Source organism: Mycobacterium liflandii (assembly GCF_022354805.1).
GTDB lineage: Bacteria > Actinomycetota > Actinomycetes > Mycobacteriales > Mycobacteriaceae > Mycobacterium > Mycobacterium marinum.
This window is the reverse complement of the sequence record NZ_CP023138.1, coordinates 1,094,692-1,152,362: the sequence shown is the minus strand read 5'-3', so window position 1 is coordinate 1,152,362 and position 57,671 is coordinate 1,094,692. Positions and strand designations below refer to the sequence as shown.

Annotated in this window: 43 protein-coding genes, 1 tRNA gene and 8 pseudogenes (1 of these 52 running past the window's edge); 16 read left to right on the top strand and 36 right to left on the bottom strand. The window is 66.0% G+C overall.

Annotation, left to right across the window (positions count from 1 at the left end; translation table 11 throughout):
• Positions 1 to 77: 77 nt before the first annotated feature.
• Positions 78 to 1,280: pseudogene (locus tag CKW46_RS05265) on the top strand (ISAs1-like element IS2404/ISMul1 family transposase).
• On the opposite strand, the gene CKW46_RS05260 reads toward CKW46_RS05265, so the two are convergent.
• From CKW46_RS05260 to CKW46_RS05235, 6 genes and pseudogenes are all read right to left on the bottom strand, one after another.
• Positions 1,277 to 1,939, bottom strand: a complete 663-nt coding sequence (locus CKW46_RS05260; protein ID WP_015354311.1) for an HAD family hydrolase — start codon at positions 1,937 to 1,939, stop codon at positions 1,277 to 1,279. The pseudogene CKW46_RS05265 and the gene CKW46_RS05260 overlap by 4 nt on opposite strands.
• Positions 1,940 to 2,194, bottom strand: a complete 255-nt coding sequence (locus tag CKW46_RS05255) for a hypothetical protein (protein ID WP_015354312.1) — start codon at positions 2,192 to 2,194, stop codon at positions 1,940 to 1,942. It lies immediately after the preceding gene.
• Between the two features lie 64 nt (positions 2,195 to 2,258).
• Positions 2,259 to 3,462, bottom strand: a pseudogene (locus CKW46_RS05250) (ISAs1-like element IS2404/ISMul1 family transposase).
• A gap of 446 nt (positions 3,463 to 3,908) precedes the next feature.
• Positions 3,909 to 3,982: transfer RNA gene (locus CKW46_RS05245), tRNA-Gly, on the bottom strand.
• A gap of 55 nt (positions 3,983 to 4,037) precedes the next feature.
• Positions 4,038 to 4,304, bottom strand: a pseudogene (locus tag CKW46_RS05240) (ZIP family metal transporter); the annotation flags it as partial.
• Between the two features lie 13 nt (positions 4,305 to 4,317).
• Positions 4,318 to 5,520: pseudogene (locus tag CKW46_RS05235) on the bottom strand (ISAs1-like element IS2404/ISMul1 family transposase).
• 280 nt (positions 5,521 to 5,800) lie between these two features.
• Between CKW46_RS05235 and CKW46_RS05230 the strand changes: the two are divergent.
• The 3 genes from CKW46_RS05230 to CKW46_RS05220 all read left to right on the top strand — a co-directional run bounded on the left by CKW46_RS05230 (position 5,801) and on the right by CKW46_RS05220 (position 10,384).
• Positions 5,801 to 8,386, top strand: a complete 2,586-nt coding sequence (locus CKW46_RS05230; RefSeq protein ID WP_482052929.1) for a flavin-containing monooxygenase — start codon at positions 5,801 to 5,803, stop codon at positions 8,384 to 8,386.
• A gap of 38 nt (positions 8,387 to 8,424) precedes the next feature.
• Positions 8,425 to 9,186, top strand: coding sequence for an alpha/beta hydrolase family protein (locus tag CKW46_RS05225; RefSeq protein ID WP_020727914.1), 762 nt, complete (start codon positions 8,425 to 8,427; stop codon positions 9,184 to 9,186).
• Positions 9,187 to 9,283: 97 nt separating this feature from the next.
• Complete coding sequence (locus CKW46_RS05220) at positions 9,284 to 10,384, top strand: ferritin-like domain-containing protein (protein WP_482052928.1); 1,101 nt, start codon at positions 9,284 to 9,286, stop codon at positions 10,382 to 10,384.
• A gap of 114 nt (positions 10,385 to 10,498) precedes the next feature.
• Here CKW46_RS05220 and CKW46_RS05215 read toward each other — a convergent pair whose 3' ends face one another.
• Positions 10,499 to 11,581, bottom strand: coding sequence for an alpha/beta hydrolase family protein (locus tag CKW46_RS05215; protein ID WP_086085796.1), 1,083 nt, complete (start codon positions 11,579 to 11,581; stop codon positions 10,499 to 10,501).
• Between the two features lie 102 nt (positions 11,582 to 11,683).
• Positions 11,684 to 12,961 (bottom strand): annotated as a pseudogene (locus CKW46_RS05210) (PE family protein); the annotation flags it as partial.
• Between the two features lie 520 nt (positions 12,962 to 13,481).
• On the opposite strand from CKW46_RS05210, the gene CKW46_RS05205 reads away from it, so the two are divergent.
• On the top strand, positions 13,482 to 14,885 hold the full coding sequence (locus CKW46_RS05205; protein WP_482052927.1) for a mannitol dehydrogenase family protein: 1,404 nt from the start codon (positions 13,482 to 13,484) through the stop codon (positions 14,883 to 14,885).
• 49 nt (positions 14,886 to 14,934) lie between these two features.
• Positions 14,935 to 16,377, top strand: a complete 1,443-nt coding sequence (locus tag CKW46_RS05200; protein WP_015354303.1) for a xylulokinase — start codon at positions 14,935 to 14,937, stop codon at positions 16,375 to 16,377.
• Here CKW46_RS05200 and CKW46_RS05195 read toward each other — a convergent pair.
• The 3 genes from CKW46_RS05195 to CKW46_RS05185 form a co-directional block, all read right to left on the bottom strand.
• Positions 16,325 to 17,821 carry a bifunctional phosphatase PAP2/diacylglycerol kinase family protein gene (locus CKW46_RS05195; protein WP_015354302.1) on the bottom strand — a complete coding sequence of 499 codons (1,497 nt, stop codon included), beginning with the start codon at positions 17,819 to 17,821 and terminating at the stop codon, positions 16,325 to 16,327. The genes CKW46_RS05200 and CKW46_RS05195 overlap by 53 nt on opposite strands.
• A 34-nt stretch (positions 17,822 to 17,855) precedes the next feature.
• Positions 17,856 to 18,515 (bottom strand): muconolactone Delta-isomerase family protein, encoded by a 660-nt coding sequence (locus CKW46_RS05190; RefSeq protein ID WP_015354301.1) that lies wholly within the window; start codon positions 18,513 to 18,515, stop codon positions 17,856 to 17,858.
• Between the two features lie 99 nt (positions 18,516 to 18,614).
• Positions 18,615 to 19,493: a glycoside hydrolase family 16 protein gene (locus CKW46_RS05185; protein ID WP_482052926.1), complete on the bottom strand. Its 879-nt coding sequence runs from the start codon at positions 19,491 to 19,493 to the stop codon at positions 18,615 to 18,617.
• A gap of 375 nt (positions 19,494 to 19,868) precedes the next feature.
• Here CKW46_RS05185 and CKW46_RS05180 point away from each other — a divergent pair.
• Positions 19,869 to 21,071 (top strand): annotated as a pseudogene (locus tag CKW46_RS05180) (ISAs1-like element IS2404/ISMul1 family transposase).
• On the opposite strand, the gene CKW46_RS05175 reads toward CKW46_RS05180, so the two are convergent.
• Positions 21,072 to 22,100, bottom strand: a complete 1,029-nt coding sequence (locus CKW46_RS05175) for an NADP-dependent oxidoreductase (protein WP_117436235.1) — start codon at positions 22,098 to 22,100, stop codon at positions 21,072 to 21,074.
• A gap of 63 nt (positions 22,101 to 22,163) precedes the next feature.
• Here CKW46_RS05175 and CKW46_RS05170 point away from each other — a divergent pair.
• Positions 22,164 to 22,873, top strand: a pseudogene (locus CKW46_RS05170) (DUF3060 domain-containing protein).
• 47 nt (positions 22,874 to 22,920) lie between these two features.
• On the opposite strand, the gene CKW46_RS05165 reads toward CKW46_RS05170, so the two are convergent.
• The 4 genes from CKW46_RS05165 to CKW46_RS05150 form a co-directional block, all read right to left on the bottom strand.
• A complete protein-coding gene (locus CKW46_RS05165) occupies positions 22,921 to 23,307 on the bottom strand; it encodes an Rv0313 family protein (RefSeq protein ID WP_482052925.1) in 387 nt (128 codons plus the stop codon).
• 67 nt (positions 23,308 to 23,374) lie between these two features.
• On the bottom strand, positions 23,375 to 24,811 hold the full coding sequence (locus tag CKW46_RS05160; protein WP_240274514.1) for a DUF7159 family protein: 1,437 nt from the start codon (positions 24,809 to 24,811) through the stop codon (positions 23,375 to 23,377).
• 221 nt (positions 24,812 to 25,032) lie between these two features.
• Entirely contained in the window at positions 25,033 to 26,907 is a 1,875-nt protein-coding gene (locus CKW46_RS05155) for an Hsp70 family protein (RefSeq protein WP_482053366.1), read from the bottom strand.
• A gap of 152 nt (positions 26,908 to 27,059) precedes the next feature.
• Positions 27,060 to 28,289 (bottom strand): hypothetical protein, encoded by a 1,230-nt coding sequence (locus CKW46_RS05150; protein ID WP_015354294.1) that lies wholly within the window; start codon positions 28,287 to 28,289, stop codon positions 27,060 to 27,062.
• A 59-nt stretch (positions 28,290 to 28,348) separates the two neighbouring features.
• Here CKW46_RS05150 and CKW46_RS05145 point away from each other — a divergent pair, with 59 nt between their 5' ends.
• Positions 28,349 to 28,855: a nuclear transport factor 2 family protein gene (locus tag CKW46_RS05145; RefSeq protein WP_011739421.1), complete on the top strand. Its 507-nt coding sequence runs from the start codon at positions 28,349 to 28,351 to the stop codon at positions 28,853 to 28,855.
• An 8-nt stretch (positions 28,856 to 28,863) separates the two neighbouring features.
• Here CKW46_RS05145 and CKW46_RS05140 read toward each other — a convergent pair whose 3' ends face one another.
• Both CKW46_RS05140 and CKW46_RS05135 read right to left on the bottom strand, forming a co-directional pair.
• Positions 28,864 to 29,520, bottom strand: a complete 657-nt coding sequence (locus CKW46_RS05140) for a L,D-transpeptidase family protein (protein ID WP_036426966.1) — start codon at positions 29,518 to 29,520, stop codon at positions 28,864 to 28,866.
• Between the two features lie 105 nt (positions 29,521 to 29,625).
• Positions 29,626 to 30,294, bottom strand: a complete 669-nt coding sequence (locus CKW46_RS05135) for a phosphatase PAP2 family protein (protein ID WP_011739419.1) — start codon at positions 30,292 to 30,294, stop codon at positions 29,626 to 29,628.
• Positions 30,295 to 30,350: 56 nt separating this feature from the next.
• Between CKW46_RS05135 and CKW46_RS05130 the strand changes: the two genes are divergently transcribed.
• On the top strand, positions 30,351 to 30,833 hold the full coding sequence (locus CKW46_RS05130; RefSeq protein WP_482052924.1) for a hypothetical protein: 483 nt from the start codon (positions 30,351 to 30,353) through the stop codon (positions 30,831 to 30,833).
• On the opposite strand, the gene CKW46_RS05125 is transcribed toward CKW46_RS05130, so the two are convergent.
• Positions 30,817 to 31,176: a hypothetical protein gene (locus tag CKW46_RS05125; protein WP_015354289.1), complete on the bottom strand. Its 360-nt coding sequence runs from the start codon at positions 31,174 to 31,176 to the stop codon at positions 30,817 to 30,819. The two genes, CKW46_RS05130 and CKW46_RS05125, sit on opposite strands and share 17 nt — an antisense overlap.
• Positions 31,177 to 31,330: 154 nt before the next feature.
• On the opposite strand from CKW46_RS05125, the gene bluB reads away from it, so the two are divergent.
• Both bluB and CKW46_RS05115 read left to right on the top strand, forming a co-directional pair.
• A complete protein-coding gene (gene bluB / locus CKW46_RS05120; RefSeq protein ID WP_499019237.1) occupies positions 31,331 to 31,912 on the top strand; it encodes a 5,6-dimethylbenzimidazole synthase in 582 nt (193 codons plus the stop codon).
• 66 nt (positions 31,913 to 31,978) lie between these two features.
• Positions 31,979 to 33,376, top strand: a complete 1,398-nt coding sequence (locus CKW46_RS05115; RefSeq protein WP_482052922.1) for a sulfatase family protein — start codon at positions 31,979 to 31,981, stop codon at positions 33,374 to 33,376.
• 17 nt (positions 33,377 to 33,393) lie between these two features.
• Here the strand turns inward: CKW46_RS05115 and CKW46_RS05110 are convergent, their stop codons facing one another.
• Positions 33,394 to 34,185 (bottom strand): trans-aconitate 2-methyltransferase, encoded by a 792-nt coding sequence (locus CKW46_RS05110; RefSeq protein WP_015354286.1) that lies wholly within the window; start codon positions 34,183 to 34,185, stop codon positions 33,394 to 33,396.
• Positions 34,186 to 34,341: 156 nt separating this feature from the next.
• Between CKW46_RS05110 and CKW46_RS05105 the strand changes: the two genes are divergently transcribed.
• A complete protein-coding gene (locus tag CKW46_RS05105; protein WP_482052921.1) occupies positions 34,342 to 35,562 on the top strand; it encodes an alpha/beta hydrolase family protein in 1,221 nt (406 codons plus the stop codon).
• Here the strand turns inward: CKW46_RS05105 and eccE are convergent.
• The 14 genes and pseudogenes from eccE to CKW46_RS05035 all read right to left on the bottom strand — a co-directional run bounded on the left by eccE (position 35,549) and on the right by CKW46_RS05035 (position 54,475).
• A complete protein-coding gene (gene eccE / locus CKW46_RS05100; RefSeq protein WP_482052920.1) occupies positions 35,549 to 36,562 on the bottom strand; it encodes a type VII secretion protein EccE in 1,014 nt (337 codons plus the stop codon). The genes CKW46_RS05105 and eccE overlap by 14 nt on opposite strands.
• On the bottom strand, positions 36,552 to 37,976 hold the full coding sequence (gene mycP3, locus CKW46_RS05095) for a type VII secretion system ESX-3 serine protease mycosin MycP3 (RefSeq protein WP_482052919.1): 1,425 nt from the start codon (positions 37,974 to 37,976) through the stop codon (positions 36,552 to 36,554). The genes eccE and mycP3 overlap by 11 nt, the downstream gene beginning before the upstream one ends.
• Entirely contained in the window at positions 37,973 to 39,391 is a 1,419-nt protein-coding gene (gene eccD, locus CKW46_RS05090) for a type VII secretion integral membrane protein EccD (protein ID WP_085981893.1), read from the bottom strand. Before eccD ends, mycP3 begins: the two co-directional genes overlap by 4 nt.
• Before the next feature lie 71 nt (positions 39,392 to 39,462).
• Positions 39,463 to 40,359 (bottom strand): ESX secretion-associated protein EspG, encoded by an 897-nt coding sequence (locus CKW46_RS05085; RefSeq protein WP_015354282.1) that lies wholly within the window; start codon positions 40,357 to 40,359, stop codon positions 39,463 to 39,465.
• 8 nt (positions 40,360 to 40,367) lie between these two features.
• Positions 40,368 to 40,658, bottom strand: coding sequence for a WXG100 family type VII secretion target (locus CKW46_RS05080; protein WP_012392512.1), 291 nt, complete (start codon positions 40,656 to 40,658; stop codon positions 40,368 to 40,370).
• Between the two features lie 28 nt (positions 40,659 to 40,686).
• Complete coding sequence (gene esxG, locus CKW46_RS05075; RefSeq protein WP_011739406.1) at positions 40,687 to 40,980, bottom strand: type VII secretion system protein EsxG; 294 nt, start codon at positions 40,978 to 40,980, stop codon at positions 40,687 to 40,689.
• Positions 40,981 to 41,016: 36 nt separating this feature from the next.
• Positions 41,017 to 42,570, bottom strand: coding sequence for a PPE family protein (locus CKW46_RS05070; protein WP_482052918.1), 1,554 nt, complete (start codon positions 42,568 to 42,570; stop codon positions 41,017 to 41,019).
• A 2-nt stretch (positions 42,571 to 42,572) separates the two neighbouring features.
• Positions 42,573 to 42,881, bottom strand: a complete 309-nt coding sequence (locus CKW46_RS05065; protein ID WP_011739404.1) for a PE family protein — start codon at positions 42,879 to 42,881, stop codon at positions 42,573 to 42,575.
• 2 nt (positions 42,882 to 42,883) lie between these two features.
• A complete protein-coding gene (eccCa, locus tag CKW46_RS05060) occupies positions 42,884 to 46,885 on the bottom strand; it encodes a type VII secretion protein EccCa (RefSeq protein ID WP_482052917.1) in 4,002 nt (1,333 codons plus the stop codon).
• Positions 46,882 to 48,483, bottom strand: coding sequence for a type VII secretion protein EccB (eccB, locus tag CKW46_RS05055; RefSeq protein ID WP_117436219.1), 1,602 nt, complete (start codon positions 48,481 to 48,483; stop codon positions 46,882 to 46,884). Before eccB ends, eccCa begins: the two co-directional genes overlap by 4 nt.
• Entirely contained in the window at positions 48,480 to 50,342 is a 1,863-nt protein-coding gene (gene eccA3, locus CKW46_RS05050) for a type VII secretion system ESX-3 AAA family ATPase EccA3 (RefSeq protein ID WP_015354278.1), read from the bottom strand. Before eccA3 ends, eccB begins: the two co-directional genes overlap by 4 nt.
• A gap of 441 nt (positions 50,343 to 50,783) precedes the next feature.
• Positions 50,784 to 51,689, bottom strand: a pseudogene (locus tag CKW46_RS05045) (class I SAM-dependent methyltransferase).
• Positions 51,690 to 51,707: 18 nt separating this feature from the next.
• Positions 51,708 to 53,285 carry a PPE family protein gene (locus CKW46_RS05040; protein ID WP_482053365.1) on the bottom strand — a complete coding sequence of 526 codons (1,578 nt, stop codon included), beginning with the start codon at positions 53,283 to 53,285 and terminating at the stop codon, positions 51,708 to 51,710.
• 287 nt (positions 53,286 to 53,572) lie between these two features.
• A complete protein-coding gene (locus tag CKW46_RS05035; RefSeq protein ID WP_482052916.1) occupies positions 53,573 to 54,475 on the bottom strand; it encodes an oxygenase MpaB family protein in 903 nt (300 codons plus the stop codon).
• Between the two features lie 88 nt (positions 54,476 to 54,563).
• On the opposite strand from CKW46_RS05035, the gene CKW46_RS05030 reads away from it, so the two are divergent.
• Positions 54,564 to 55,256: a TetR/AcrR family transcriptional regulator gene (locus CKW46_RS05030; RefSeq protein ID WP_482052915.1), complete on the top strand. Its 693-nt coding sequence runs from the start codon at positions 54,564 to 54,566 to the stop codon at positions 55,254 to 55,256.
• Here the strand turns inward: CKW46_RS05030 and CKW46_RS05025 are convergent.
• Both CKW46_RS05025 and CKW46_RS05020 read right to left on the bottom strand, forming a co-directional pair.
• Positions 55,210 to 55,758 carry a hypothetical protein gene (locus tag CKW46_RS05025; protein WP_020784993.1) on the bottom strand — a complete coding sequence of 183 codons (549 nt, stop codon included), beginning with the start codon at positions 55,756 to 55,758 and terminating at the stop codon, positions 55,210 to 55,212. The two genes, CKW46_RS05030 and CKW46_RS05025, sit on opposite strands and share 47 nt — an antisense overlap.
• Before the next feature lie 6 nt (positions 55,759 to 55,764).
• The gene (locus CKW46_RS05020; RefSeq protein ID WP_015354272.1) at positions 55,765 to 56,346 is read right to left on the bottom strand and encodes a VOC family protein; all 582 of its coding nucleotides are present in this window, start codon (positions 56,344 to 56,346) and stop codon (positions 55,765 to 55,767) included.
• Positions 56,347 to 56,436: 90 nt separating this feature from the next.
• On the opposite strand from CKW46_RS05020, the gene CKW46_RS05015 reads away from it, so the two are divergent.
• Positions 56,437 to 57,045 (top strand): TetR/AcrR family transcriptional regulator, encoded by a 609-nt coding sequence (locus tag CKW46_RS05015; protein WP_012392500.1) that lies wholly within the window; start codon positions 56,437 to 56,439, stop codon positions 57,043 to 57,045.
• A 1-nt stretch (position 57,046) separates the two neighbouring features.
• Positions 57,047 to 57,671, top strand: the 5' portion of a protein-coding gene (locus tag CKW46_RS05010) for an alpha/beta hydrolase (protein WP_482052914.1). 509 nt of this gene lie beyond the right edge of the window; the window shows 625 of its 1,134 coding nt (coding positions 1–625); its start codon is at positions 57,047 to 57,049; its stop codon lies beyond the right edge, outside the window.

Below are 57,671 nucleotides of genomic sequence, written 5' to 3'. Positions count from 1 at the left end.
TGGGGCCGGAGTGTAGGCACGGGCTATCTGGAGAACGATCGAGTTGGTTACTGTTCGTCGTTGGTCTGGAGTTGCCCGTGCCTACCGTTTCAGTATTGCCTGTGTCGTCGGTTCCAGAGGTGTTCGACCGCTGGAGTCCTGGTGAGCGCAGCGAGCTCATCGGATCGGAGTTTCTCGATGTGTTGGCCTCGGTGCCAGACCCGAGGGACCCACGCGGTCGGAGGTATTCGCTGATGGCTTTGTTGGCGATCGCGGTTCTGGCCACTGCCGCGGGGATGCGCGGCTATGCTGGTTTTGCCACATGGGCGGCCACCGCTCCCGATGATGTGTTGGCCTAATTAGGGGTCCGGTTCCGGCGGCCCAGTGAGAAGACCTTCCGCGCTGTTTTGTCTCGGCTAGACCCCGCCGACCTCAACGCCAGGATGGGCAGTTACTTCACTGCACACGTGGCCAGCAGCGACCCCAGTGGATTGGTGCCGATCGCGTTGGACGGCAAGATGCTGCGTGGTGCTTTACGCGCCAAAGCGACAGCCACGCATCTCGTGTCGGTGTTCGCCCACCGTGCCCGATTGGTGCTCGGTCAACTCGCTGTCGCCGAGAAAAGCAATGAAATTCCCTGCGTACGTGCCCTGCTCACGCTGCTGCCGGGTAGCTTGCGGTGGCTGGTCACCGTGGATGCGATGCATACCCAGGTCGTCACCGCGAAGTTGATCTGCGCCACCTTGAAGTCGCACTACCTGATGATCGTCAAGTCCAACCAAGCCAAAATACTTGCGCGTATCACCGCGCTGCCCTGGGCCGAGGTGCCCGCAGCCGCTACCGACGACTCCCGCGGCCACGGCCGTGTCGAGACCCGCACCCTGCAAATCATCACCGCTGCACGAGGAATCGGCTTCCCCTACGCAAAACAAATCATCCGGATCACTCGTGAACGCTTGATCACCGCCACCGACCAGCGCAGCGTGGAGGTGGTCTATGCCATCTGCAGCCTGCCGTTCGAGCACGCCCGCCCTACCGCGATCATGACCTGGATGCGTCAACACTGGGGAATCGAGAACAGCCTGCACTGGATACGCGACGTCACCTTCGACGAAGACCGTCAAAGGGCACATACCGGAAACGGCGCACAGGTCCTAGCAACGCTACGCAACACCGCGATCAATCTGCACCGCCTCAACGGCGCCGACAACATCGCCGAAGCCTGCCGGATCACCGCTTTGACCGCCAACCGCCACCTAGACCTCCTCAATCCACAATTCCCCAGCTCACAAGCCTGCTAATCAACAACGCCGGAGCCCTGGGGTGTCATGCGTGCGTTAACGTTGACGTTTTCGATCTTATTTATGCCCTTGTTAATTTCGAACACTGCTCGAGTCTTCGTCGTGTTATCGATGGTGTATCCGATTTGCGTCAACGGCCCGTCAGGGTCGAAGCTGGCGGGATCGAGCGCACCGTCATTGTTAGTAGGCGCGTCTGGCAGTAGTTCACACGCCCAAACCCCGTCAACGTGCTCAAAAATCGGATTACCCCCAATCATCTGGCGAAGACCTGTCGAGACGACGTAGTGCTCGGCTGAGATCAAGTATTTGGCGTACCGCTTGTCTTGTGTAACAAAATCTCTTGTCCGCTTTATGAATTCGGGCATGCCAGGCGCCAGTTCGACCTGGGCACCGAGTTCGCGTAGGAGGGCGTTCGTCAAACCTGGAAACTTTCCTGTGCGAACGTAGTTGAGAGTGTGCTCTAGGTATGCAGTGTCCTCGGCAAGTTGTAGGTCGTATCCGCCGTAGAACTTCTTGAGTGCGTTGACCTCTTGCCAGAACTTGCTTTCATCAACGTCGTAGTGCTCGAAAAGCGGCTTCTGCATATAGCCGCGGGTAAGAGTCCGGTCAAAATCCCAAATGAAGGCAATGATCGTTTGGGTTACGAGGGACGGCGGCATTCACGCGACCTCGGGGCCGGTGAACCTTATTACGTCGAAGCCTCGGTCGATCCAGCCGTACAGGATCAGTCCGGTTCCCCAAAATTCCTCATGTGCCCGACCGAGTTCCGGCATCGGCAGCACAACCCCGACGTCGATGCCTCGTTTGCGAATCTGCTTTAAAATATCCGCATAGTCCGCTGCGGACTTGGTGCTTTCAAATACCCATTCAACGAGTTTGCGCTCATGGAGGTACACAGCAGTACTGGTCAGCATTCGAACGGTAGTGTTCGACTCGTCTTGCCATCGGCGGGCGATGGCAGGGCTCCGGCGTTGTTGATTAGCAGGCTTGTGAGCTGGGGAATTGTGGATTGAGGAGGTCTAGGTGGCGGTTGGCGGTCAAAGCGGTGATCCGGCAGGCTTCGGCGATGTTGTCGGCGCCGTTGAGGCGGTGCAGATTGATCGCGGTGTTGCGTAGCGTTGCTAGGACCTGTGCGCCGTTTCCGGTATGTGCCCTTTGACGGTCTTCGTCGAAGGTGACGTCGCGTATCCAGTGCAGGCTGTTCTCGATTCCCCAGTGTTGACGCATCCAGGTCATGATCGCGGTAGGGCGGGCGTGCTCGAACGGCAGGCTGTAGATGGCATAGACCACCTCCACGCTGCGCTGGTCGGTGGCGGTGATCAAGCGTTCACGAGTGATCCGGATGATTTGTTTTGCGTAGGGGAAGCCGATTCCTCGTGCAGCGGTGATGATTTGCAGGGTGCGGGTCTCGACACGGCCGTGGTCGCGGGAGTCGTCGGTAGCGGCTGTGGGCACCTCGGCCCAGGGCAGCGCGGTGATACGCGCAAGTATTTTGGCTTGGTTGGACTTGACGATCATCAGGTAGTGCGACTTCAAGGTGGCGCAGATCAACTTCGCGGTGACGACCTGGGTATGCATCGCATCCACGGTGACCAGCCACCGCAAGCTACCCGGCAGCAGCGTGAGCAGGGCACGTACGCAGGGAATTTCATTGCTTTTCTCGGCGACAGCGAGTTGACTGAGCACCAATCGGGCACGGTGGGCGAACACCGACACGAGATGCGTGGCTGTCGCTTTGGCGCGTAAAGGCACCACGCAGCATCTTGCCGTCCAACGCGATCGGCACCAATCCACTGGGGTCGCTGCTGGCCACGTGTGCAGTGAAGTAACTGCCCATCCTGGCGTTGAGGTCGGCGGGGTCTAGCCGAGACAAAACAGCGCGGAAGGTCTTCTCACTGGGCCGCCGGAACCGGACCCCTAATTGGGCCAACACATCATCGGGAGCGGTGGCCGCCCATGTGGCAAAACCAGCATAGCCGCGCATCCCCGCGGCAGTGGCCAGAACCGCGATCGCCAACAAAGCCATCAGCGAATACCTCCGACCGCGTGGGGCCCTCGGGTCTGGCACCGAGGCCAACACATCGAGAAACTCCGATCCGATGAGCTCGCTGCGCTCACCAGGACTCCAGCGGTCGAACACCTCTGGAACCGACGACACAGGCAATACTGAAACGGTAGGCACGGGCAACTCCAGACCAACGACGAACAGTAACCAACTCGATCGTTCTCCAGATAGCCCGTGCCTACACTCCGGCCCCAATAGCGCGGCACCAAAGATCATCAACACAGCTCACAAGCCTGCTAATCAACAACGCCGGAGCCCTGCGGGCGATGGTGTTTGCGATGTCTTCGACGGCGATCCGATGGTGAACCGGGCTCCCCACGTTCGTCATGGAGGCAGTGTAGGTCTGCCGGTGGAGGGCCGTCGAGATTTCCGTGTCTTCCGCGTGGTCGCTCATGCATGGACGGTATCGACGGGGGCCGACAGGTTTCCGAACGGATGTTCGATGCGTGTGCTATCTGGCGGCTGTAGCAAACGCCTCTCAAATCGGTCAGTCACCAGACGGTCATCGGTTAGATGGGCTAGCGATTGTGACGCTTCAGTATGAGATTTGACCAGGTCTTTCGTGGAGCCGATGACGGGAATCGAACCCGCGTATTCAGCTTGGGAAGCTGATGTTCTGCCATTGAACTACATCGGCGCTGTTGCCCCGAAAGGCTAGCACCCAGCACCGGGCGCGGTGTGCGGGATCCGCCTCACTCCATCACTCCCAGGCTGTAGAGGATCAGGCAGCCGGCGAAGAACATGATCGCCATCCACGCCCGCTCCTCGCCTTCATGGGCTTCGACGAGCAGTTCTTCCACGACCAGCCACAACAGCGCCGCCGCCGCAAACGCCAGCACGAGGGTCAGCACGGTACCTCCCGCGTTGGCGAGCACCAGCGCACCCAGCACGCCGCCCACGGCGGTCGCCAGGCTGACCCCGCCGGTGAGCGCGGCGGCCCGGGCCTTGGGTACAGGGCTCCGGCGTTGTTGATTAGCAGGCTTGTGAGCTGGGGAATTGTGGATTGAGGAGGTCTAGGTGGCGGTTGGCGGTCAAAGCGGTGATCCGGCAGGCTTCGGCGATGTTGTCGGCGCCGTTGAGGCGGTGCAGATTGATCGCGGTGTTGCGTAGCGTTGCTAGGACCTGTGCGCCGTTTCCGGTATGTGCCCTTTGATGGTCTTCGTCGAAGGTGACGTCGCGTATCCAGTGCAGGCTGTTCTCGATTCCCCAGTGTTGACGCATCCAGGTCATGATCGCGGTAGGGCGGGCGTGCTCGAACGGCAGGCTGCAGATGGCATAGACCACCTCCACGCTGCGCTGGTCGGTGGCGGTGATCAAGCGTTCACGAGTGATCCGGATGATTTGTTTTGCGTAGGGGAAGCCGATTCCTCGTGCAGCGGTGATGATTTGCAGGGTGCGGGTCTCGACACGGCCGTGGCCGCGGGAGTCATCGGTAGCGGCTGCGGGCACCTCGGCCCAGGGCAGCGCGGTGATACGCGCAAGTATTTTGGCTTGGTTGGACTTGACGATCATCAGGTAGTGCGACTTCAAGGTGGCGCAGATCAACTTCGCGGTGACGACCTGGGTATGCATCGCATCCACGGTGACCAGCCACCGCAAGCTACCCGGCAGCAGCGTGAGCAGGGCACGTACGCAGGGAATTTCATTGCTTTTCTCGGCGACAGCGAGTTGACCGAGCACCAATCGGGCACGGTGGGCGAACACCGACACGAGATGCGTGGCTGTCGCTTTGGCGCGTAAAGCACCACGCAGCATCTTGCCGTCCAACGCGATCGGCACCAATCCACTGGGGTCGCTGCTGGCCACGTGTGCAGTGAAGTAACTGCCCATCCTGGCGTTGAGGTCGGCGGGGTCTAGCCGAGACAAAACAGCGCGGAAGGTCTTCTCACTGGGCCGCCGGAACCGGACCCCTAATTAGGCCAACACATCATCGGGAGCGGTGGCCGCCCATGTGGCAAAAACAGCATAGCCGCGCATCCCCGCGGCAGTGGCCAGAACCGCGATCGCCAACAAAGCCATCAGCGAATACCTCCGACCGCGTGGGTCCCTCGGGTCTGGCACCGAGGCCAACACATCGAGAAACTCCGATCCGATGAGCTCACTGCGCTCACCAGGACTCCAGCGGTCGAACACCTCTGGAACCGACGACACAGGCAATACTGAAACGGTAGGCACGGGCAACTCCAGACCAACGACGAACAGTAACCAACTCGATCGTTCTCCAGATAGCCCGTGCCTACACTCCGGCCCCAATAGCGCGGCACCAAAGATCATCAACCCAGCTCACAAGCCTGCTAATCAACAACGCCGGAGCCCTGGGCGCGGCCCCACGCATTAAGACCGCATTGAGCCGCGGTCAAACCCGCGCGCATTGCGGTTTCTTTCGCCGAATCGGCGGACGGGGCGCCGTTAATTGTGGCTACCAAAACGTGCGACCGCGGCGAATGATAAACGCATGTCTGATGCACACCACACCGATGTGGATGTTGTGGTCGCGGGTGCCGGCTTTGCGGGTCTGTATGCCGCCTACCGTCTGCGGCGCGCGGGGCATTCGATGCGCATATTCGAGGCCGGCGACGATATCGGCGGCACCTGGTACTGGAACCGCTACCCCGGGGCACGCGTCGACATCCCCAGCGTCGACTACATGTACAGCTTCGATCCCGACTGGTCGCGCGACTGGCAGTGGTCGGAGAAGTACGCCACCCAGCCCGAGATCCTGCGCTACCTGAACCACGTCGCCGACAAGCACGACCTGCGTCGCGACATCCAGTTCGGCACCCGGGTGACCCACGCACACTGGGACGACGACACCGGCCGGTACCGGGTGCGCACCGACCGCGGCGACGAAATCACCTGCCGCTACCTGATCATGGCGACAGGCTGCCTGTCGGTACCCAAAGACCTCGACATCGACGGCATCGAAAACTTCACCGGCGAACTGTATTTCACCAGCCGCTGGCCCCATGAACCCGTCGACTTCACCGGGAAACGGGTCGGTGTCGTCGGCACCGGCTCATCGGGCATCCAATCGATCCCGCTGATCGCCGCCCAGGCCGCGCAGGTGGTGGTGTTCCAACGAACCCCCTGCTTCTCGATCCCCGCCCACAACGGCCCGATCTCCCCGGACAAGCTCGCCCAATTGGCCGACGACGACGCCTACCGTCGCGCGGCGCGATACTCCTTCGGCGGGGTCCCGATGGAGCGCTCGCTCACTCCGACATTCTCGGTGTCCGCCGAAGAACGTCGACAACGATACGAACGCGCCTGGCAGCTCGGTGAGCTTCTCGAGGCGCTCAACCTCTACGCCGACGAGATGATCAATCCGCTGGCCAACAGCGAGTTCGCCGAATTCATCCGCGACAAGATCCGCGCCACCGTGCACGACCCGCAGACCGCCGAGGCGCTGTGCCCCAGCGGCTACCCGGTCGGCTCGAAACGGCTCTGCCTGGACAGCAACTACTACGCCACCTTGAACCTGCCCCAGGTGCGGCTGGTGGACCTGCGTAACCAGCCATTGGTGGGCGTTACCAAGACCGGAATCGACACGGTCGGTGAATCTTTCGAGTTCGACGCGATCGTGTTCGCCACCGGATTCGACGCCGTCACCGGAGCGCTCGCGGCGATCGACATCGTCGGCCGCAACGGCCTCGCGCTGGGGGACAAGTGGGCACCCGGCCCATCCACATATCTGGGCCTGACCACCGAGGGGTTTCCCAACCTGTTCCTCATTGCGGGCCCCAACAGCCCCTCGGTGCTGTCCAACATGGCGGTGTCGATCGAACAACATGTCGACTTCGTCGCCGACGCCCTGAGCTATCTGCGCGAGCTCGGCTTCGACCGCATCGAGCCCACCGAGCTCGCCGAGGCCGGCTGGATGCAGCATTCCGATGACGCCGCATCGATAACGCTTTTCCCACAGGCGAACTCGTGGTACGTGGGCGCCAACATCCCGGGAAAGCCGCGCACCTTCATGGCCTACACCGCCGGGGTCGACGTCTACCGGGTGGCCTGCGAGGAGGTGGTGGCCCGCGACTATCTGGGCTTCCGGTTCTCCGGCCCGAACGGCTCACAGTGCAACGACGGTGTGGTGCGCCGCCTGCAACCCGACATTCAGATGGTGCTCGAGCAGCTGGAGGCGCTGGGCCTTCCGCCCTTGGAATCGCTGCCCGCCGACCAGGCGCGCGCGCTCATGAACGAGATGAACCTGGCACGCCCGCCGGGCCCCGACGTCGGCGAGATCGTCGACGGCACCCTGCCCGGCGCCGCCGGGCCGCTGGCCTACCGCCTCTATCGTCCGGCCAGCCCGGGTCCGTACCCCGTGGTCGTCTACTTCCACGGCGGTGGCGGGGTTCTCGGCGACCACTCCTCCGACGATCCGTTGTGCCGCGACCTGTGCGTGCGCAGTGACACGCTCATCGTGTCGGTGGACTACCGGCACGCACCCGAGCACCGCTTCCCCGCCGCGCTGGACGACGGCTGGGCGGCCGTGCAGTGGATCGCCGAGCACGCCGGGGAGCTCGGCGGCATCCCGGGCCAGCTGGTGGTGAGCGGTTGGAGCGCGGGCGCCGGCATTGCCGCCGTGGTCTGCCACCTCGCCAGGGACGCGGGTGCGCCGAGCATCGTCGGCCAGGCGTTGCTCACCCCGGTCACCGATTTCGACCCGACCCGCGGCTCCTACCTCGAAAATGGCGACGGCTATGGCCTCACCGCACCGCTGATGCAATGGTTCTTCGACCACTACGCCGATCCGGACGCGCGCACCGACCCGCGGATTGCACCGCTGCGTGCCCCGGATCTGTCGGCCCTGCCCCCGGCGATCGTCGTCGCCGCGGAGTTCGATCCGCTGCGCGATGAGGGCATCGAGTACGCCGAGGCACTCGCCGCGGCCGGGGTACCCACCGAGCTGGTGCGGGCCCGCGGACACACCCACCTGTCGCTGACGATGGTCGATGTGGTCGTCTCCGGGGCCCCGATTCGGGCCCAGCTCGCCGGCGCGCTGCGCGGATTCTTCGCGATCGGCGCCGCCGTGCCCGCCTAGGGCCGCCGCCGGCGCCGCTGGCGTGCTACATGTGGCCCATGGCCGAACGTGTCACGTTCCAGAGTTCAACGGGCCCGACCCTGGCGGGAACCATCGATGTGCCCGAGGCGGCGGTGCGCGGCTGGGGGGTGTTTGCGCACGGATTCACCCTGAACAAGGACTCACCGGCGGCGGCCCGCATCTGCAAACAGCTAGCGGCCGACGGGATCGGCATGCTGCGCTTTGACGCACTCGGCCTCGGCGACTCGGAAGGCGGCTGGGGCGACGGCTCTTTCACCGTCAAGGTCGACGACATCGTCAAAGCCTGCGAGTTCATGACCGCCCGCGGAACCCCGGCCGACATCCTGGTCGGGCACTCCTGGGGTGGCGCGGCCGTGCTGGCCGCGGCCCGGCACTCACCGGGCGTGCGGTCGGTGGTCACCGTCGCGGCGCCGGTGGACCCCAGCCACGTCGAAAAGCATTACGACGCGGTCGTCGACCGCTGCCTGTCCGAGGGCAGCGCCGAATGGATGGTCGGCGGGCGCACGCTGACCCTGAAACGCGCATTCGTCCAGGACGTCCGCGCCGCCGACCTGCGCGACAAGATCAAGAGCCTGCGGCTGCCCTTGCTGATCCTGCACTCCCCCACCGACAACACGGTCGGCATCGGCAACGCGACCGAGATCTTCCGCCTGGCCCGCCACCCCCGCAGCTTCGTCTCGCTGGAGGGCTCCGACCACCTGCTCACCGCCCGCGGCCAGGCGCATCGGGCCGCCCGGATCATCGGCGCCTGGGCCGACGCCTACCTCGACGAACCATAAAGACCGCACGTCAGGGTTGACGCGCGCCGCCGAACGCGATGCAATGTGATACAAGTCATATGACCGCCGGTCATGACAGTCGGAAAGGTGGCAGCTCATGACCACAAGGGACAAGTACACCGACGTGTCCACGCCGTACTCATGGGAGGTTCCCAGCGCCGGTGACGCACGCTTCACCTGGGAGTACGACGAGGGGCGCGCCCGGCTCCTTTCCCTGTACCAAAAGGGGAAGGACAAACAGTGGGACGCCCAGTCGCGCATCGACTGGGGCCAAGACGTCGACCCGATGAACGCGATCGCGCTGCCCGACGAGTTCCATCCGCTGTTCGGCAGCCCGATGTGGAACGCCGCAGACGAGGCGCGTCGATCCGAGATGCGCCAGTACTTCCAGGCTTGGCAGTTCTCACAGTTCCTGCACGGCGAGCAGGGGGCGATGGTGTGCGCGGCCAAGATCGTCGAGGTGGTCCCGGACCTGGACGCGAAGTTCTACGCGGCCACCCAAACCATGGACGAGGCCCGCCACGTCGAAGCGTTCTCGCGGTTCCTGCAGGAGAAGATCGGCCTGGTCTACCCGATCAATAAGCACCTGACCGCCCTGCTCGACGACACCCTGCGCGACTCCCGCTGGGACATGCCCTACCTCGGCATGCAGGTCCTCATCGAGGGACTCGCCCTGGCCGCCTTCGGGGTACTCCGAGACATGGCGGCGCCGGAGTCGTTGGCCAAGCAGGTGCTGGCCTACGTCATGCAGGACGAGGCCCGCCACGTCGCCTTCGGCCGAATCTCGCTGAAGGACTACTACTCGGCGCTGACCGAGGCCGAGCGCGAGGAGCGTGAAGAGTTCGTGGTCGACGCCTGCTACCTGATGCGCGACCGGTTCCGCGGCGAGGAGGTCTTCGAGACACTCGGCATGGACGTCAAAGCATGCGCCGAGTGGGTCGACACCTCGCCGCTGATGATCCAGTTCCGCTCGCACCTGTTCAGCCGCATCGTGCCGATCGTCAAGGACATCGGGCTGTGGGGCGGCAAGGTGCAGCGGGCGTTCCGGGACATGGGTGTGCTCGATATGGCCGGTTCCGACATCGAGGCGCTGATGAAGGCCGATGAAGATCAGGCCGAGGCGCTGGACAAGGCGCACGCCGAGATGGCCGAACGGGCCATCGAGGTGGACCAGGTGATCGCGGCGGGCGCAAGCTGACTCGCATCCGGTAGTCGATCCCGCCTCCGGCCCAAGCGGGCATCGCGCCGCGGCGGCGCGAGCCTGCGCGTAGTCACGCAAGACTCGGATCGGCCGCAAGTCCGGAATCGCACCTCAACGTAGCTGCGTGTCGAAGAACGTCGTTGCAGCGGAGCTGATTTCGGCGTGCAGCAGGTGCCTATCCACGCTCGGGTCGTCGATACACGCTTCCGGGAACTGTTCGCGTCCAAGTTGGTTGCACTCGTTGAGGAAGATCTCGTGGCCGACCTTGCCGGGCAACACGTTCAGTTGAGCGCCGGGGACGTTGGCCGCGGCGAATTCGGCGTTGTCGCCGGGCGGGGTCTGGGCATCGTGCGCGCCGACGATGATGTAGGTGGGCACCCGGAGCTGATGGAGGCCGTCGGCGTCCATGCCGAAATCCCTGACCATGCCGGGAGCCATCGCGAACACCGCCTTGATGCGAGAGTCGGCGACGTCGAGTGCCGGGCCGGCGTCCACCGGCAACTCGGTGCGCAGATGCGCCGGTATCGCCGGGTCGCTCTGCACGCCGCGCTGGAAGTCCAGGTACCGGTCGGGGTTGACCCGGGCCCCGCCCAGCCACAGCGAGGTGAATCCGCCCTGAGAGTGCCCCGCCACACCGATCCTGGAGGCGTCGATGAGCGGGCCCCAAAACGGATCGTGCACTAAGAAGTCGGCGGTCAGGCTCAGGTCGCGCGGCCTTTGCCACAGCTTGTTGGCGAGGTAGACGATCGACGAATCGTAGGTATTGGCACGGTAATGGTTCAGCGCGGCAACTAGGTAGCCCTTGCTGGCCAACGCTTGTGCCAGCCATGCGTAGAACAGCCCGTTGCTGCCGCGACCATGGGACAGCAGGATCAGCGGTAACCGCGACCCGCCCGCACGCGGCGGCAGATCCGGATAGAACGACAGCTCGGTGGCGAACGGCATGGCGAACGGACGGTCATCAGGCGAGGGTTGCTCGGCCGGGTAGAACAGGCTGACCGCCAGCCGGCGCGGACCGTCTGGCCCGTGGGGGTCGACAAACTCGATCTGCCGCAAACCGACTGGAGGCGAAGGGGTTTGGCCGTTGACCCGAACTCCGGTGCCGCAACCGGCTGCCAACCAGACAGCTGCCGACAGGACCGAAACGACCGACAAGACCCTGAGAAGCGAAACCATCGTTGGGCGCACGGCCATGAACCTGTCGCAATTGATCGACAGAAGCAACTCGGAGACAGAGTCGGCGGGAGGTCGATCCCAGCCACAGATCCGGGCCGCGACCGTCGGAGCGGCCCTTCAGCCCGCCGCCCCGGCCTGGCCGAACAACCGCCCACCGATGCCGCCGCTGCCGCCCGCGCCGCCGACCAAAGCCCCGCTTCCGCCGTGACCACCGTCGCCGCCGTTGCCGATCAACCGAGTGTCCCCGCCGTTGCCGCCATTGCCGCCGCCGGCGAGGTTGGCGCAATCACCGCCCGCACCACCCCTTCCGCCGTTGCCGTACAGCAGCCCACCGGCACCCCCGTTGCCGCCGGTACCGCCGGTGCCGCCCCGGTCGAAGATCCCCGCGGCGACGCCGCCCTTGCCGCCGGCGCCGCCAGATCCGCCGTTGCCGTACAGCAGCCCACCGCCGCCGCCGTGACCGCCGGCGCCACCACTGCCGCCGACGCCGCCGTCGAGAGCCTCACCGCCCGCCCCGCCGGCGCCACCGGGCCCGCCGTCCCCGTAGAGCAGCCCGCCGGCACCACCGCCACCACCAGCGCCGCCAGCCGCGGCGGCCCCACTGACGGGGGCCGCACCCCCACCGCCACCGGCGCCACCGGCGCCGCCATTGCCGAACAGCCCGGCGGCCCCGCCGGCCCCGCCCTCACCCACGATTCCGGCGGCGCCGCCGGCGCCGCCGTTGCCTCCGAGCCCGCCATGATTGCCGGGATTCATCCCGCTTACGCCCCCGGCCCCGCCGGAGCCGCCGGCACCGCCAGTGCCGTAGAGCCACCCGCCGGAACCCCCGGCGCCGCCCGCCCCGCCATCACCGCCGTCCCCGGAGCCGCTGGCGGCTGCCCCGGCGCCGCCGGAGCCTCCGGTCCCGCCGTTGCCGATCAGCCCCGCCGCACCACCGGCACCCCCGGCCACCCCCGGGTTGGCACCCGGCGCCCCGTTTCCACCGTTTCCGTACAGCAATCCGCCCGCCCCGCCGGCTTGCCCCGGCGCTGTCCCGTCCGCGCCATTGCCGATCAGCGGACGCCCCAGCAACGCCTGCGTGGGCCCATTGATCAGGTTGAGCAGACTCTGCTGAACGTTGGCGGCCTCGGCGGCCCCATAGCCGCCCCCGCCCGCGCTCAGCGCCGCCACGAACTGGTCATGAAACGCGGCCGCCTGCCTACCCAGCGCCTGATAGTTGTGGGCATGATCGGAGAACAACGCCGCCACCGCCGCGGACACCTCATCACCGGCGGCGGCCAGTACCGAGGTTGTCGGCGCCGCGGCAGCCGTGTTGGCCGCGCTGACCGCGGACCCGACACTCGCCAAATCCGTTGCTGCCATTGACAGCATCTCGGGCACCACCACGACAAACGACATCTGACACCTTTCGGCCGGGCCGCATGGCCCGGTCAGCGCCGACGCATCCTGAAGGATTCGATGCTATCGCGATCCCGCCGGCCCATCTGGGGTTTGACCAGGCCACTCGCCCCGCCGTCCCGCGGCCGGACGGCGCCATCAACCCGCCAACCAGCCCGGCCATGCCGGACCGACAGCAAAGCGGTGAGCCCGGTTCGGCCGACACCGGATGCCGCGCACGACCGCGCGCAGGACGCTCGTCGGTCGCAGCTTCGCCGCAGCCATCCGCTAGCAGTAGGCGCGTAGCGCACGCAGGCCGCGGTCCGACGGAATCGATCCCAAATCCCCTGACTTTCTTCGCCACTCAGCCGCACTCCGGCGCCGCCACAAAGTTGCCGCGGTGCACGGTGCACCAGTTTCAACTGGTGCGGCGACGGCAGGCAGAATGCTCAGGGTGGGATCGGCAACGCGGACTTATGGCGGGGTCAGCGCCACCGAGCGCAGCGGCGCAGCCGCGAGGCGGGCTGGGGTGACCCCCCCGATGAAGCTAACCGCAGCCAACGCGAGCGCCCTCGACATCCCGGTCCCGAACTATGACCGCAGCCAAATCAGCATCGGCATCGCGCATTTCGGCGTTGGTGGCTTCCACCGCGCGCACCAGGCGATGTATCTTGACCGGCTGCTCAACGCCGGGCTCGCACGCGACTGGGGCATCTGCGGTATCGGCGTATTGCCGGGTGATGAGCGGATGCGCGATGCGCTGCGCAGCCAGGACCACCTCTACACGTTGATCCTCGAGCATCCCGACGGCACCCGAGAGCCCCGCGTGATCGGCTCGATCGTCGACTACCGTTACGCACCCGATGAACCCGAGTCGGTCATCGAGTTGCTCGCCGACCCGGCGATCCGCATCATCTCGCTCACCATCACCGAGGGGGGTTACACCGCACCGCGCAGCGCCGCCTTCGAGCTGGTGACCGAGGCGCTGAACCGCCGTCGCCAACGGGGCCACGGGTCACCGACGATCGTCTCCTGCGACAACATCGTGGAAAACGGCAAAGTTGCCGAGCGCGCGTTCACCAGCTACGCGGACATGTCCAATCCCGCACTCGCACAATGGATGCGAGAAAACACCAGGTTCCCCAACTCCATGGTCGACCGGATCACGCCGGTCACCACCCCCGAGCTGATCGAGCGGCTGGACTGCGAATTCGGTGTGCGCGACGCCTGGCCCGTCGCCGCCGAGCCATTCGCCATGTGGGTTCTCGAAGACGACTTCAGCCACGGGCGGCCCCCACTGGAACAAGCCGGCGTCGAGCTGGTCGACGATGTGGCCCCGTACGAGGCGATGAAGCTGCGGCTGCTCAACGCCGGACACCAGGGCCTGTGCTACTTCGCCTACCTGGCCGGGTATCGGCTGGTGCACGAAGCCGCCCAGGACCCGCTGATCGCCGAGTTCCTCCGCCGATACTTCGACGAAGAGGCGGCGCCGACCCTGACCGCGATTGGAGGCCTGACCGAATTCAAGAACGGACTGCTCCCACGCTTCGCCAACGCATATGTCCGCGACACCGTCGCCCGGTTGTGCGCCGAATCCTCGGACCGCATCCCAAAATGGCTGCTACCGGTGGTTCGGGACAACCTCCGCTCGACCGGCCCGGTTCGGCTGTCGGCCGCGATCGTCGCCAGCTGGGCACGCTATGCCGAGGGCATCGACGAGGCCGGCCAGCCGATCGAGGTGGTGGATCGCCTCGCCGACATGTTGGGGCCGATAGCGCGTTCGCAGCGCCACGACGCACGCGCATTTCTGGCCAATCGCGCCGTGTTCGGTGACCTCATAGACCAGCCCCGCTTCGTACAGCCCTATCTGTGGGCGCTGGACTCGCTGCACCGGGTCGGTGCCCGCGCGACGCTGCAGGCGCTGCTCGACAAGGACGGATCCTGATGCCCATGTCTAGACGCGGTGCGGTCCGAATGGCATCGGCGGCGCGAACGTGACCCTCGTCGCCGGCATCGACTCGTCCACCCAGTCCTGCAAGGTGCTGGTATGTGACGCCGACACCGGTGAGGTGGCCCGCAGGGGCCAGGCCGCACACCCCGATGGAACCGAAATCGATCCTGCCGCATGGGAATCCGCCGCACACACAGCGATCGCGGCCGCCGGCGGATTCGACGATGTCGAGGCGGTGGCGGTGGGCGCCCAGCAACACGGCATGGTGTGCCTGGACATGGCCGGAGTGGTGGTGCGGCCCGCGCTGCTGTGGAACGACGTCCGCTCGGCCGACGCGCCCCTGGCGCTCATCGACGAACTCGGTGGCCCACGGGCGTGGGCACAAGCCGTCGGCCTGGTGCCGTTGGCCGCGGTCACGGTGGCCAAGCTGCGCTGGCTCGCCGACAACGAACCGCAACATGCCGACCGCACCGCCGCGGTCTGTCTGCCTCATGACTGGCTGACGTGGCGGTTACGCGGGGACACCGATGTCGCCACGCTGACCACCGACCGCAGCGACGCCAGCGGCACCGGCTACTACGACGCCGGCAGCGATCGCTACCGCTTTGACCTACTCGAACTGGCCATGCACGGCCGCCGCCCCAACCTGCCCAGGGTGCTCGGCCCGTCGGCGCGAGCTACCCGCGGCAGCAAAATATTCGGCGCGGGTCTGGGCGACAACGCCGCCGCGGCGCTGGGCCTGGGGGCCGACGAAGGCGACGTGATGGTCTCGATCGGGACCTCGGGGGTGGTGTGCGCCGTCGCGGCCGATCCGGTTCGCGACGAGGCGGGTCTGGTTGCCGGGTTCGCCGACGGCACCGGACGCTATCTGCCGTTGGTGTGCACGCTCAACGGTGCCCGGGTGCTCGATGCGGCGGCGGCGATGTTGCGGGTCGACCACGACGAGTTGTCCCGGCTGGCGCTGTCGGCGCCGCCCGGCAGCGCCGGACTGGTTCTTGTCCCGTACTTGGAAGGCGAGCGAACCCCTAACCGGCCCAAGGCAACTGGCGCACTACATGGCCTGCGGCTGGCCAACGCCACGCCCGCGCACCTGGCCCGGGCGGCGGTGGAAGGGCTGCTGTGCGCATTGGCTGACGGCCTGGCGCAGCTCACCGAACACGGCGTGGTCGCACGCCGGGTCCTGCTGATCGGCGGCGGCGCCCGATCGCAGGCGCTGCGCGAGATCGCGCCGCTGATATTCGGTGTGCCCGTGCTGGTTCCGGACCCCGCGGAGTACGTCGCCCTGGGGGCTGCCCGGCAGGCCGCGTGGGCGCTGCGCGGCTCGACTCGGCCACCCTCGTGGCAGCCACCCGCAACCGACGAGTACACCGGCGAGCCGTCACCCGCCGTACGCCAGCGCTATGCGCAGGTGCGCGAGCTGACCGAAGGAGTGGCTAGCGTCCCGGGCCCGGGCGAAACACCGCCAGCACCCGATACTTCGCGGTGAAACTGGCCTGGTCGTATTGCTCACCCACCTCGCCGTCATGAGCAAGCACGGTCGGCGCGTCCACGGTGCTGAAGCTGAATTCGGGCACTTGCAGTTCGTGGTAGAGCGGGCTGCGCTGCAGCCGGCCCAGGGCCAGCGCGGTGAGGATCCTGACGGTCGCCAAGCGGCGTCCGGTCTCGAGGATGCGCACGTCGATCAGGCCATCGTCCATGCGGGTGCGCCGCGAGGGGGCGAATCCGGCCGGCAGGTACACCGAGTTGCCGATGAGCAGCAGCGATGTCTGCAGCGTCTTGTTGTCGTACCGGATGCGCACGGGCTGGTCTTTGCGCAGTGTGTGCAACATCGCGTACATGCTGGCCAGCGGTTTGCCGATGCGCTTTTCCAGCTTTTCCCGGTACCGGACGAATTTGGGGTAGGCGCCGATGCTGGCCGTGTTGATCACCATCTGGCTTTCGTTCAGACACAACAGGTCGACGCGCGCCACGCTGCCGCGCCGGACCGCGTCGATGGTCTGTGCCACGCTGTCGCAGCCGATGTCCTTGGCGAAGTGGTTGAAGGTTCCGGCGGGAAACACCGCCAGCGGCAGTCCCGCGTCAACCGCCGCCGCCGCGGCGGCGGCCACCGTGCCGTCACCGCCACCGACCGCCAGCACTTCGGCCTGTGCGGCCGCCTCGCGCAGCACCCGCTGCGGGTCGTCGCCCGCGGCCAGTTCGACGATCCGCGCCTTCGGCAGGCCCGCACGCACCTCGTCGATGACCTGGGCCCCGGTGCCGCTGCCCGATGCCGGGTTGACCACCAAGACCACTCCGGAACCGTCGGGCCGCTGCGGTGTTTGCACCCAGAGCGGTTCCGTTTTGGGCAGCGCCGTCTCGATAATCGGTGGGACCAGCCGGCCGCCCAGCACGGCAACGCCGGCACCAATGCCGAATCCGGCCAGCACATCGCCGGGATAGTGCACCCCGGTCGCCACCCGCGACAGCCCGACCAACGCGGCCAGCACCGAAAAGCCTAGGCCCAGAGGCGGATTCTCCAGACCTACGCCGATGGCAAATGCGGCGGCGCTGGCGGAGTGCCCGGACGGCAGCGAATTGGATGTCGGCCGGCGTCGGACTCGTCTGGCCAGCGGCACCGAGTCCGAGAGCGGACGCGGGCGCTGCCGGATCCGCTTGGCCACCTGGTTGGTAAACAAGCTGGCCGCCCCCAGCGTCACCACCCCGCGCACCGCGCCCCGTTGCGCGGACTGACTTCTCGACGCGAGCAGGCCCGCGGCCATCGCGAACCACAGCTTGGAATGGTCGGCCGCGCGGGTCAGCGGCGGCATGACCGTGTCGAGCAGCGGGGTGGGTGTGTCGGCAATCGCTTCGAACAATTCCCGATCCAGCGCCCCCAGGCCCCGGGTGATCTGTTTGATGCTGCGCGCTCGTTGCCACGGCCGCCCGTTCATTCGCTCCACCCTAACCAGCGCCCGGGCGCGGGCTTCAGCACTGGCGGTTCGGTTTGCGCCAGTCTCCCGCGCGGCGCGCCCAAGACAGCCGGATCGGGTCGCTGGGGTGTGGTCGCAGCGGGGTGGTTTCGATGGTCATCCACCCCGAAAGCGGGAGCGACTCCACGACGGCCATCAGCTCGCCGGGGTCGCGCGCACGCCATAACCCCAGCATCCGCGGGCCGTCCGGGCCGGCCGGCAGCGCCCAGAACCGCACCAGATGACCGGCCTCGGCCAGCTCGTGACAACGGCGGGCCTCGCGCTCGGTGGCATCGTCGACAACCCGCGCCGACGTGCCGGACGGGACGGTGAGCGTGGTCGTGATCAAGAATTCCGGCCCCTTACCGGGCCGAGGGGTTACCCCAGCACCGAGCGGGTCGTTGGGGTGGGCGCTGAGCACGGCGACCTCGTCGCTGCGCCAATCCTGCAGCGGCACCGTCGCCAGCAGCTTGCGCAGTGACGGCTCGTCGCGCGCGGCGAACAGGCCCAGGGTGCACCATTGGCCCGGTCCGCACGGCGGACGCCACAACCGCAGCAGGCGGCCCTGGGCACCCAGCTCACGCCAGCCGGCGTTCTCGCTCACCCGGGCCCGATCGATCTCAGCCGCCGGTGTGCCCCGGGGAACCTCGATGGTCATGCTGACCAGAAATTCCATGCTGTCTCCCGGTGCCACCGTTGCGCACCGGATGCCTACAGCGCAAGAACTGCCAGGAACTTCGGGTACCGCGGTCACGCGGTAGAGCGTGTGAAGCCCTTAGAAGACGCGCACCCAGTCGACGAGCATTTCCTGGGGATACGTACCCGCCGCGGGGTCGCCGCCACCGGAACCACCGACCGCAAGGTTCAACACCGGGAACACGGTGTAGTCGGGGTCGTTGAACGGCCATTCACGGATGGGCTCGTTCAAGTCCTCGATGCCGGTGGCCAGAACGCTGAAGTAGGGCTGCATGCCGTCGGCATAGTCGAGCCAGAAGTACATGCCGGTCACGTTCCAGGTGACCCGCCAGTTGTGCCAGTTGTCGTCCACACCGATCGGGAAGGTCTCGAATGCCGTTCCGTCGGGGTTGGCGTGCACGGTGGTCCCCGACGGCCAGGAGCCGTTGCCGTACCACTCGATCAGGTCGATTTCGCCGCTGCGGCCAGGATCGTCGTTGGACAGCCACCAGGCCGGCCACATACCGGGCGCCAGGCAGTTGAACTTGATGCGGGCTTCCCAGGTGGTCCCGATGCCGCCGCGCCAGAGGCCATGCACCAGGCCACCGAAGTAGTCGTTGCCGCTCCTGGTGGCGCGCAGGACCAGGTTGGAGTTGCCGTCGAGGAAGACGTTTTGACGGTTGTCGCGGTACTGCCCCCAAAATTCGGGCCGGTCAAAGCCCACTGGGTTGCGGATTGGCGTCCGGTGGTTGGACACCTGCCACTTGGACGGATCGGGGGCAGAGCCGGCCGGGCCGTCAAACTCGTCGTGCCACAGAAATATGGGGCCGGCGCCCGCCGCGGGGGCGGCGGGGGCGGGTTCCGGCGCGGCCGGCGGGGTCGGTGCGGCGCCGGCAGTCGGGGCCGGGATAGCGGCCGCAAGCGCGCCAAATCCTGCCATCATGATCATGCGACGGCGATCAATCTCCTGCATGAGCATGGGACGATAGCAGCTAACGCCCCGCTACGTTGACTCCGAGCGAGCAATCCTGGGATAACCGCAGGTCACAACGCTAACCGGGGAACAATTCCGCGGCCCGCCAACGGGTGCCGGTCGCGGCGGGACGGCTCGGTTCCGCGATCGATCCGCGAAAAGCAGATCAGCACAACGCATCTCGGTACAGCGCGAAGTCCACCAACCCCGAAGCGCCCTAGCCACTTGAGGGTTCGCCCAGGGCTCCGGCGTTGTTGATTAGCAGGCTTGTGAGCTGGGTTGATGATCTTTGGTGCCGCGCTATTGGGGCCGGAGTGTAGGCACGGGCTATCTGGAGAACGATCGAGTTGGTTACTGTTCGTCGTTGGTCTGGAGTTGCCCGTGCCTACCGTTTCAGTATTGCCTGTGTCGTCGGTTCCAGAGGTGTTCGACCGCTGGAGTCCTGGTGAGCGTAGCGAGCTCATCGGATCGGAGTTTCTCGATGTGTTGGTCTCGGTGCCGGACCCGAGGGACCCACGCGGTCGGAGGTATTCGCTGATGGCTTTGTTGGCGATCGGGGTTCTGGCCACTGCCGCGGGGATGCGCGGCTATGCTGGTTTTGCCACATGGGCGGCCACCGCTCCCGATGATGTGTTGGCCTAATTAGGGGTCCGGTTCCGGCGGCCCAGTGAGAAGACCTTCCGCGCTGTTTTGTCTCGGCTAGACCCCGCCGACCTCAACGCCAGGATGGGCAGTTATTTCACTGCACACGTGGCCAGCAGCGACCCCAGTGGATTGGTGCCGATCGCGTTGGACGGCAAGATGCTGCGTGGTGCTTTACGCGCCAAAGCGACAGCCACGCATCTCGTGTCGGTGTTCGCCCACCGTGCCCGATTGGTGCTCGGTCAACTCGCTGTCGCCGAGAAAAGCAATGAAATTCCCTGCGTACGTGCCCTGCTCACGCTGCTGCCGGGTAGCTTGCGGTGGCTGGTCACCGTGGATGCGATGCATACCCAGGTCGTCACCGCGAAGTTGATCTGCGCCACCTTGAAGTCGCACTACCTGATGATCGTCAAGTCCAACCAAGCCAAAATACTTGCGCGTATCACCGCGCTGCCCTGGGCCGAGGTGCCCGCAGCCGCTACCGACGACTCCCGCGGCCACGGCCGTGTCGAGACCCGCACCCTGCAAATCATCACCGCTGCACGAGGAATCGGCTTCTCCTACGCAAAACAAATCATCCGGATCACTCGTGAACGCTTGATCACCGCCACCGACCAGCGCAGCGTGGAGGTGGTCTATGCCATCTGCAGCCTGCCGTTCGAGCACGCCCGCCCTACCGCGATCATGACCTGGATGCGTCAACACTGGGGAATCGAGAACAGCCTGCACTGGATACGCGACGTCACCTTCGACGAAGACCGTCAAAGGGCACATACCGGAAACGGCGCACAGGTCCTAGCAACGCTACGCAACACCGCGATCAATCTGCACCGCCTCAACGGCGCCGACAACATCGCCGAAGCCTGCCGGATCACCGCTTTGACCGCCAACCGCCGCCTAGACCTCCTCAATCCACAATTCCCCAGCTCACAAGCCTGCTAATCAACAACGCCGGAGCCCTGAGGGTTCGCCGAGCTTGACCAGCGTCTTGCCGATATTTGCCCCGGTAAACAATCCGTTAAGCGCATCTACGCAGGAGTCAATACCTTCGTAAACGGTCTGCCGGTGCTTGAGACGCCCCTCGGCCTCCCATTTGCGCAGGTTGGCGAAGGCCTCGTCGAAACGGCCCCATTGATCGAGCACGTTGAACCCCTGCATCAACGCGGTCTTGGATAGCAGGTTGACGTAGTTGGCCGGCCCCGGATGTTCACCGGTCAGATAGCTAGAGATAACCCCGCACAGCACAACTCGGGCCTTGGGAGCGAGCCGGCCCAGCACCGCGTCGAGGATCGGGCCGCCGACGTTGTCGAAATAGACATCGACGCGCCGGGGGCAGTGCGCTTTGAGCGCCGCGTCCAAGTCGTCGTTCTTGTAGTCGATGCACGCGTCGAAACCGAAGTTCTCGACCACCGCCCGGCATTTCTCCCGCCCACCGGCAATGCCCACCACTCGGGCGCCGGCGATCTTGGCGATCTGCCCGGCGATCGACCCGGTGGCGCCGGCCGCGTCGGAGACCACCACGGTCTCCCCCGGCTGCGGCCGGCCGATGTCGGTCATGCCGAAGTAGGCGGTGGCGCCGGTGGGGCCGTACACCGACATGATCGCCAACTGGTCATCCTCGCCCGGAATCGGCGTGCTGAACACGTCGTCGCGGATGATCACGTACTCCTGAAACCCCGTCAGCGTGGTCACCACGTCGCCGACGGCGTTAGCGTCGCAACGTGATTCGACCACTTCACCGATCCCGGCGGCCCGGATCACCTCACCCAAGCGCACCGACGGCAGGTAGCCGGGCTGGTCATCGAGCCAGGTCCGTGCGGCGGCATCGATACCGACGTAGGTGGTACGCAGGAGCGCCTCACCGTCGGCCGGTTCGGGTGCCGGCATGGTGACCAGCATCGTGTCTCCGGGTTGGACTAGGCCGCTGGGGCGACGACGCAACACGATCTGACTGTTCAGCAAGTCCGACACATACCGAAACTCCCCAAGGAAGAGGCCCTATTCGGCACGAATCCGGTGTGGGAGCATCTGTGCATGAATCCAGAGGATGACCCCGAAGCTCGGATCCGCCAGCTCGAGCAACCGCTGGCCGATGCGGCGCGCGCATCCGAACTGGGCAGCTCACAGCCGGCCGGCGAGTCTGCCTACCAGAACTACCAGGGTTATCCGGGTTACCAGCCGCCGCCGGGCTCGGTGCCACCGTCACCACCGCCTTATGGCTATCAGCCGGCCTTCCCCGGGGCCACGCCGCGTTCGTCCTCGGGCAACCGGGCGTTCTGGATAATTGCCGCCGTTTTTGTCGTCGGCATCCTGGGGCGGTGGCAGCGGTCGCCCTGTTCGCGGTAAACCGGGTTTCCGAACCGTTCACAACTTTGTCGCCCGGCACCACGGTGATCTCTACCCCACCGGGGCCGATGTCCCCGGGGAACAAGACCCAAACCCCGACCGCCGGGCCATCGACGTCGGCCGGGCCGCCCGCGGGCAGCACGATCAGCGTTGTGGGTGTCAACCAGAGCCAGACGATTACCTGCAATGACAACATCGTCAATGTCAGCGGAATGTCCAACACGGTCACCATCACCGGCCACTGCGCCAGCGTTTCGGTGTCTGGGCTGCAGAACACGGTCACCGTCGAGACCGCCGACCGCATCACGGCCTCGGGACTCAACAACAAGGTGACCTACCAGTCGGGCTCACCCAAGATCAGCAAGTCCGGCAGCGGGAATGTCATCGAACAAGGCTGACCAGCGCGGCACCCGCATCTCGCGGGCCGGCACCGGCGCGGGACCGACTACTCGGGCTCGCCGGACGAGTCGTCCAGGACGCTGACCGCGATGCCGTACGGCAAGAAGCGGACCTTGCGCCTGGAATCGGTGTTGTCCTTGTTCGCCCGCAACGCGTCCAGTTCGGTCGCATAGACCTGTTCGACGCGGGCACCGCCATCGGCATCCACCGTGTAGATGGCCCACACGCCGTCGCAGGCTTCGCCCGCGGTTTCCGGCGCGGGGCGCCGGCGATGCCCGAGATCTTCGAAGATCATCGACCACGCGGGCCGGTCACCCGGGCCGGAGACGAACCTGCCGATTCGCTCGAACGCGTCGCGCAGCCCCTCACTTCCCTCCCTGATCACCCGATCGAAGTCGTCGGGATCAAATCCGAAACCACCGTTGTCGCCCACACCATCTCCTCGCGGTTCATGCCCTTGATGCCCAGTCTGCGCGCACCCAAGCCGATGCGCCACGTGCCTACGGCCCGGGTTCGGGCGGTGGCGGCTCGACCGGCGCCGGCTCCGGCGGCGGTGCTGGGGGTGGGGGCGGGTTGATCGGAATGGGAATCGATACGAACGGCAGGTGCAGGTACATCGTCATCGGGGCTTGGGTAGGCACCGGTGGGGCCGGGGCGGGTTCGGGCACCGCGACCGGCGGCGGCACTTCCGGGGCCGGGGCCTGCACCGGGGTCAGTGCCGGAGCCTGCGGGGCCGGAGTCCGCCGGGGCTGCGTCGCGGGCGCAATGTATTGCGGCGGCGGCTTGACCACCGTTGGGCGCGGCGCCCGCACCACCGGGGGTGGCTGTACCACCGACGGCGGGGCGGCCACCGGAACCGGGGACGCTGCCGGCGCCGGACCAGGGGCGGGCACCTGCGCGGGCGCCTTGGCCGGCACCGGAGTCGCCGTCTTCGGCGGAGCCGCCGGCGACGCTGGGGTCAGAACCCCTTCTCGCGGGCTTGGCTGGGTGGCCGCAGCGGGACGGACGTCCGAGGTGAGCGTCACCACCATCAGCCCGGCGGCAAAGGCGGCAATCCCCAGCATCGCGCTACCGGCCAGCACCAGCGGCCGGCGCCGGCCCTCGACGGCGTCTTCGCCGTCATCGGCGAGGGCACTGTAGGCCAGCGCGCCGGCGCCGCGGTCCGCGTTGGCGCAGACGTCGAGGTAGCTGGGGGCGAGCGCACGAGGATTCACCTCGCCGGTGCCCGGATCCAGCGCGTAGGCCAGCGCCGAGGTGGACGAGGCGAACAGCGGCGCATTGGCCGACGCCAGCGCCGCTCCCCGGGCCAGCGCCATGTCCGGCTCCTCGGGAACGCTCACCACCAGCGACGTCGCCGCCTCCAGCACGGGCTTGAGCGCGACGATGTCGACCCCACAGCCGACGACGAACACGCCCTCGGCCACCGACTGCGCGGTCGCCAGCCCGCCCACCAGCGAAGTCAGATCGGCCGCCGTGGATTCGGCACCCAACGACCTGCGGTGCAGGTCGACGATCGAGCCGTCGCCGATGTCAACTACGGCCAGCGTCGCGCTGTCGGCCTCGACGAACAGCATCGCGATGTATTCGTAGTCGAGCGCGCAGCCAACCGTTTGGGCCAGCGCGGCGGCGGCCAGCAGGGGCGAGACCAGCATGACGCTGCCGGCATCATGTCCGGCGAGTTCGGCACGCAGGGCCGCGACGTCGGTGGGGTCTGTCCAGGTCACGCCCGCCGACATCAGCCGGTAGCCGCCTTCGATCGCACCCTCGCGGGTGCCGATCAACGCGGCCACCGCGGCAGCGGGTGCGCCTTGCGAGCGGTCGGCCGTGTCGAGCTCGAACGTGTCTTCCTCGACCGTCACCCCGTCCGCATCAATGCCTTCGACCAGCACCAAGCGAACCGCACCGGGCTCCATCGATACCCCAAGCACGATGTCCATAGCCCCTCCAAGCCGGGTGATAGCTAGCCATGGAGTCTGGGGCGGACGAGCGCACCGCGCGGGCCGCCGTCGACAGTCTTCGCGCCGCAATGCGGGTGCGACGAGTTACATCCGGATCAGCTGGCGCGTATGCAGTTTTGCCAGCTCAAACACTACTCGCCCGGGCCAGGGCGCGGACCGATTCTGATCAAGCTCAAATCGGCCGGCGCTGCGGTGCTAGCTCAGGGGGTGCCGGGGCTCATGAAGGGGTTCTGCGGGCCGGGGTTCTGCGAGACGGGACTCGGCGGCGCCTGACTGGCCGGCACCCGGATGGGTATCGGGATCGGCAACAGCGGGACATGCAACCACTCCGTGGTCATCTTGACCGTCGAGGTGGTGCTCGGCGGCGCGGTCGTGGTTGGGGGCGCCGTCGTGGTCGGCGGCGGCGTGGTCGTCGGGGTGGTCGTCGCGGCGGTGGTGGGCGGCACCGTCGTCTTGGTGGTCGTCACCGGGGGCGCCACCGTGGTTGTCGCCGTTGCGACCGGACGCGGCGGCGGCGGCGCGACACTGGTGGGAGCGGGCGCGGCGCTGGGCGCCCGCGCGGCGCTGGCGGGCGGTGGGACAAAGCTTGGCTCCAGCGCCTTGGGCGGCGCGGAGCTCGCGGCAATGGATCGAGATGGCGCCGGTAGCGGCCCCACACTGGGCACTACCGGACTCTGGCGGCGCTCGATGGCCGTCAACGTGAATGCCACGCCCCCGATCGCGGTCATCGCCACCACGGCCGAGAGTCCGATCAGCACCTGGGACACCCGAAATCTCCGCCACGCCGATTCTTTGAGCGGTTCGATCATGTTCAACCGCATCGACCAGCAGGGGCCCTCTTCGCTGTAGGAATCGCCCTCGAATCGCACCAGCCCTTCACTGGGAAAGTCGGTCTGTGACCAGGCCAATTCGCGATCGGTCAGGGCGTCCTGGTCGATCACCATGACGTCACCGGCCGGCGGCTCGATCACTGTCGTTGCGGCGGTAGCCGCCGAAGCCGCCGGCAAACCGATCGACGTTCGGGTGCGGAAGTCGAGTTCCTTGCCGCGGGCGGCCAGCGCCAGCGCACCGTTTGCCGCCGCGCACGCCGGTTCCGGCACGGCCAGCACGGGTAGCCTGGTATGGACGGAAAGACGTTGTGTGACAAGCGGAATACTGGCGCCGCCGCCAACGGTGACCACCGCCGAGAGATCGGCCCAGCTGGCGTTGTTACGGGCGAGCAGGTCATCGAACGCATAGACGAAACCGGTGAGCTGATCCTGGATCAGGTCTTCTAGCTGATCTCGCGTGACCTCAATGGTCGCCGCGGATCCGGCGAGATCGACGGCCAATTCCGTTACCGCGTCGATGGACAACCGCTCTTTGGCCGCACGACACTGCTCTCTGAGCAGGCCGAGTTGACTGGCCGCGGCGGTCCCGGCCTGGTCGACGCCGTTGGGGCCAAGTTCCTCGATGACGTGCAGCATCAACGCCTGGTCGATCTGATTGCCCGAGAAGTCCTCGTAACGCATTGTGGCGCAGACGGGCTCGAAATCCGACTTGGCCTCCATCAGCGTGACGTAGGAGGCCGAGGCACCGAAATCCAGCAGGCCCACGACCCCATCGGCCGGAATACCCAGTTCCGAGTTCGCCGCCGCCATCGCCGCCACCGCATCCGGGACCAGCCGAGGCGCCATGCCACTGCGGACAAAGCCGACGTGTGTCCGCAAGCCGTTACGCAGCGCCTGTACCGCTGTCGGTTTCCAGTGCGCCGGAACAGCAATCACAATTTCGGAGGAACTCGAATCAGCCCCGGCGGCAACAACCATCGCGTCCAGCGCCTCGACCATCAGAAGATCCGGATCATGAGCCGATCCGTCCGGAGACACCAATGCGACCGAGTCACCGATGCGCTCGACAAAGCCGCTCATGAAGGTGCCGGGCTGGTCCAGGCTCGGGTTCTCGCCGAGCACACCAATTTTCGGGGCGCAGTGCGGGTACAGTGTGAGCACGGCACGGCGAATAACGGCAGGCTTACCGTTAGACGCCGCAACCAAGTTCATGGTCCCGATCGACAACCCCAGCGGGTCGTACATATGAGAATACTTTCGTCGAAAGGGTCGGTGGCCAGCGTTAACCATAGTCGTGAACGGGCCGTATATAGTTCCTTGCCAATCTGATTGGTATGCGCTCAAGGCCGTGTCGTCATCAAAAAGGTATAAACGCCACCTTGACAGGCGGTGCCAAATCAGACCACGGTGAGGGGCAGCGAACGCCTGGGCTGGAACTGAAACTGTGCACCATGACTTACCTTGGCTACCAACACCTCCGGCAGCTCGTCGGCCGGTTTTTCGGTTCGCACCAGCTCAGCAGTCCAGTCGGTGTCCGTCCCGGCCACCCGAACCTCGAGGTGGGGTTCGACGGCGGTCGCGATCGCCTGCAGCGGCTGCACGGATTCCGGCGTGCACAGCGAAATCCATGCCCCGTCGTCGTGGGCCGGCGAGCGATGAACCAGCAGTCGGTCCGCAACCGTCTCGGCCACAACGTAGCCAGCGGGATTGAACAGTGGATGCAGTTCGAACACCCGCAGCACCCCTTCGGCGCCGCCGGGTAGTCCCAGCGCCCGTTGAATGCGTTCGGCGGCCAAACCGGCCACTCCGGTCAACTGGCGGGTGCCCACGGATACGGCCAGTTCGGCGTCCGCCCCGGCCCGTTCGCGCACCGCGATGCCGAACGACAGGTTGAGCAGGTGCATCTGCAGACACACTTCCTCCGCCATCCGCACCAGCGCGGAGTGCGAGAAGTCGGTGAAGTCCAGATCGGACAGGAGCGCACCCGAGTAGTCCGCCAGCCCCTCCTCGGAGGGATCGATCGCAGCTAATTTCCAAGCGGCGGCCTTGGTTTCACGGACCACGTCCAGCGCCGGAATTCCCTTGACCTCGGGATAGGCCTCGTCGATGATGACCGTCCAGGCACAGTGCGGATGCCGGTCCGCTGGGCTACGGGGCGGGCGGTGAATCGGACGCACCTGGGCGCGTGGGTTGGTTGCGATCGCGGTCGCATCGAACGTCGGGTCCTCGATGGTGTGACACATCCCGAAGACGTACTCATCGCCCATTGGTTCGACGTCGAGCAGGGCGCCGCAATGGTCCAGGTGGAATTCACCGTGCCAGCGATCATGGAGCCCATAGCGGAAGTCCATGAACTGCGGCGGAGCGCCGATGTCCAGCTGGAGGCCTTTGAAGATGGTGGGCACGTCGGTGCCCTCGAAGTTGAGCGCCCGCTGCATGCGCTTGGTGTAGATCGGGCTGGCACCCGCCCATTCTTCGATGGCGATCTGCAGCATCTCCTCGCGGCCGAACGCCTGAATGCACCAAGCCATCCCCGAACGGTCGATCAACTGGCCGATCAGCAGCAGCTCAGGTACCAGGATTGCCAGCTCGCTGCGGGACAACCCCGCGTACCGGGATTGGCTCATACTCCCAAGGTAAGCCACCGCGGGTCGAGTTCAAAGACGCGGGGCGCGCCGGGCAGCAGTTGTGCTGCAATGGCGTGATGAGCCGAAACGATGTCTCGCCCGATGTCACCGCCGACATTGCGGCGATCCAACAGGTCAAATACCGCTACCTGCGCGCGCTGGACACCAAGCATTGGGACGAATTCGCCGACACCCTGACCGAAGATGTCGTCGGCGACTACGGGTCGTCGGTCGGCACCGAGCTGCACTTCACCAACCGCACCGACTTGGTGGACTACATGCGCTCAGCACTGGGCCCCACCATCATCACCGAACATCGGGTTACCCATCCGGAAATCACCGTCACCGGCGATACGGCGACCGGCCGCTGGTATTTGCAGGACCGGGTGATCGTCGCCGAAGCCAATTTCATGCTCATCGGTGCGGCGTTCTACCGCGACCAGTACCGGCGCACCGCGGCCGGCTGGCGGATCAGCGCCACCGGCTACGACCGCACCTACGAGGCGACGATGTCATTGGCCAATATCGGCTTTCAGGTGAAACCCGGTCGCGCTCTTGCCGATTGATCTGAGGGTCACTTGGCGATTGCGATCACCGCGCCGGGACGCAGCCAGCGGATGATCTGCACCAGCGTGGCATCGTCGATCGCCACGCACCCGGCGGTGGGGCCGCCGTCGGTGGTGTGAAAGAAGAACGCCGAGCCGCCCCCGGGAACTTTGTTCTTGTTGACGCCCATCACCACCGAGTGCTTGTACTGCGGAATCTGCAGGTTTTCGCTCGCGGACGTGCTGAACGGACAGTCGGACTTCTTACACACCTGCATGGAGTTGAAGGTGGGGCTGTTGTCGTCGCCGCTCCACCAGTGATTGGGTCCGACTTGGGTATAGGGCAGTCTCCCACCGGGATTCGGGGCAGTGCCGAACGCGGAGTCGAGGCTGTAGACGCCCATCGGGGTTGCCGGATAGCCGCTCTTGGCCTTCGGCGCCATCCCCGCCGAACCGACATGGGTGGTGATCCCGGCCTTGAGCGGCTGCCAGCCGGCGGTGGTGCGCTGATAGATATCCATCTTTGCGTTCGAGCCGCCGGTTGAGACCACCGAAACCACCTGGGTGGCGTTGCCGACCGAGTTGGCAAACCAGGGATTACCCGCCGCCGCGGTCACCGGCGCGAGCCCTACCGCCACACCGACGGTGCACACTCCAGCGAACAGAACAGCTACCAGTCGACGCACCGTTTCATCGTCAAGGTTGCCAAACCTGAAGGTCAAGTAAAGGTTTTGTTCCGGTTGGGTCACTGCTCCGAGATCACCCGGCGAAACCCGCAGCGCGGTAAGGCGTTAACCCGCGCTGACCAGCTCGGCCGGCTCCTGCTCAGCTACCGGGACCGGCCGAAGCACCCACAGCCAGAACAAGAAATACACGTAGCCCAGCGCCCAACCGGCGATTACGTCGGAGGGGTGGTGCACGTTCAACGCGACTCGGGATATCCCCACCAACAACACGCTCAGCGCACCCACGACCACTGCCAGGATGCGCATCCAGTGCACCCGGATCATGGGAAGCAGGAAGGTCAACATCGCCAGGACACTGGCCGTGAGCTCCAGGGCGTGCCCCGACGGGAACGAGGCGGAATGCGCAGCGACGAGCTTGGTCACCGGTCGCGGCCGGTCCGCCAGTCCCTTGGCGATCATGGTGACGATCCAGTTCAACGGCACACAGGCCAGTAACAGCAGCGCCATCCGCATCTTGCGCTGCACCAGCGCGATCGTGATCGCCACCAAGCCGACGATCCGCGTGGTGATCGGGCCCAGCACAAACGAGACGGCGAACCAGAAGTTGACCCATCCCGGGTGCTTGACCCCAATGTCATGGGACGCGTTCAACAACGACCAGTCCATGGCGTGCAGCCAGCCCCAGTCCTGGCGATAGCCGATCCACATCAGTGCGTAGACAACGATGGCGGCCAGGGCGAGCAGAAGAGGCAAAGTCATTCGTGGGCGGGTCATGCTCAACGGATACCAGCATCGATGCAGCGCCGCGAAAACGGGCCCATACTGGCGGCATGGCGGTGATCATTCGGCGGCTGTTCGGCATCGGCAAGCTCAGCGAGGATTTTCGGGCTCAGGTCGAGGCCGAAGGGCTCATCTACCTCGAGGAGTATGTTCCGGTCACCAGGCGATTTACCGGAACCATCCCGAGCGTACGGGCCTCGCACAGCGTCGCGAGCTATCCGGGCGCCTTGGCGTTCACCCAGGAGCGGGTACTGGGCACCCTCTCCTCGCTGCCCAAGCTAGCCGGCCGGGCCATCGACGTGCGCTGGGACGCACCCCACAGCGGTGCGGCGACGGCCGAGATCTCGTCGACGGGGGTGCAGGTCGATATCGATGTCGCCAAGGTCGACCCGCGGTTTCACGGCGACCTCTCGCTGCACTTCAAAGCGGACATCCCCGAGGACGTGCTGGCGCGGCTGCCGCTGCGTTCACTCGCCTTCGACGTGCCGCCGGAGTACGTCTTCCGCGCGGTCGGGGTTACCTACAGTCCCTGATGGTGATGTCGGGCCACGGCGGACGCCGCAGCACCGCGAGACTGCCGATCACCGCCGCGAACAGGCCGGTAAGCACTCCGACCAGCGCGATGCGGTTCGCATCGACGGCAGGCACCCATTTCGCGTCGCCGCCGTGGATGACGAACACGCCGATCGGGACGGCAGCCAGGCCGTAGGGCTGCCCGGAGTCGGCGTCCGGGCCGCGGCGGAGCCGGCCGCGGCCTTCCTGGATCTTGGCCACCGGAATCACCGTCGCACCGTCGGGGGTGACGTGTGGCTCGCCATAGACACGTCTGACCGCCGGGTCGGCGGGCAGGTCGTCGAAAACATCGGGAACCTTCACGGGCCACCCTTTCGTTTGTCTGCCTTCGCAATGCTCGTCTTAGTGTTCGTACTCTTCCTAGTCTTCACATTTCTACGATGGCTGTGTGACTGACTACGCATTCACCGCCCAAGAACGGCAAGCGGTGTATCGCGTGATCACCGAGCGGCGGGACATGCGCCACTTCGTCCCGGGCGCCGTGGTGCCCGAGGACGTGCTGACACGCCTATTGCATGCCGCGCACGCCGCACCCAACGTGGGCCTGATGCAGCCCTGGCGGTTCATCCGGATCACCGACACGGGGCTGCGCAGACGCATCCACACCCTGGTCGACGAGGAACGGGCGCTGACCGCCGGGGCGCTGGGCGAGCGGGCCGATGAATTTCTCGCACTGAAAGTCGAAGGCATTCTCGAGTGCGCGGAGCTGATGGTGGTGGCCCTGCGCGACGGGCGCGACGGGCACATCTTCGGACGGCGAACGCTGCCGCAGATGGATCTCGCCTCGGTGTCCTGCGCGATCCAGAATCTGTGGCTGGCCGCCCGCGCCGAAGGCCTGGGCATGGGTTGGGTGTCGCTGTTCGACCCGCATCGGTTGGCGGATCTGTTGCGGATGCCCGACGGGGCCGAACCGGTGGCAGTCTTGTGCCTGGGCCCGGTGCCCGAGTTTCCGCAGCAGCCGGCGTTGGAGCTGGACGGATGGGCCGTTGCGCGGCCACTGCCGGAGTTCGTTTCGGAAAACCGGTGGGACCAGCCGTGACCTTCGGCGCATCCGCTGCACCCGGTATCGTCGCCGCCGCGAGCGCGCTGAAGGGGTGAGGCCAAGATGACGGGTGCGGGCAGCGGCAGCAACGACGGCGGGCAAAATGTGCTGATCGTGCACTGGCACGATCTGGGGCGCTACCTGGGCGCCTACGGCCACCGCGATGTCGACAGCCCGCGGTTGGACCGGCTCGCCGGCGAGGCAATCCTGTTCACCCGCGCGCACGCCACCGCCCCGCTGTGCTCGCCATCGCGCGGCTCGCTGTTCACCGGCCGCTACCCGCAGAGCAATGGCCTGGTAGGTCTGGCCCATCACGGCTGGGAGTACCGCTCCGGTGTCCGGACCCTGCCCCAGTTGCTCGGTGAACATGGCTGGCATTCAGCGCTTTTCGGGATGCAACACGAGACTTCGCAGCCGAGTCGACTGGGCTTTGATGAGCTGGACGTCTCGAGTTCCTACTGCGACTACATGGTGGACAAAGTGCAGAACTGGCTGCATGAGGGCGTCGCAGCCCTTGCCGGGCAGCCGTTTCTGCTCACCGCCGGGTTCTTCGAAACTCACCGCCCCTACCCGCACGAACGCTACGAGCCCGCGGACAGCTCGACCGTCGACCTGCCCGACTACCTGCCCGACACCCCCGAAGTGCGTCAGGATCTTGCGGATTTCTATGGCGCCATCACCACCGCGGACGCGGCCGTCGGCCGCATCCTGGACACGCTCGAACAGACCGGGCTGGACGCCAGCACCTGGGTGGTGTTCCTGACCGATCACGGCCCGGCCTTTCCCCGCGCCAAGTCGACGCTGTATGACGCCGGTACCGGCATTGCAATGATCGTCCGTCCGCCCAAGCGCCTGGCGGTGCCACCTCGGGTCTATGACGAATTGTTCAGCGGGGTCGACCTGCTACCAACCCTGCTGAGCCTGTTGGGAATCGACATTCCCGCCGATGTCGAAGGCCTCTCCCACGCGCACGCGCTGATCTCGCCTGAGGCCGACGCGGATGGCCGGCCGGTTCGTGAGCATGTCTACGCCATGAAGACCTACCACGACTCGTTCGATCCCATTCGGGCTATCCGCACCAAGGAATACAGCTACATCGAGAACTACGTCTCGCGGCCAATGCTGGATTTGCCCAAGGACATCGAGGAAAGCCCGTCCGGGCTGGCGGTCGCACCCCTGGTTTCGTCACCGCGTCCGGCGCAAGAATTGTATGACCTGCGCAGCGACCCCACCGAGACCGCCAACCTGCTGGCCGGCGAGGGCGCCGCGTCCGCGGATCCTGTCGCGGCCGAACTGGCGGCGCTCCTCAACGATTGGCGCCAGAGCACCGGGGACGTGATCCCTTCGGATTTCGCCGGTTCCCACATCGCGGCGCGCTATACCGAAACCTACCTGAAGAGCCATCAGCCGACGCCACGCGAGGACTCGTCAGCCGCGGCGGACCGTGACATCGAAGGTTAAGTCGCACAGGACAATAACTAGGAAACGTCAGCGGAGCGGCGGGCGCCACCCACCTCGGCCACGATGAACAACCGCCGGAAGGGGAACATGGTCGTGCCATCGGACCGCGGCGGATAGGCGTCATCCAACAGCGGAATCAGTTCTTGGCGGAACTGTTCCCAGCTCACGTCGTCGAGCCGTTCCCGCACCGGAACCATCGCAGTGCCGGTAATCCATTCCAGCACCGGATTCTTGCCGGTGAGCTGGTGCAGATAAGTCGTCTCCCAGGCATCGACCTTACATCCGGCGTCCATCAACAAACCTGCGTAGCTTGCCGGTGAGCCGACCACGGCACCAACCCGAAATGGTATGTCGCGCATCAGTTTTGCATAGGGTTCGCGGCGGGCCAGCGCACGCACCACAGCATGCGATGGTGTTTCGAAGTTCCCCGGAACCTGAACCGCGATCCACGATCCGTGCGGCAGCTCCGTTGCCCACTGGACCATCAGGTCGGCGTGTTCGGGCACCCAGTGCAACGCGGCGCTGCTGATCACCACATCGGTGTCAGGCTTCGGCTTCCACGTGCGCAAGTCGCCTGTAGTGGCATCGATTCCACGTTCCCGGGCGGCCGCGACCATCTGCGGCGAACTGTCCCACGCTTCGATGATCGCCTCGGGCCAGCGTCGCGCCAGGTATCGGGTCAAGTTGCCCGGCCCGCAGCCGAGGTCGACCACTCGGCGCGCCCGTTTGGCACCTATCCGCGAGACCAGGTCATAGAACGGGCGGCCGCGATGATCCGCAAAGGCTAGGTAGACGTCGGGATCCCACATATCGGTCCTCCTGATCAACACCGTCGCCAGATGGGTGCCATAGGACAAACCTACTTACCGAAAACGCCCCTAACACGCACCCAAACCCACGCAGAAATTGACGATACTGTCGGAACAACCCACGCTCTGGGCTATCGACGCGATAGCATCGACGGGATGTCGGAGATTTCGGAGACGTCCGGGACTTCTGAGACCGATCCCATTGATCCGCCGGTCCCGATTCCCGATGTGCCCGGCGGGGAAGCCGGTGCCGAAGGCCTGCCCCCACTGTCGGCGCTGTCGCTTCGGCAACGCCTCGTTGTCGAGTCATCGGCAGTCGGCGATATCGCGCTACGCACCTACGCGTCCTCACTGCTGTCCACCACCGTGGCACCCGCCGTGGTCGCTCACGCACTGCGCCGCCTCGACTCCGGTGGTGAGCGGGCAAACCTGAATTTCTATGCCGAGCTCGCGGCCGAACAAGATCCACGCAAGTCATTTGCGGCGCCCACCGAATTGCCCAGGATTTCGGCCCGCCCGGCCAGCCCGCTGGCGGAGTCGATCGCCCGTGGCAGCGTCGACGACATCTCTTTCACCAGCGGCTTTCGCGCGATCAACCCCAACATGCGCCAGCACTGGAGCGCACTGACTTCCAACAACGTCGTACGCGCGCAACACTGGCGCCACGACGACGGGCCACGGCCCACCCTGTGCGTCATTCATGGCTTCATGGGGTCGTCGTACTTGCTCAACGGACTGTTTTTCTCCCTGCCGTGGTATTACCGATCCGGCTATGACGTGCTGTTGTACACGTTGCCTTTTCATGGGAAGCGAGCCGAAAGATTCTCGCCATTTAGCGGTTTCGGATTCTTCGCAAGCGGGTTGAGCGGTTTCGCCGAGTCGATGGCCCAAGCGGTGTACGACTTCCGGTCTATCGTGGACTACCTGCACCACACCGGTGTCACGCGAATAGCACTGACTGGCATATCGCTGGGCGGCTATACCTCCGCGCTGGTGTCGTCGGTCGAAAACCGGCTAGAGGCCGTGATCCCGAACTGTCCGGTCGTCACACCAGCAAAGCTATTCGAGCAATGGTTCCCGGCCAGCAAACTGGTCCGGCTCGGACTGTGCCTGTCCAGCATCAGCCGCGGCGAGCTGGATGCCGGGCTGGCGTTTCACAGCCCGCTGAACTACCGGCCGCAACTACCCAAGCACCGCCGGATGATCATCGCCGGCCTGGGCGATCGGATGGCTCCACCCGATCACGCGGAAACGCTTTGGGAACACTGGGATCGCTGCGCGCTGCACTGGTTTCCCGGCAGTCACGTGCTACACGTGAGTCAGTTGGACTATCTGCGGCGGATGACCGCGTTCCTGGGCGACTTCATGTTCGACTAGCGGTTTCGGTCGGCGCAGCGCGGTGCAACCCGGCACCCGGGGTGGACCACACCAGCCGCATCAGCAGGTTCTCCGGCGCGTCGGCGTATCCGTCGAGCGCACGGGTGGAGGACAGTTCCATGGCCGCAAGCGTGGGCCCATGGTTTCCCCGTTGCGGTATCAGGGTGGCCAACGGTGCTGCGACGGCCGGTTGCTCATCGGTGCGGAATGCGCACGCGGCGGCAACCGAATAATCGGCTCCCGACCGACCGCGCGCGGCGATCTCGATGGCCATCCAGGTTTCCAACGCCGGATGCGACCAGATCTCGGCCAGTGTGTCGGGCAGCGCAGCGTCCACAATCACCCGATATGCGGCCAGATACTCCGAGTCGCCGTGCTGCACGCCCCGCCAGGTCTCGCGGAGAGCGTGATCGGAGTCGGGATCCAGCAGCGACGGCAAGTCCTCGGCCGCGACCAAGCTGACCTCCCAGCCGATCTCGCGCAGGTGATCAGCGAGCCGGCGGGCGGTAACCCGGGCGGTCTCGTGCAACGGGATGCGCGCTGCGCGAGCCTGCAGCGCCGCCAGGTTGGTGGCCGCCGACACCGTCAGTCCGATCCAGGTCTGAGTTTCACCCGACCCGGTGGTGCGGCCGGTGATGCGAATCGCGTCAACGCGGATGCCGTAGCAGTTCAGGTATCGAGCTATTACCGGCAGCGGCAGCACGTCGATGTCGGAGGCGGGCGGCCCGATGCGCAATGTCACCGTCGTGCTGGTGTCGGCTTCGGCCCCTGACTCAGCGGGCCGACGGCGCATCATCGCCACTCGCCGGTGCAGGATGGTTGTCAGGTAAAGCCCGCGCCACCAGGCGAAGAGCACGATCACGACGAAGGCGGCGATGCCGATCAGCCAGTAGTCCCTGCGGGAATGCCAGGGATAGGCCATCACGGCGGGCACCACCGCGAGCAGCGCCAGGGTGATCCGCCCGGAGCCCGGCCGAGGTATGGATCGATCAAAGCTCACGCGCAGTCCTTCCTTCGGCGTCCTTGCGTCGGCGCGCTATTGCCACGGTCGCCGCTACACCCGCAACGAGCACCGTCAAGGCGGCGGCGCCGGCGAACGCCACGTTTCGTGGGGTGGTGTTCCGCGGCTGCGGTGCCGGCGGAACTGACACCGGCTTTGCCGGTGCCACCTGCGGCGCACCCCCGTCGGCGGCGGGCAGCTCCCAGGTCAGCGCCGCCGCTGGGTCCAGAATTCCGGCTCCGACGACGTTGGACGGATCCCTGGCACCGTTGTGTGCCGTGGCGGTGAGGCGATGCATCACCTGCGCCGCGGTCAGTTCGGGATACTTGCTGCGGACCAGTGCGGCGACGCCGGAGACGTAGCCCGCCGCGTAGCTGGTGCCGCTGAGCGGCGTCAGTTGCTGGCGCTGGTTGGGCAGGCCGTTGGCCAGACCACCGCCGCCAGCGTTGCTCACCGAGACGATGTTTTCGCCGGGAGCGGCGATGCCCACCCACGGCCCGGCCATGGTGAACTTCGACGGCTGTCCACCCGCAGTCAACGATGCCACCGACAGCACGTAGGGCTGCCACAGCGACGGGATCGACACCGAGGTGACGCCGGCCCAGTTGCGCGGATCGTCCGGATGGCTCAGGTCGGTCAGCGGATTGGACTCACACGTGCCGCCGCTGCCCGGGCCACCAGCTCCGCTGTTGCCGACGGCGGCCACAATCACCACGTCTTTGTCCACGGCCGCATAGCGGATCGCGGCGCCGAGCGCGGCCTGGTCGACCTGGCGGTCCGCCGGCAGACAGGTGATCGAGGAAATGTTGATCACCCGCGCGCCCCGGTCGGCGGCATGCACAATGGCCCGCCCCAGGGCCGCGACGTCGATCGTCGCTCGCTCCACCGAAGGATCCCCGCCGCTCGAGCGGGCCGAGAACTTGTCCGATGTCACTCTGATGGACAGCAGGCGTGCCGCGGGTGCCACGCCCGAGAAGCCGTCGTTACCGGGCTGGCCGGCGACGATCCCGGCGACCAGGGTGCCACGGCCATCACAGTCGGTCAGCCCGTCCGTCGAATCCACGAAGTCGCCACCGGCATCGACGTTGGGTAGCCGTGGGCCCGGCTGCACGCCGGTGTCCAGGATTGCCACCAGCTGACCTTCACCACGCGAAAACTGCCATGCGGCAGGAAGGTTCAGCATCGCTTGGCTGGCTCCCGGGACGCTGATGTCGGTACCGGGGATCAGCCCCGAGACGCTGCAGGCACCACGTTGCTCCATCGTCTGTACGGGCCCGGGGGTGCCGCTTGGCGGCTGCACCGAGTCATCAACCGCCGGAGGGCTGATCGCCGATACCGGCGGCGCGGCCCACAACGCACCCGTGGTGAAAATGGCCAGAATTGCTGTGAGGCAGGCCGAACCGGCCCGCTTCATCGATTGAGCACCCAGGTGAACAAGCCCACCAGATACGCCATGACCGGGATAAGCGAGGCGTCCAAGCCCGCGGCGAGGAAGCCCAACAGCCGCCGCAGCGGCGGCGAGTAGCTTTCCGGCGACGCGATGACGGGATTCAGTGCGACCACAACCCAGGCCACCGCCAGCACGGCCAGCACCACCAATGCGCCGAAGGCGGCAATGAAGTGGCCGGTCGCGGCGTAGAGCACCAACAGCGTCCCGCCTACCAGATAGGGCTGGGTGAGCAGCCATGCCTTGCAGGCGGCCGAATCCCAAATTCGGGCGCGCAACGTAGCGGTCGCCGCGGTTGCCGCGACCACGTACCAGCCCAGAGCGCTCACCGTGTCCGGGCGCAGCGCGATTGCCACCGACCCCAGCACGCTGAGCAGTACGGCCGCGGCGATGAAACCGCTCTGGTGGGCGTCACTGACCCGCACCCGCCGCGGCAGGTCTTCCAACACTCGCAGCGATGGAGCCGACGGGGTGGGGTCCCCCGGCGCCGGGATCACCGGCAACGGGAAGCGCGCCCACACCGCGGAGAGCTGAGCAGACTGGATGGTGACCAGCAGCGCCGCCACGATCAACCCGCAGCCAATGCTCGACACCGGCAGCTGCCAGAGCAGTTCGGCACCGGCCGCAAGCAACAGCGCGGCCCCGACCACAGCCACGGCGGTGAACAGCGCGACGATGCGCTCACGCTGCTCACCGGGAACCATCAGACAGATCAGCGACCAAGCGGTCACGCCGGCGGCCGCGAGCAGCACCTGCGCGGCACCAAACGATCCGGGCACCGCCAGCGCCAGCGCCGCGCCGACGGGCGCCAACGCGGCGATCGACAATGCGATACCGGTTCGTGGCGAACGGGCGCCCAACAGCAGACCGGCCAACGCCATGGCCACCGCGATCACACTGACGATGAGCAGTCCGGCCAGTGCACCGGTGGCCGCCCGGTAGGCGACCGCCAGCCCGGATCCCGCCAGCGCCACACCGATCAACGCCGCCAGCGCGCCGCGTTGCAGATGCCGGGCGTCCCAGGGCCGCAACCGCGAAGTCGAGAAGATCATGGCCGCGTCGGCGATGTCCTCAACGATTCCCGGCGCGGCCGGACCGGTGGGTACCGGCTGCAGCACGAGCAGATCGCCGTCGACCACCCCGACGGTGTCCAGGCTGGCGTCCAGGCTGAACGGCGCCCCACCGACGGGCGCCAGGCTCAGATGTCCAGCTATGCCCAGGTCGGCCGATCCAGCGTCACCGTCTTCGGCCACCGGAATCACCAACCGCTGTACGGCAGGCAGGATTTCGCGTAGCGGTAACTCCGCGGGCAGCGCAACTTCCGTCAGCCGGCTGTCCGCCAGAATCGCAACGCGGACGATCGGCATGACGGTGCCGGACATCATTGGGCCTTCGAAAGGCGCTGCGGCCGTTGCTGGGACATCATGCTCTCTTTCTCATTGCTAGGAGGTCACTAGGAGGGTTGACTCGAAAAATCTCGGGACAACCTTTGGCCGGGGAACCACTGGCCGTCCGGCAGGTTGGCGATCAGTTGGTCTATCGCGACCGCTGTCGCGAAGGGAGTCCCGGCGCTGAAGGTGGAAACCCATTCACCGTCGAAGGCGCGCGACGGGCTGACCAGCACTCGCCCCGCGGTGGTATCGACGATGCTCAGGCCGACGTCGGTGGTGGTGTGCTCGCCGTCGCGATTGCAGCCGGCGACAATCTCGACGTAGCTGCGCGGCCCGGAGAAGACGGCCTGGACCACCGGCCGCGCCGAAACTGGAATGCCGAGGTAGTCGAGAACCTCGTCGAGCGACTCGCCGGAGCGCAACCGCTCATCGGCCCTGGCACCAACCCGCATCGGCATGCTGAATTCCTCGAAGCGGGCCGGCGGCCGGGCCGACAGTCCGACCCCGAGCACCGGAACCAGGGCCCTGGGGTCGTCGATGTCCATTGCCGTGAAGGTGACCAATTGGGCCTTACGCAGCGCGACAACGGTGTTGAAGCTCGGGTGGGCCTTGCCGGCCTTGCCCATGATTCCGGCACTTTGCGCCACGATGCCGCGCAACAGATCCTCGCCGCCGTTGCCCGTGCCTGGACCCACGTAACGCAGGTCCAGCCACCGCTCGGGAAAGCAGACCACTTTGATCCACTCGGCCACCGCCGGATTGACCACACCGTCCGAGGACAACAGACCTAGCTGGGTCAGCTCATCTCGTTGCCGCGCGAAAAAGGCACTGCGCTGGGCCTCATCGCTGTAGGGCGTGGTGATCGCGAGCACCCACGGAAAGGTGCCCGCGCCAACCATCTCCGCAATGAACCACGCGTTCTCGACCGTGAGTTCAACTGCGTTGGGCATTGACTCCATTTAAAGGATTAGCCGCCCCATTTTGCGGCTTCGGACGTGTCGCGAGCCAGCATGGCCATGGTGTTGGCTTCGTGGGTTCCAGACATCGACTGGTAGGCCCGCACCAGGTCTTCCATCGCCTGGTTCCACTGCGCCTGCCACGCCTGGTAGGTCACCCCGGTGTCACCCTGCCAGGCGCTGGACAACGCGGCCTGCTCGGCGGAGATGTCGGCACCCAGCCCCTGCATCGTGCCGGCGTAGCCCGACATGTCCCCGGCGTGGGCCAGCATCGCCGGGTAGTTGTACATGATCTGTGACATCACAAACCCTTTCGTTCTATGACTGGACTCAGAAACCGGTGTACGCAGAGGCGGCCGCAGCGTCGGCAGCCACATAGGTGCCGGCGGCTTCGCCCAGGTTCGCCTGCGCGATATCCAGCAAGGTGTTCACCTTGGCGGCTGCCGCGACGAAACGCGCGTGGGCGGCCTGAAAAGATGCCGCGGACTCGCCCTGGTGAAAAGCCTGCGCCGACAGCGCAGCCTGCTCGGCCTGGCTGATGGTGTGGCGCATCAATCCGGCCTTCGCACCAAACGCTGCCTGCGACGCCACCAACTGTGGAATGTGTGCATCCAAAAGACTCATAACTATCTCCTTGTCTCCTCTCGGCGTGGGTTTCGGTCACTCACTTTGTAAACCGTCTTCTCTCCCTTCCTGGGGGCTGTCCCAGCTGCCCGGCACCATCGGCATCCGGGGACCGTTTCCAAATTCGTCCACCGCGAGCTCCGTCAGGCCCGCGGCCTGCAACACCGCCTCGGTGGATACGGTGCCGGCGAAGCCGAATTGCCCGGCCCCACGCTCGGACGCCCGTGCGGCGTCGTCGGTCGCCGCCGGCCCGGTGACACCATTTGCGTCCATATCCAGGAACTCGTCGCCGTAGTCCCGCATTTCGGTTCGCCGACGTCGCCGGCTGCGCGCGGAGGCTCGGCTGGCCGCCGCCGCGCCGGCCGCCGGGATGGTCGCAGCCGGCGCCTTGGCACCGCTTCGACCGCCTACCGTTGGCCCCAGGCTGGGACCCCAATCACCGCTGCCACCAACGGCATAGAGAAAACTCGCCGGCGCCGGAGCGCCCGGGCCCGGTGGCGCAGTTCCGGGTGCGCCGGCGCCGGCGCCCGACGCAGGAGCCCCCGCGGAGCCGGTGCCCGGCGAAGCGAGGCTGGCCGCCGGGAACACAGACTTGGCAGTGACGGCCGCGGCGGCCAGTGGCGCGGCCGCGGCCGGTACCTCCGCCGCAATCTGGATGGGCGTGAACGCTATGGCGCTCAAGGCCAGACCCAGCGCCGCCGGCAGCAGGAAAGGAGAACTCAAGATCAGGGCCCAGGTCGGCCAGCCGACGAGGTTGAAGAAAATCTGATAGCTCAACGCGAACAACAGTGGGCCGTAGGTGATGATGGCCTGCAACGGGTTGGTCAGGAACGCGATGATGATCTTGATCGTGTTTCCGATTGGGTCCTGCAGGAATTCCCAGATCAAATCGAACATCCAGGTGTTGAACCCGGTGTAGGCATTCCACAGATATTGCAGCAACTGCCAAAGCAACTGCCAGGGGTCGGAGCCCCCTGCCGCTGCGGCCCCGGACTGCGCCTGGGCCGCGTCGGCGGCAAGGTGAGCCACCTGCCCACCGCCGGGGTTGACCACCTTCGGCGGCGGACCGGTGCGCGGCGCCGAGGCCAGCGCCGCACCCGCAGTCGCCTGATACAAACCCATGGTGGTAGCGGCCAGCACCCACATCCGAACGTAGTCAGCTTCATTGAGCGCGATCGGAATCGCATTGAGCCCAAAGAAGTTTGTTGCGACCAGGACACCGTGCAGGGCGTGATTTGCGCCCAGCTCGGTGAGCGTCGGCATTGCCGCCAACGCGCCCGAGTAGGCCACCGCAGCGGCCTCGTGCTCGGCCGCCTTGCCGGCACCATCAGCGCTGGCCTGCAGCAGCCACGCCACATACGGAAGATGCGCGGCCACGTACTGGAAACCGCTTGGCCCCTGCCAGGCTCCCGCTTGCACCGCCGCCAGTACCTCACTGAGTTCCGCCGCCGCCAAGGCATACTCGGCGCTGAGCGCGCTCCAGACTCCGGCCGCTGCAAGCAGCGAAGCCGGGCCGGGACCGCTACTCAGCATCGCCGAATGCACCTCGGGTGGCGACGCAATCCAGATAGGACCGGCGGCAACAGCCATTGTCAGGCGCCTGCGATCCCGTAGGTAGCAGCGGCAACCGCATCGCCGGCGAGATAGCTCACGCCGGACTCACCCACGCCGAGACCGGCTCGTCCCAACTCTTCGACACCCTCGGCCGCCACCGCAGCGTGCTCAATGCCTTGGGCACTGAACCCGGCCGCAGTCTGCAACGACACCGGATCGACCGCGGCGGGCACCACCGCTGAGATCACTGGGGATGCGCTTGCGTGCGCAGCCGCCAGCCGGGCGGTCAGCGCTTCCACCGCGGCACTAGCCGCGGCCAATCCCTCCGGAACCACTCGCAACGTCATGACTAATTTCCCTTCTGCTGCGTTTCAGTAACTGTCGCGGCCTCACCGACAAGCGGATTGACCAATTGCACGTACGTCGGATCATCACTGTCGCCCAACAACATCGCTCGTCCCGCCGGTAGGCGACTGAACCGCTGACCGCGGATCTTGCCGCTGTCTTGCGGGTTGCCCGCCAACATCAACGTGGTCGCCTGCAGATCGTTGAACCGGCGCAACAGCGGGCTGGTCATCAGCGCGTGCGCCGATCCGGACGCGCGCGCCGTGACGATCACCCGCAACCCGAGATCTGAGGCTTGGGCCAGCAGACCGATCAGCGGTGTCCACGGCCGCTGCCCGGCAAAGGGACCCGACATCGCGGCCGTGTCCGGGATCTGGTCAACGTCATCGATGATGAGGTAGTGGGTGTGGCCCTGATAAGTCCACCGGGCCAGCTCCGCGGCAGACATGCCCGTCGGCGGCCGTCGTGAGTCGATCAGGTTGGCCAGGCCCAGCATCGCCGGGACGATCCGGTCGATGTTGGCGGTGTACTCGTTTTCGGGGAATAACGGCTCGTCAACGAGATGCAGCCGTCGATCCAGCACGGTGAAAGCCACCTGATCCTCGGTGGAGTGCTCACGAACGGTGCGGATGATGTGGCGCAGCAGGGTCGTCTTGCCCGATTTGCTGTCACCGAACACCATCAACAGCGGGTTCTCGGCAAGGTTGAGCACCACCGGCGCCAAGTCTTCTTCGCGCTGACCGATGACGATCTGATCCGGGCCGCGGTAGAGGTTTCCGACCGCGTCCGGGGCAAGGTCGATCGGCAACAGCCGCACCGGTGGGGCGGCCATGCCCGGGTAGCGCGCGTTGATTGCCGGCACCTGATCCAGCTCTGGCGCGGCGAACAGGAAATGCTCGGCGGCCATGGTTAGCCCGCGGCCGGGCTGGTCGTGCGGAACGGATTCGGCCGGTCGACGCAGCGCGCCGACCACCCGCACGTTGCTGTCCCGCGCGTCGTGCAACCGCAGTTCGAGACGCATCCCGAGACCGTCGCGCATCGCCAACGGCACCTCCAGCCAGCTGGGGGTGGTGATGATGACGTGGATCCCGTACGCCATGCCGACATTGACCAACTCAGTCACCCTGGCCAGCAACGGGTTACGAGTGTTGAACTGGTCGGTGTTGTCGCGGCTGAACGCGTACAGGTTGTCGATGACCAGGAATACCTCGCCGAAACCGTCGTCGGGGACCGAACCATGGGCCTGACCGTTTCCACCCCGGTCCCGGAACACCTCGCGCTGCTGACGCGCCAGCAGCAACTGCTCCAACTCACCGAAGGTGCGCCGAATGCGTTCGGGTTCCAGTGCGGATGCGACGCTACCGACGTGGGCCAGGTCCTGCAGCGCCCGCAGTTGCCCGCCGCCGTAGTCCAGGCAATAGAACGTGACCTCGCTGGGCGAATGCAGGCTGGCGGCCGACAGCATGAACGACTGCAGCGCGGTGGACTTTCCGGATTTGGGACCACCATGGATCACCAAGTTCCCGGCCGACGAGGTCGCATCGAACACCAGCGGGTCGCGGCGCATCTCGAATGGCTTGTCGATCTCGCCGAGGGGCCAGCGCCACTGTCGTTGCGCCACCCCGGCCGTGGCCAGCAGCGTGCTCAACGGGATGGGCTCGTCCAACGGCGGCAGCCACAGCCGCGGCGCCTGCGGACCGTAGCGGGCCAGCTGTTCGCCGATCGTTGCGATCAACTTGCGCGGCGGACCAACCGGGTGCTCCTCTTCGACCTCGGAGATGACGGTGTCCGGATCCGGCTCCACCGCGGTGGCGGTGAACAACTTGGGCTCCGGGATGTTGTGCACAACCCGGGTCTTGGTCTGCTGGGGCGGCTCGTAGATGCCGTCGACGTAGGTGCTGCGGAACCGGATCGGGGCCGCACCCGGCGCCGGAACCAGAAAGCCGACGCCCTTGTGCTCTTTGCCCGCCTCGATGTGGTAGGCGTCCTCTACCCCGATGATCTGGCGAGAAACGCTGGCGCTGGCGACTTTCAGCCCGATCCGATAGGAGGTGTTCTTGTCGATGTCCTTGATCTTGCCGACATCGAGGGTCTGGGACGCGAACAGGATGTGGATGCGGAACGACCGGCCTTTACGAGCCACGTAGTCGAACAGCTCCGCGTACTCGGGGTGGTCGGCCAGCATCAGGGTGAACTCGTCGGCGACCACGAACAGCGTCGGGATCGGGGGAAGGTCAAGTCCGGCAACGCCCGCCGATTCCCGGGCGTTCTCGTATTCGAGCACCGAGTTGAAGGCGCTGCCCTGGATCTTGCGGCCGGCCTCGCGCAACAGCGTCTCGCGACGAGCCACCTCACCGCGCAGGGTGTCGGCGAACCGGTCGGCCAGCGACTTCTTCTCGGCCATGTTGGAGATCACCGCGACGACCTGAGGGAAATTCCGGAAGCTGTCCGCCCCGGCCTCACCCTTGAAGTCGGCGTAGATGACGATGAGCCGCTCCGCTGAGTGAGTTGTCAACAGCGACAGCAAGATCGACATCAGGGTCTGGGATTTCCCGGACCCGGTCATGCCGATCATCAGGCCGTGTGGCCCCATCCCGCCTTCGGCCTCGTCCTTCAGGTCGAACATCAACGGCTCGCCGCTGGCGGTGATGCCGATCGGCACGCGCAACTCGTCGTCGCGGCGGCGCTGGCCCCAGATTGCCTGTACATCCAGCTGTGAAGCGTCCGGGATGCCCAGCAGCGTGGTGAAGCTCGCGCCGCGGGTGGCCGCCGAGCGCAGCCCGGCATGCGTTGGGTTGGAATCCCACCGCGACAGCCGGCGGGCCAGGTGTGAGGCTTCGTCGGCACCCAACTGGTCCGCGTGGTCAATGTAGGCCTGCCAGCCGCCGCCGGTCTGCCAGCGGGTGATGGCGCCATCCTCGATGCGCAGGATCGGCTTCTCCGGATCCGAATACTGCTCGCGGTGCGGAAGGGTGGACGAACAGTGCACGACGGTGACCCCGGCGCGGCCCATCGCCAGCATCGACGCGTTGATGTCGTAGTCGGGATCGTCGACCACGATCAGCAAGTGCCGCAACGCGTCTGCTGCTGAGCCGGCGTAGGCGGGGCGATCGAGTATCGCGGGAGCCAACATTTCGACCAGGTCATCGGGGTCGGCCGCCAGGTAGCGGGCCGGGCCCACGCCGTCGGCCTGACCGGGGATGTCGACGTGCGGCAACCACTTCAGCCAGGACCACTGGCCGCTTTCCAGGTCGCGGGTGGCCAGCGCCACTCCCAGCACCGTCGGGTCGTGCCAGGTCACCGCTTGGGCAACCCAGGCCCGCAGCGCGTCGCGCACCTGGGCACGGTCCCCGACGAGGGTGACCCGCGAGACCTTGGTCAGATCGATCCCGGTCGGCACGTCACGAACCGTGCGTTGGGTGTCGAGCAGGCTATGTAATGCACTGTGCGACACCGGCTCCAAGTCGATTTCATCCGCGGTGTCGCTAACCCGCAGGGTGGTGGTGAGCGGCACGGAATGGCGGCCGGCCCGCAGCACCAGGAAGTCGGGATCGTGCGGGTCGCGCTCCCATTGCCGACGGGATCCGGGTACCGCGGCCAACGCGTCCGGGTCGGGATGGGACCACTGCGCCGCGGCCCGCTGCTGAGCCGCCTGGGCCCGGATGTTGTCCCGCACCACCGACAGATAACGCAGGTAATCGGCCCGTTCGGCGTCGACTTCCTCGGTGCGCATCTTCTTGTCGTTGCCGCGGAAGAGCGCGGTCGCGGCCAGCAGCAGCACGAAGGGGAAGAACAGGGTCTGCGGGGAAATCATCTTCATCCCGGTCGCCACCAGGGCGATGATCATTCCGACGATGAGGATCACGATCAGAACAGGCATCGCACGCCGCAACATCGACGGCGGAATCACCCGCGGCAACTCCGGCGGAGCTTCGATGGTGATGGTGCCCTTGCGGGTATTCGGCGGCGCCAGCCGCCGGCGGGCCTCGAAGATCAGTCTGCTCATCGGGGCTCCCCCTCGGCCGATGCCGGACGACCCGGCTTGCTGTCAGGTGCCAACCCGTCGTGGGCCATCAGTGCGTCGGCGCGGGACAGCGTCGGGCCTGGCGCGAACAACGACAGGACGGACCACGGAATCAGTACCGGGGGATCTTGCAGCCCAAGCGCCTCAACCGTCTTGCGGCCGCCTTCCCCTTCGGTGTCGATGCCGTAGCGCACCCCGGTGTCGGAGACCCAGAACAACGACCCGGTGGGCGGCGCCGCAGGGCCACCACCAGCGGTCTGGGTGAAGTAGCCGGTACCTGGCGCCAGGGCAACTCGGGTTGCCACAGCACCGTTTTGCGATCCGCCACCCACCAAGTCGACGGTGTGGACCGCGTCGGGCACCGGCAACGCCGCTCCGGACAACAAGGTCAGCGAGCTGGTCGTCGCACCGACCGGTTTGCTCCAGTAGGCGCATGTGATGGGATTGCTTTCGGTGTCGACAAGGTGCATCGGTGTGGCGGGATAGCGGGTGGTATCCAGCATTCGCGACACCGGCAGCTTGGCGACGTCATCGGCACCGATCCGCGGCGGCTGCTGCAGACCGTAGGAGTTGGTGTTGCGCAGGATGGCAGCCAGCACCGGCGAGATCGGCTGCAGTCCGTCCGGCAGCACGGCATAGTACTGAATGCTGTTGTCACCCAGGGTGTAAGCCTGAACCACTGAGCCAATAGGCCCGGGCACGGCAAAGGCCGCCGGATTGCCTGCGTCGGGAATGGCCGGTGCCGCCAGCGGTGCCGCCTCCGGTATCGCGTTGAACAAACCCGGCGCGATGGGTCGCGGCGCGGGCAGGTCGGTGCCAAATCCCAGCGCATTGGTGACCGCATGGTCGGCCAGGTCCATCCGGCTGCGCTTGCCGTCCCACAGCAGCCAGCTACTGGTGCCGTCATTGACCAGAATCACCTGCCCGGCGCCGAGCGCGGTTGCCCGGTAGCCGCTGGGCTCCGGCGAGCCGGCGATCACCGTAACGCCGGTGCTGTGGGCGGCGCTGCCGCCTTGCGACCCACTGCTGATGGCGTCGCACACCGTCCAGTCGGAGTCGCGGGCCTCGCTCTGCACCATCCGCTCGGGGGCACCAGGAATGCCGATCAGGTTGCCGCGCGGAAAACGGTCCAGCTCAGTACTTTTCACCGTCGTGGGGTTGACGGGGTGGCCAACGATCAGCCGGGCGGAGGTCAGGTTGAGCACCGGGTGCAGGGTGTCTCCGACCCGCACGTACAGCGCGGCGGTGGACCGATCGGCGAGTACCGCGTTGCTCCCCACCTGGCCGTTGGGCCGGATGAGCGAGAATACGAAGCAGCCAACCAAACCGGTGATGAAGATCAGCACACCCATCAGGACCGAACGCGACTGGGTGCGCAACGGGTCGACCAGCATCCGGGTGTCGTGCAACGCGATACCCGAAGCGATGCGGCGCATCACGAACCGCCAACCGGTCACCTGGTGACGGGTGACGAAACCGCGCCGGTACTCGACCTTGTCGGGGTTGTCGTTGACCGGGGCACGCGACGTGAACGATCGCCGGGCACCGGCCCATTCGCCAACGGGCTCATTGGTCGTCATGCGGGCACCGAAAGACCCAGGCCGCGCAGCAGCGGTTCAACCGACCTGCCCACGTCGGAGCCGGTGATTGTCATTAGCTCGTCATCGCTGAACTCGCCGGATCCAGCGTGCTCGGAGTGGTCGAGCCGGAATTCGCGTTCTTCTTCGGAACGTTCGACGATGTTACGCACGAACCGGCCGTTGCCGGCGATGTCGAGGCTGCGCCGCGAGACTCCGTTGGAGTCCGGAGTTGAGCCGGCCGCCAGCCTGGCGAACAGTCCCTCCAAGTCCTGCAGCGCCGCCGGTTCGAAGATGCTGTCGCGCTGTTCGGCCATCTTGTGTGCGATCTCCACCAGCTCGTGTGAGGTGTACGAGGGGAAGTCGATGCTGCGGGTGAATCGCGAGCGCAAGCCCTCGTTGGTATCCAGAAACTTGTCCAGGTCGGCCCGGTAACCGGCGATGATCACCACCAGCCGATCACGGTCGTTTTCCATGCGGGCCAGCAAGGTGTCGATGGCCACCAGCCCGAAGTCGTTCTTGGCGCCGGTTGCTACCAGCGCGTAGGCCTCATCGAGGAACAGCACCCCGTCCAGTGCGCTGTCGATGATGGCGTTGGTCTTGGCCTCGGTTTCGCCGATGTGTTGGCCGATGAGGTCGGCGCGGTGCACCTCCCTGATGTTCTCCCGCTTCAACAGACCAAGGCCGCAATAGATCTTGGCAACCACGCGCGCAATCGTCGTCTTACCGGTCCCGGGCGGGCCGGCGAAGATCAGGTGGTGGGTGCGCTGAGCTACGGCAAGCCCCCGCTGCTTACGCACCAGCTCCATGGCCACCGAACTCTTCAGCCGGGAAACCTGGTTTTTCACCTCTTCCAGTCCGATGAACTCGGCCAGCTGAAGCTCGGCCTCGTGCAGCAGCACGCCCTTGCGCTCGTGGGCGGAGGGGTCGACGAAGTCGTCGGCGCTGGGCTCGGTTTCGGGATCCCAGGGGTCGGTACGAGCCTCGATCTGACCTGTCGTGGTGGTCACAATCCCAAAGCTGGTGTCGGAGAGCGCGTGCTCGATTTGCTCGGTCTCCGGATGGGCGGCATACAGGTCCTGCAGGACTTCGCTTGCCGACTCCTCGTCCACGTGGGCACGCAACACCAACGCCTTGGCCAGTGCGCCATCGACCGCGGCGACCGGAACGGGGCCGTCCGGTTCCTCGAGGTAGGACAGCGCCGGGGCAAACATGCCCAACCGGGCCAGCGCGGTGCCCAGGGTGATCTTGGCCGCGTGCGCAAAGGCCTCGTCAAGTTCGGAGTCGTTGACGATCGGGGTCAGCAGCTTGACGACATCCGACCAACGCTGGGCGCGGTAGTTGATGACGACCGCGAGCCAGCGCGCGTCGCGCCAGCTCGGCCGGCGGTCGACAATGCCCGACACCAACTCGTTGGCCTTGGCGAATTGCGCCGACTCTCCCGCCAGCGCCAGTGCCGCCGCGTACGCGAGATGAAAGCCATCCGGGTCGGTCGCCCGAAACCGCAGATAAAGGCCGGTGTCGTAGAGAAAGCCCAACGACCCGGCCGCCAACTCCACGTGGCGCTGCAACGTACCGGCCGTACCCGCGGTCCGCGAGACCGCCTCGAGGACTCCAATTGACTGATCTCCGGCGGCCGCCAATCCGGTCCATGCGTCACACTGATCGCTGGCGACCCGGGTCAGCGCACCGAAACCCGATCGTGCGGCGTCCAGGTCAGCTGGGCGCTTGCGGTCATAAACCGCGATGCCAAGCGCGCGGCAGCAGGTCGCGAACCGGCTGACAACGTCAGCGTCCACCCGGCCGCTTACCCGCGACGTAGGGGACTGAGCAGCAGGCATGCCGATATCACCACGTTTCACGCTTCTGCTGTCTCCTGAACCTCACGTTGTTCTGAACTACCGTCAAAATCAGCCCTGAAGTTAGCATTGCATAAGCTAACTGTCGAGGTGATTGCGAGCACGTTACTCACCACCGGACCTCGCGCCCCAGTGCGCTGAACTGCAACTTATAGTCCCCCGGCGGACTACTGCACACAGCTTGCATCCACATGATGAATATTTCCTCCCCAGACGAGCCCACCGAGCGTCACCAAGCACTCCAGAGTAGTGAACATGATTTTCATTATCAAACCTTGGTTGACGCCCGGACCACCCACCAGCCGACCCCTCACCACGGTTGATCACCCGCAGAACGCATCGCCTGGGCGGCGTAAACCACAAGCCGCCCAGTGGTCGGATCCGGGCATCCAGAAGTTCCGAGCCGAACCGAATCCGGCATCGATAACGGCATCGAATCGCTGATCAGGGCTTGGTGGCGCTCATCAGGGTGTTGCGCGCGAACATCGCCGCAACCTCGGACCCGGGACCGGGTACCGGTCGGCCCACCTCGCGCAGGTAGTTGTTCAACGGGGTGCCCAGCGCGGTCCAGCCGTGTTCGCTAAACCAGTCGGCGGCCGGGGCACATCGCTAGTTGTAGAGCAGCTGGAAAAACGGCCGCTCACCTCCAGCAGCCACGGCGGCGCGTTCTTCCTCCAACTTGGCGGCGAACTCCGCGTCGGGCAGCGGTGCACCATCCTCCACCGCGACATGACTGCCGAGGCAGGCCAGGCTGTCGATGCCGGTAAACAGTTGCTCTTGCGCCGCAGCGGGCAGATAAATCAGCAACCCTTCGGCGATCCACGCCGACGGAGCTTCGGCATCAAAGCCGCTGTCCCGTAGCGCCTGGGGCCAATCGTCTCGCAGATCGACGGCGATCTCCCGACGCTCGGTGCGCGGTCGAACACCATGGCCACCGAGCACCTCACGCTTGAAATCGAGGACCTGAGGTCGGTCCAACTCGAAGATGGTGGTCCCGTCCGGCCAGGACAATCGGTAGGCGCGCGAATCCAGCCCCGCCGCCAAGACCACCACCTGCCGCACTCCCGCCTCGACCGCGCGGCGGAAGTAGGCGTCGAAGTACTTGGTGCGGGCACCCTGGAAATTGACGAAGTGCTTGCCAAAGTCGTCGCTCTGCAATTCGTGGTCCGCTGCGTTGCCGTCCAGGACGTCGGCCCAGGAACCGCCGACGGCGCGGCAGAACAGCTCCGCGTACGGGTCCACGGCCAAGGGGTCGGGCTTCAGCGCCTCTAGTGCACGTGCCGTGGCGACGAATAGTGCCGTCGACCCAACACTGGTGGTGATGTCCCAGCTATCGCCTTCGCTACGCACCCAACCGACATTACGCGGCTAGTCGCTCGGCGCATCCGAGTCGGTGTCCCAGGTACCCGGAAGCATCGGCATCTTCGGACCGCCACCGAACTCGTCGGCGACCAGAGTGGTCAACCCCGCCGCCGTGGCGGCCGATTCGCTGTGCACCGTGCCGGCGAATCCCAGTCGCCCGGCACCCTGCGTCGAGGCCACCGGCTCATCGTCACGGGGTCCGCCCCAGTCCGGATCGACCTCCACGTCCATGAACTCCTCGCCGTAGCCACGTTCCGTCTTGCGCTTGCGCCGACGCCGACGTGCCTCCTCGCGCGCGGCCGCCGCGGCGGCCAGCGCCGCGGAATCCGGCTCCGGCGCCTTTCTCCTGGCGCTCGCGGCCGCGCTGGCGCTCATGCCTTCGCCATAGCCGATACCGGGACCACCCCCCACCACGAAGGGGAACCCGAAGCCCGCTGCGGCCGGGGCGGGCGGGGGCGGCGGCGCGGCGTTGGCCACCGTGCTCGCCGCGGACGGCGGTGCAGATGGCGGCGTGGGCGCCGCCACCGACGCGGCGACCGTGGGGGCCAACGCAACGCTGGGCGGCATCGGCGGGGCGATCGGCGCGATGGCGGCCGGAAGGGCGGCCGAATGCAGACCGGCCAGCCCGGATAGCCCGGCCAATCCCGATATCGCCCCCAGATTGGCAACAACGCCACCGAGTGCAACGGCGAGCAACTGCGGGGATTGCGCCAGCGCTTGAATGATCTGGGCGATGTGCGTCGGCCAATCGAACAAGACGAGTTCGACCATGAACTCGATGGCGCCGATCGGATTGGTGAACAATTCCTTGATGAAGGTCTGAAAGTCCTGACCGAACTCCAGGGCACGAACCAGCCACCAGATCGGTTGGGCTGCGTTGACGTAGTCGTCGTAGGGGATGCCGTTCACGGTCCCTTCGGCGGGATCCCAGATGATCCTGCCGCCGCTGATGATGCGCAGTACCTCGGCAACGAAGTAGTCGATCAGGGTGGGATCGCCCCCATGGTCATGGTCATGGTCATGGGCGGCGGCCGGCGCTGCCAGGATGCGCGGAGCCGGAGTGCTCGGTGGCGTCGACGCCACGGCGGCCGCGGATACCGCTTGATAGGTCGACATGGTGGTCGCCGCTTGAATCCACATTCGGACGTAGTCGGCCTCGTTGGCGGCGATCGGAATGGTGTTGATGCCGAAGAAGTTCGTCGCCATCAAGACCCCGTGGATGACGTGGTTGGCGGCCAGCTCCGGCATGGTCGGCATGGCCGCCAATGCGGTGGTGTAGGCGGCGGCCGCCGCCTCATGCTGTGCAGCCGCCTGCGCACTGGTCGCGCTGGCCCGCATCAGCCACATCAGGTATGGCACATGGGCGGCCACATACAGCTCTGCGCTCAACCCCTCCCAGGCCCCGCCCTGCACCGCTGCGAGCACGCCCATGAGTTCGTCTGCCACCGACGCGTACTCGGTGCTCAACCCCGCCCACGCCGCAGCCCCCGACAGCAGCGACGCCGGCCCCGGGCCGCTGCTGAGCAGAGCCGAATGCACCTCAGGCGGCGAGGCGAACCACACCGGAGCCACCACGGCCAGCACTGCCAGCACTGCCAGCACTGCCAGCACCGCCAGCACCGCCAGCACCGCCAGCACCGCCAGAGATGAATATGATTGTCATTATCGACATTCGACACCACGGACGGCCACATTGCAAGTCCGGCGGGAAACCACTTCCTGGGGGTTTTGGAGGCCGCCATCAGGTCCATCAACGCCGGTGGGCGGCCCAACGGATCGGGCCGAACGGATCTGGTCAGGGCGCGCCGAAGTCCACGCCCCTTCCGTAAGATGGAGAGTCAGCCGCGTTGGCCGGACCGCCCGCTCGGGCGTTACACCAACCGACGGCCGGTCCTGATCCGGCGGTCCAGGTCCCAGAGCATGAAATTGAACGGGAACTCGCGCACGATTCGCGGCATCATCCGATTCAGCGCACCCACCACGGCAATCAACCGATCGAACCGCCGTTGCTTGGCCGCATCCCAGGGCAACCGCATCTCGTCACGGAACCGCTGCGGCAGAAAACCGGTGGTGATCAGCAGCGCCAAGCCTTCCGACCACCGCCGCAGCGGGCCCGGCAGGGCAACCCCGCGCACCCGGGACGCGGCGATCGGATACAGATATTCGCGCACGGCGTCATCAATGTGGATCTTCTGCAGCGACTCCTGCCAGTACCGATCAAAGGCGGCCCGATCCGGCGGCCACAGCTCGGCGGGCACCTGCAGGGTGGTGCCCATCGACATGCCGTCGCGATAGTGGCGATCGGCCTCCTCGTCGTCCATCTCGCCGACGAAAGTTCGATAGATATCAACGCCGCCCTTATACAGGCAGGCCGCCACCCACAGCTGCAGCTCCACGTCGAAGGCGCTGTAACTCACCGGGCTCTCCGGTGTCGAGTAGACCTGGGCATGGACCCGGTTCACGGCACGGCGAAAGGCGGCCTTTTGCTCATCGGTGCCGGCGCTGGCCACCGCAACGTAGGTGAAGGTGGTTCGGGCCCGTTTTATCGGGTGGCGGTCGATTCGACCGCTTTCGACCCGACTTTCCATCACGGCGTGTCCAACTCCAGGACGCGCCAACTCCATGATCACGTTGGCCGGACCGGCCAGCAGCGCCACCCCCATCAGCCCATCCCCGAAACCGCCGCGTTTTCGCTGCCCGACCTGGCGCGGCGGGTCAGAGATCGGCCGCTCGACATGCGGCGCAAGCCGGCCCGCCGCCTCCTGGATCGTCACCGAAACCCCCTGCCCGCGGGTATCAATTGTGAAAACACCTGTTTCCCGATGGTGTCGTGCTACCGCTTTAATGTCAAGATATTTGGCAATGACTAGTAATACCGAGGGGTCCAGCGCCCCAAGCTTGCGTCCGTACCGGGGAGTGGAGGCGACCGAACGGCTCGCAGCTCGCCGCAGCCAGCTACTCCAGTCCGGGCTGGAACTGCTCGGTTCCAGCGATCGCGATATCGCCGAGCTAACGGTGCGGGGCATCTGCCGCCAGGCCGGCCTGTCGGCACGCTATTTCTACGAGAGCTTCCCCGACAAGGATGAATTCATCGGCGGGGTCTTCGACTGGGTGGTCGGCGATCTGGCCACCACCATCCAGGCCGCGGTTGCGACGGTGCCCCCTCCCGAGCAGGCCCGCGCCGGGATCGCCGAAATTGTGCGCACCATCGTCGGTGACGCCCGCATCGGGCGGCTGCTCTTCAGCACCCACCTGGCCAATCCCGTGGTCGTGCGCAAGCGCACCGAATCCAGCGCACTGTTCGCCATGCTGTCGGGCCAGCATGCCGGCGATGCGCTCAGAATCCCGGCCAACGACCGGATCAAGGTGGGCGCGCACTTCATCGTCGGCGGCGTTGCCCAGACCATCAGCGCCTGGATCGAGGGCGACGTCGAACTCGAGCCCGGCCAGCTCGTCGACCAGCTGGCTTCGCTGCTCGATGAACTCTCCGATCCCAGGCTTTACGGCCTCAGGGGAACAAGGGCAGGTGCCACAGCCGCGTCCCTGGCTCAATAAGCCACAGCCGCGCCAGCGTGAGTCGCATGATGCGTTGCGCCCCGGTGATCATCACGACGGCTATCGGTAGCTCGATGAACAGCGCGGACCCCACCGACCACCAGCGGTCGCTGGGCCCCGCCGTCATCAGATCGAACCAGGCGTCACAGATCAGCAGCACACCGGTGGTGAAAGCGGTCAGCAGCAGCAGTTGGCGGCGCAGATAGCCCAGCACCGCGGTAGCCGCCATGAAGGCCACCAACAGGATGTCGAAGCCCACCCAAGTGGCCGGCCAGTTGTGCGCCACGTAGTTGCCCGGCAAGGTCAGCCCCAGAAATACCGTCCACGGGATCAGCACCAGCGCGCAACTGATGATGAGCCGCAGTCGGATACGACGAGTCCGGGAGAGGATCGTCGGGTCCACCAACTCGCCAAGTGGCCGTTCCAGCCAGGAAATCAGATCACGCCGTTGCTGCGGGCTCAGTGCCGCGATCTGATCGTCGGTCAAGATAGCGTCGGTCACGCTTACCTAGTGCCCCGCTGCCACCGGAGGCCGCCGGTCTGCCGCCGTGCGGGGCACCGCCGGCGTGTCGTCGGCAGTGAACTCCTTTATCCAGCAGGCGAATTCCAGCGTGATGCCATCGGGATCCTGGAAGTAGAAGGAGCGAACGTACAGCCCCGGATGCACCGTCGCCGACACCTGGAACTCGCTGTGGTCGTGATTGAGCACGGGGCCGACCCGCACGCCCTTGTCCTTCAACCGTTGCCGGTAGGCGTCGAACTTTTCCGCCGGTACGTGAAAGGCCAGATGGTTCATGGTGCTCACGGCGCTGGTGATGTCGCCAATGCCGGGGATGGCCCCCGGCGACGAGATGCCCGGGACGCGATCGGGTGCGTCGGCGAACCAGAAGAAGGCGACGCAGTCACCGTTGCCCGCATCGAAAAAGAAGTGCTGGCCCTGGCCGCCGGGCAGGTCGAGCGACTTGATCAGCGGCATCCCGAGGATGTTGCTGTAGAAGTCCACGGTACGAGCCATGTCCGAACAGACCAGCGCGACGTGGTTGATTCCGCCGAACTCGAATTCGGTATTGGTGTTGTGCGGCTTGATCATCTGTTGACTCCGATCAAGTGCGTGGCCTGGCCACGATTCAAATCTGAATCTAACATCAGATTCAGATTTGTTCCAGAGGAGGTACGCCAGGTGCCGGAGTTCCCGACGCACCGCGGACGCCAGACGCAGGCCGCGATCGACACCGCCGCCCGGACGGTTATTGCGCGCAAGGGCATCTTGGCCACCACGATTGCCGACATCGCCGCCGAGGCCGGCCGCTCGGCGGCATCCTTCTACAACTACTACGACTCCAAAGAAGCGATGGTCCGCCAGTGGGCACTGCGGTTTCGCGATGAAGTCAACCAGCGGGCGCTGTCGGTGACCAGCCACGGTCTCTCCAATCGGGAGCGCGCCTACGAAGCCGCCGCCGCGCACTGGAACACCTATCGCAACCGCCTCGCGGAGATGGTCAGCGTGTCGCAGTTGGCCATGGTCAATGAGGACTTTGCCCAACAGTGGGCCGATATGTGTGCAATCCCCATCAGTTTCATCAAGGAAACGGTCAAGCGCGCCCAGGCCGAGGGCTACTGCCCGGGCGACGACCCGCAGCTGGTCGCCGAGGCGATCGTGGCGATGTTCAACCAGTTCTGTTACATCCAGCTCAGCGGGTCTCGCACCAAAGAACCCGACGACCTGGCCTGCATCCAGACCCTGGCCAACATCTACTACCGAGCCATCTACGGCGTGGAGGTCTCCTGAATTGTCCGCTGCAACCGGCACACCCGAGATCAACCGCGAGTTCGTCGGGCTGAGTTCGCCGACCGCCGGACGAGCCGGTGCCGGCGGACACCCGCGCCAAGGGCTCTATCACCGTGCCGCCGGAACCAGGCCAACGGTGGCGATGATCGCCACGCACTACCAGATCGATTTCTCCGAGCACTACCTCGCCGACTACATGGCCGCCCGCGGCATCGGGTTCCTGGGCTGGAACACCAGGTTTCGCGGCTTCGAAAGCAACTTTGCGCTGGACCACGCGCTGGTCGACATCGGGGTCGGGGTGCGCTGGCTGCGCGAGGTCGCCGGCGCGGAAACGGTGGTGCTGCTGGGCAACTCCGGAGGCGGGTCGCTGATGGCCGCCTATCAGTCACAGGCGGTGGATCCAAACGTAACGCCGCTGGCGGGAACGCGCCCGGCGGCCGGCGTCAACGAACTACCCACCGCGGACGGCTACGTGGCCACCGCCGCCCATCCCGGCCGCCCGGAAGTGCTGACGGCCTGGATGGACGCCGCCGTCATCGACGAAAACGACCCCGTTGCAACCGATCCCGACCTGGACCTGTTCAACGAGCGCAACGGGCCGCCATACTCCCCAGAGTTCCTCAGCC

Excerpts from the sequence above, each read along its gene's own strand:
- mycP3 (WP_482052919.1), bottom strand. The coding sequence starts at position 37,976 with ATGAAGCGGGCCGGTTCGGCCTGCCTCACAGCAATTCTGGCCATTTTC.
- CKW46_RS05130 (WP_482052924.1), top strand. The coding sequence starts at position 30,351 with ATGGCGGTGATCATTCGGCGGCTGTTCGGCATCGGCAAGCTCAGCGAG.
- CKW46_RS05080 (WP_012392512.1), bottom strand. The coding sequence starts at position 40,658 with ATGTCACAGATCATGTACAACTACCCGGCGATGCTGGCCCACGCCGGG.
- CKW46_RS05255 (WP_015354312.1), bottom strand. The coding sequence starts at position 2,194 with ATGCTGACCAGTACTGCTGTGTACCTCCATGAGCGCAAACTCGTTGAA.
- bluB (WP_499019237.1), top strand. The coding sequence starts at position 31,331 with ATGCGCCACTTCGTCCCGGGCGCCGTGGTGCCCGAGGACGTGCTGACA.
- CKW46_RS05065 (WP_011739404.1), bottom strand. The coding sequence starts at position 42,881 with ATGACGTTGCGAGTGGTTCCGGAGGGATTGGCCGCGGCTAGTGCCGCG.
- CKW46_RS05105 (WP_482052921.1), top strand. The coding sequence starts at position 34,342 with ATGTCGGAGATTTCGGAGACGTCCGGGACTTCTGAGACCGATCCCATT.
- CKW46_RS05160 (WP_240274514.1), bottom strand. The coding sequence starts at position 24,811 with ATGGACATCGTGCTTGGGGTATCGATGGAGCCCGGTGCGGTTCGCTTG.
- CKW46_RS05190 (WP_015354301.1), bottom strand. The coding sequence starts at position 18,515 with ATGGAATTTCTGGTCAGCATGACCATCGAGGTTCCCCGGGGCACACCG.
- CKW46_RS05185 (WP_482052926.1), bottom strand. The coding sequence starts at position 19,493 with ATGCTCATGCAGGAGATTGATCGCCGTCGCATGATCATGATGGCAGGA.
- CKW46_RS05205 (WP_482052927.1), top strand. The coding sequence starts at position 13,482 with ATGAAGCTAACCGCAGCCAACGCGAGCGCCCTCGACATCCCGGTCCCG.
- CKW46_RS05215 (WP_086085796.1), bottom strand. The coding sequence starts at position 11,581 with ATGGCCGTGCGCCCAACGATGGTTTCGCTTCTCAGGGTCTTGTCGGTC.
- CKW46_RS05020 (WP_015354272.1), bottom strand. The coding sequence starts at position 56,346 with ATGATCAAGCCGCACAACACCAATACCGAATTCGAGTTCGGCGGAATC.
- eccCa (WP_482052917.1), bottom strand. The coding sequence starts at position 46,885 with ATGAGCAGACTGATCTTCGAGGCCCGCCGGCGGCTGGCGCCGCCGAAT.
- CKW46_RS05220 (WP_482052928.1), top strand. The coding sequence starts at position 9,284 with ATGACCACAAGGGACAAGTACACCGACGTGTCCACGCCGTACTCATGG.
- CKW46_RS05225 (WP_020727914.1), top strand. The coding sequence starts at position 8,425 with ATGGCCGAACGTGTCACGTTCCAGAGTTCAACGGGCCCGACCCTGGCG.
- eccB (WP_117436219.1), bottom strand. The coding sequence starts at position 48,483 with ATGACGACCAATGAGCCCGTTGGCGAATGGGCCGGTGCCCGGCGATCG.
- CKW46_RS05110 (WP_015354286.1), bottom strand. The coding sequence starts at position 34,185 with ATGTGGGATCCCGACGTCTACCTAGCCTTTGCGGATCATCGCGGCCGC.
- CKW46_RS05085 (WP_015354282.1), bottom strand. The coding sequence starts at position 40,359 with ATGGAGTCAATGCCCAACGCAGTTGAACTCACGGTCGAGAACGCGTGG.
- CKW46_RS05230 (WP_482052929.1), top strand. The coding sequence starts at position 5,801 with ATGTCTGATGCACACCACACCGATGTGGATGTTGTGGTCGCGGGTGCC.
- CKW46_RS05030 (WP_482052915.1), top strand. The coding sequence starts at position 54,564 with ATGACTAGTAATACCGAGGGGTCCAGCGCCCCAAGCTTGCGTCCGTAC.
- CKW46_RS05070 (WP_482052918.1), bottom strand. The coding sequence starts at position 42,570 with ATGGCTGTTGCCGCCGGTCCTATCTGGATTGCGTCGCCACCCGAGGTG.
- CKW46_RS05135 (WP_011739419.1), bottom strand. The coding sequence starts at position 30,294 with ATGACCCGCCCACGAATGACTTTGCCTCTTCTGCTCGCCCTGGCCGCC.
- CKW46_RS05260 (WP_015354311.1), bottom strand. The coding sequence starts at position 1,939 with ATGCCGCCGTCCCTCGTAACCCAAACGATCATTGCCTTCATTTGGGAT.
- CKW46_RS05195 (WP_015354302.1), bottom strand. The coding sequence starts at position 17,821 with ATGAACGGGCGGCCGTGGCAACGAGCGCGCAGCATCAAACAGATCACC.
- CKW46_RS05155 (WP_482053366.1), bottom strand. The coding sequence starts at position 26,907 with ATGTACGACCCGCTGGGGTTGTCGATCGGGACCATGAACTTGGTTGCG.
- CKW46_RS05115 (WP_482052922.1), top strand. The coding sequence starts at position 31,979 with ATGACGGGTGCGGGCAGCGGCAGCAACGACGGCGGGCAAAATGTGCTG.
- CKW46_RS05150 (WP_015354294.1), bottom strand. The coding sequence starts at position 28,289 with ATGAGCCAATCCCGGTACGCGGGGTTGTCCCGCAGCGAGCTGGCAATC.
- eccD (WP_085981893.1), bottom strand. The coding sequence starts at position 39,391 with ATGTCCGGCACCGTCATGCCGATCGTCCGCGTTGCGATTCTGGCGGAC.
- esxG (WP_011739406.1), bottom strand. The coding sequence starts at position 40,980 with ATGAGTCTTTTGGATGCACACATTCCACAGTTGGTGGCGTCGCAGGCA.